Raw genomic sequence first — 56506 nt, forward strand, 5'->3', positions numbered from 1 at the left:
TCAGGGAGCAAGCTCCCATCTCTTCGCTCGACTTGCATGTATTAGGCACGCCGCCAGCGTTCGTCCTGAGCCAGGATCAAACTCTCCGATAGAAAGCTTAATCTAGCTTTTAAAACAATTTGCTTCCGTAGAAACAACTACTTACATGGCGTTTCGTTCAGTTTTCAAAGATCGATTTAATTCTATTAATCTCGGTTTGTTTCTCCCGAGTGACAACTTCTATCTTACCAGCAATCTCTCATTTAGTCAATGTCTTTTTTTAAAAACATTTTCGTATGTAAGTTGTTGCTAGTGTTTCGAAGTGACAAGAAATATCTTACCATGTGGATATAATGTCGTCAACAGTTTTCGAGAATTAATTTCTTATCTTTTTAAAAGACCAGTTTACCTATTTATGTAAACCGGTCTTTTCGCTATCTCTATTGTCTTTACCTTCTGATGCCCATTCATAAAAAGTTAATCAGAAACCCTTTTAACCTGTCAGTACTTCTTCTTCAGGATATCTGATTTTTGGTGTTTTCTTAGAAGCAAAGATAAAGGCTAGTGTGAGGGGGCCTAGTTTCCCTACCATCATGATCACAATAATCGTGAGCTTCCCAATACCATCTAGACTACCAGTTATCCCCATAGATAGTCCTACGGTACCAAACGCCGATACAACTTCAAACAAATTCGCTAGAAAAGGGGAGTCTTGTGTAAGTTCAAGAATGAAAACCCCTACTAGAACAACCCCTGTCGAGATAACCGTAATAGCAAGTGCTTTGATAATGACCGAAAAGGCTAGCGTCTTATGAAAGATCGTTACCTCATTCTTCCCTTTTAAGAAGGTGTTAACAGAAAGAAGCATAGCGATAAACGTCGTCAGCTTAATGCCGCCGCCAGTAGAAGCACTTCCTGCACCAATAAACATGAGACATATTGTAAAGAAGAGGGAAGCTTCTTCCATACTACCGATATCAATCGTATTAAAGCCTGCTGTTCGTGGAGTTAACGCTTGAAAAAAGGCCGCCCATCCCTTCCCAGCTCCATTTAACTGACCTAGAGTAGAAGCGTTATTCCACTCAAGAGTAATAATGACGAGAAAAGCAAGTGCATTAATAAAGAGACTTCCTATCACCATTAACTTTGTGTGAAGCGTCCACTCTCTAAAATGCTTCTTATTCTTTAGATCAATCAACACCGTGAAGCCGATTCCTCCTAAAATAAAAAGCATTACGATCACAAGGTTGATGACCGGATCTCCTACATAAGAAGAAAGACTATCAGACCAAACGGAAAATCCAGCGTTATTGTAAGCTGAAATGGCGTGAAAGATGGCTACATAAATGCCGGTCCCTATTCCATATTCCGGTATCCATCTTGCTGATAGTAGAATGGCTCCAATGATTTCAATTACTATTGAAAAAATAAAGAGACTTCTTACAAGCTTAATAATCCCGCCCATTCCTTTTTGATTTAACGCTTGTGTGATTAGAAGACGTTGTGAAATCCCGATTTTCTTTCCAATTAGAAGAAAGATAACAACAGCAAATGACATAATACCAAGTCCACCAACTTGAATTAATAGCATAATAACAACCTGACCAAAAACGGTATAAACAGAACCCGTGTCTACCACGACGAGCCCTGTAACTGTGATAGCTGATATTGCTGTAAACCAGGCATCTAACCAGCTGACAGGCGTAGTTGTTGCCTGTGGTAATTTCAATAAAACAGTTCCAATCGTACTTACAATGAGAAATAGAAGCAGTAAAGCTCTTGGGGGATGAAGAAATAGTTCTTTCAGCTTCTTCATGATTATTTTCCTTCTTTCTTAATGGTGCCATTAAACTAAACGAATCAACCGAAGACTTCTGCCTAAATACACAAGAACAATACGTGAACGGGAGACGACAAAAGAAAAAACACAGAACTTCTGTGTCTCAAGCAGTCTATTATCGTTAGAGTTAGTTTAATGCCTCGTAAAAGAATTTCAATTAAAGATTGAAATAATAATACCTGCATCTTCATCCGAAGTAAAGCGATTATTTCACGATTTTATTTTCGTCAAAATAAAGATGGTAATGAAGTTTGCAACCATCATTATAGGAAGCATGGCAGTATGGACACAGAGAATGTGCTGTTAAGTACTCCTGAATTGTTAATTCAAAACGACAGTTTCCACATAAAACAGCTTTTTTATCATAATTTTCCTTTGGCCATACTGTTACGTCATGATCAGCAGTTTCTTGATGACACAAGAAACACGGATAGTAAGTGTCACAACAATAAAATTTAATCGCAACAATATCTCGTTCACTGTGATAATGTTCGCATCGTGTTTTGTTATCTACGGTTTTTCCTTTTACTAAAATTTGATCTTGATGCATTTGTATCCTCTCCTACTACTAGAAGTAACGTTATCATACTAATTTCCTTATAACTTAACGCCAAGAATATTTGGCTACCTTTTCACCTTTCACTATGTATTGGGGCATACAGATTTTGCAATAGGAATAACCTTTTGTCTGCCTCATCTCTTCTGTTATCTTAAGAAGCTCATCAAGGTTATTAGAACAAATCTTTTCCACTTTCGTTCTTGCCCCCTCATCTTTTTCTCGCCAGAGTGTCCTACAAGTAGCTAAATGAATCTTATTATAATCCGCATCTTTTCCTTTGAAGTGATTAAAAACATACCCATTTTGATTAGCGCTGTGCCAACTCAAATAGCGTTCTTCATTTTCTTTAAATATACCAAACATGGTCTAGCCTCCCATATTAATCATCACTAAACCAAGTTCGCTGTTCCTCCCCATCTGCCTCTTTACTTTTTATTACAGTTCCTCCTCTTTTTTTATTTAACTGTAATGTTTCGCTTGCACGAACCTTACAAATTATCAAAACAAAAAAGGCCCCGTTTTCACGGAACCTCTTTGTTAGTGATGAAGTGCTGGCTTCGCCTGTCGCATATGAATGCTTTTCTTAACAATTGGGATAAGCCATCGATCAATCCCAATTTTAGCGGCATTATAACCGGCAATTAATAAGAGCATTCCGAGAATAACCATCATTGGATTCGTACTAGTTGTACCACTAAAGAGAAAAGCGAAGTTCATCACGAGGCCCATGAATGTCGCAAAAGTTGTGAAAGTACCAAGTATTAAACCAAGTCCAACTAGAAACTCTCCCCATGGTATTAAGACATTAAAGAAATCGACATTGGGAATGGCTACCCCTTCTAAAAAAGTAGCCCACCAACTTTGAACTGCCGGATGTTCTCCACTCGCACTCGCAACCGCTCCCTGCAAAAAACCATTTGCGTCAAATCCACTCGTTATTTTTGTCCATCCAGCCGTGATCCATTGATAGCCTAGAAACAATCGAATAAGAAAAAGAATGCCAGAAGCTCCCTTGTTCTCTCTCAAAAAATGAACAAACATACTCCTCACGCTCCACAACTTTATTTTTATCACACCTTCATTGTAATCAGGTTTCTATCACCGGTCTGTGACAACCATCACCAATATCCTATCTGGTTTATTTCAGCATAATTCGGGTATGAAATAATTGGATAATGAAAAAAGGACAGAATTTCATCTGTCCTAAGCGTAACTGTCATCTGTTTTCGTTTTTCTATTTTCTATGATGCGATAGAAGAATAACGCAACACACCCAACTAGGGTTAAACCTCCCATCACAGCATACAAAGTTGCTCCAGAAGATCTTTCAAAGATCAGTCCTCCGAACAATGAACCTAGAATTCCTGATAGTCCAAAGAAAACAGAGATAAATAGGAGATGTCCTGTGGCTTGCAAGTGCTCGGGTACTAACTTTGTCACATATTGAAACGCAGCAACGTAAAAAACCCCAAACGTTACACCGTGAAAAACTTGAAGAAGGATAACGGCAACCGGCCCTCCTATGTACGCTAACCCAAACCACCTAACCGCATAGATGACACCTGCAATCATAATAAAGACAATTTCATTAAATCTTCTGAACCAATATTGACTGGTAGCGAATATAACAGCTTCACTAGATACAGCAACAAACCAGGCAAGCCCAATTTGAGATTCATTACCACCAAGTTCTGTAAGATATATTCCAATGAAACTATCATTGGCGCGATGGGGAATCGTCAAAAACAGGATTGTTGCTAAAAACAATAGAAACTTAGTATTCTTCCCAATCCTCATCGCATCAAACACTGTTACTGGTTTGTTACGCGTTTTTACATCCGATACTCTCACCGCTGTAAGAAAGGCGATCACAATCATAAACATGAATGGAATTAGAATTGTACTAATCCCAAAGAAAGAGAAAAACTGACCAACGATTAGCGTTGATACAGCAAAACCAATCGATCCCCATGTTCGAATACTTCCAAAGTTTTTATTCACGCTAGCAGCGGTTTTAACAGCAAGACTATCCCCCAGTGCTCCGGTAGGAGACATAAACACATAAAAAATCGCTGCCGAGATTAAAATAAACACGTAATGACTGTTCGTTAAAAGAAAAACACTAACAACAGCTACTCCAACCAGCGTCACAAGCAAAACCTTTTTTATCGTACCAAATTTATCACTTAGGTATCCCCAAAAGGGTTGAGCTAGAATTGCCGCTAATGGTCCAATCGCAAGAATCGATCCTATTTTACTTTCCGACATACCGCTATGTTGGAAATAAACTGGCATATAGCTAATAATGATTGTATTTGCACCATGAAAAAAGAATAAAAACAAACTTAGAAAAAAGACGCTATCCCTTTTAGTCATGTTCTTTAGAAACCCTTCCTTTCACAAGATCAGATGAATGATTGCATCAAAAATACTTCTTCTAACTCTATAGCATGCCCATTTGAATTGCAATCTTCTTCCAATAGATAGAAGCCTTTCCAACAAAGATTCAGGAATCAATCTCTCTATTTAATCGCTAAAAAACGTCAATCATTTACGCCTATCGATCATAATTAGAAGGGAATTCGCATATCTTGTAGAAATATCCAATTAATAATGCGATGTCAAAAAGCTGATTATGGGGGATTTCTATGGAAAAAGGAAGCGAGCTAAAAGATGTAAATTTAGATATCATCTTTCATCATATTTCAGACCTGATCTTCCAAATTCGGGTCATTGATGTGCATCACTATGAAATTGAAGCAGTAAATGAAGCTTATCTATCCCATTATGAAACTTCCAAAGAAGCCATATCCGGCCGAAGAATAGAAGATTTTCTCGGTGTTGATCAGGGGATTCAAGCCATTAAAAGATTTCAAGAAGCGATCATTCGAAAGAAAACGATTCACTTTGAGGAAGGGTACTCTTTTCCGAAGCAGGGTTACAAATTATTTGATATTACACTTGTCCCCCTTATAGAAGAAGGTACAGTTGGAAGATTGATCGGGGTAGCAAAAGATATTACAGAAAAACGAATGAATGAAGAACACCTTGCTCAATCTGAAAAGCTATCCATTGTTGGTCAACTTGCGGCAGGAATTGCACATGAGTTACGAAATCCACTTACTTCATTGAAAGGTTTTTTGAAATTAATTCAATTCAGAAATACGGATGAGGACATTGATCGCTACGTACAAGTGATGGATTCAGAATTTCATCGGATTGAGCAAATCATTGATGAATTTCTAATTCTAGCAAAACCAACAAAAACCAATTTTCAAAACAACCGTGTTGATCTTATATTAGATGAAGTTATTGAATTACTAAGCGGTCAAGCTAACATGAAAAGCATTATTTTACAAAAGGAATATGCTTCTTCTCTCTCTCCTATTTATAGTGAAAGTAACCAACTAAAACAGGTTTTTATTAACCTGCTTAAAAATGCAATGGACGCAATTGGTGAAGAAGGAGAAATTATGATCAAAGCTATGGAACGAAAGGAACACATACAGATTCAAATAATTGATAATGGTAGTGGCATCGCTGATGAAGAACTTGAAAAACTTGGCTCACCTTTTTTCACTACGAAAAAGAACGGTACAGGACTTGGACTTACAATTTGCAAGAGGATTGTCAAAAAACATAAAGGCACTTTTACGATTGAAAGTAACGAAGGCAAAGGAACGATCGTTACATTAAATTTCCCAAAGATCTATACCACCTAACCCCTTTTATTCAGGGGCTTGTGTATAGATCTCTTCGTTACCCTTTTCTTCTAACAACTGTTTAACCTTTTTTATCGTTTCTTCAGGTCTTTGCCAGTGTAGGACATGTCCTGTTTCCGGAATAGCACTTACCTTACAATGAGTTCCCAGCTCCTCCTGCATTCTAGCTGCTGCCTGACGTCTTGTCGTTTCTCCATCCTCAGGAAGGGTTGCTCTTATAAGAAAGGTTGGTACATGTACCTGGTGGAAAACGTCGCGGCAAGACTCAAGATAGAGTGATTTTCCAATCGCTCTTACCGTATTTTCGCTTACCTTCATTGCTACGCCGCCCACTTCCTTCATATCCCTGTGAACCATTTGCTCCAATGCATGGCTCCACCTACCAATTTCCTCTTTCTCCTTTTTCTCATACTCTTCTATCGTTGAATAATAACTAACTGTTATCCACTGTGACATTTGCTTCAGGAATCCCTCTAACGTTATAGAAGGATCACCTTCAAAAAGGAGATAACCTCCATCAATCATCACAATGCCATTCACCATTTCAGAAAACCGACTACTAAAGTGGAGAGCTAGAGCCGCTCCCCAAGAGTGCCCAATCAAATAAACTAGCTGATTGCTTAGTTCAAAACGTACCTTTTCGAGCCATTCGGTTAGACATTGAAAGGAATAATTTTTTTCCTTCATTAAAAGGCTGAGTCTCACCGTGGCCAGGTAAATCAATTGCAAACAAATGAAAATGATCTTGCAAACGATTGGCGATCTCGTTAAACCCAAGCGCATTGTTCGTCAAACCATGAAGTAGGAAAATTGTAGGGTTCGCTGACTCCCCCATCCATAAATACAGACGTCGAGACCTTCTATTTTCACCTTCATTTTTTTTCAAAGCATTCATTCCTTCCATTATGTATGGCTACTTCATTTATTCGACTAGCAGGATTCGTTCCCTTTTTCTAGAAGTGAGTAGGGTAAGAAATCATAGGTAATGAGGAGAGCTCACATGAAAATTAGAAATGCGACAGTAGATGATGCTCTAGCAATTGCAACTGTTCATGTAAACAGCTGGAAATCGACCTATCAGCAGCTCATTCCTGAAGATTATCTTAATGCACTTGATATTCAAATACGGGAAGCCCGTTGGAAAAAGTTTATTCAAGCTGGCAGCACTATTTTTGTAGCCATCGATCAAGGAGAAATTATCGGGTTTGCAAACGGTGGGAAAAATAGATCCACATCTTATCACTATGATGGAGAGCTGTATTCAATTTATCTTCTTGAAGAAGCGCAGCGAAAAGGAGCAGGAAAAAAGCTATTATGTTCTGTTGCAAAAGAGCTCAGGAACGAATCATACCAATCGATGCTTGTGTGGGTTCTGAACGGAAATCCAGCCGCTCACTTTTATCAAAGCTTTCATCCATTTAAAGTTGCTGAGAAAGAGACTGAAATTGCAGGAAAAAAACTTCTAGAATCGGCTTTTGGTTGGCCAGATCTAGAAGATTTGATTGCGATTTGCACTTAAATATAGATATAGAAAAGCGGCCGACGAACACACACTGCCGCTTTCTTTTAGTTTACACTTTGTTTCTCTTCATAAGGGTGGGCAACCCAGCCTGATGGGTCAATAAATAGACGAACAGCTACAACTTGACGATCATCCATTAATGTAAAGAAGTGCGGTGTATCCACCGGAACAGAAATCACATCGCCTGGATCTAATTCAACATCAAAATATCCGACGCTTCCTTTAATCACAAAAATCCCATGCCCAGCGGTAATTGCTCTTACTTCATCCTCCGTATGGACGTGCACTTGTTCGAATTTCTTCAGAATGGCATCTAGGTCTGGCGTTTCTTCAGAAAGAGCCACCACATCCCAGTTTCCGTATCCATTGCGTTCAGCTAGAGAACGAATTTCTTCATTGAATACAGTTAAAATTTCATTTTTTTGTTCTTCCGTTATAGTGCAATTACCTCTTAATGGTTCAGGGAGTTTTTCTACCTGCCACTGTTCATAAAGAACACCCTCTTGTTGTAGAAATGCACTTACAGCATCCTTTCCCTCAATTACTTCACCTGTATGCCTCACTTTAATTACCGCCATTTTTTTCTTCCTCCCTCGTTTAGCTTACTACTGATTGAAAGTTTCTTAATTTAAGATGATAACTAAATAAAAACTCAAAGGCTTCGAGATACTTTTTCGCTTCAAAACCATCGCGTCCCCATACCGTAATACCATGATTTTTCATTAATACAGCTTTCGTTTCTTTTGTGATAACATGAACAACATCCTGAGCTAGTAAAGAAAGGTCACTGGTGTTATCAATGATTGGAACGGTTATTCGATCATTTTGTCCCCAGAGTCCAAACGCTTTTATTAATTCAACACTCTGAAAAGTAACCTCCCCTTCTGTGCTAAAAAGTTCAGAAATCACATTGTTATCTACTGTGTGGACGTGCAAACAACATCCTGCATTTGTTTTTTGATAGATCGCCTGATGAACAATTGTTTCAGCAGATGGTTTTAAAGAAGTTTTTTCGATTGCTTGCCCATCACGGTCGACCAATATGAAATCTTCTTCCGTTCGTTTTCTTTTATCTTTACCACTTGCGGTGACAAGAAACTGTAGCGGGTCCTCACTTACTTTGATCGAGAGATTGCCGCTTGTTCCTGGAAACCAATCACGAGCAGCCAATTCATCTTTGATATCAGCGAGTTCGTTCCAACGTTTCTGTACGAGACTCATCATACTCCTCCTTTTCTTCCGTCAATTTTTGAACGATATCATGGAACGACTCAAACGGAACTGCAGGAATGGACAGTTCTTTACACTTCTTTGCTAAGTAATCTCTTGCAAAGACTTGGTCTGCCTGTTTAGCTGCCTCTAGATCCGTTATAGAGTCACCGATCACAATTTTTCGGTAGCTATCTCCATCAAACTGTTTTAAGATGCCTGGCTTGCAGCATCCGCAATCGTTTGTACAATCATCATCACAAGAATACGGCCAAGTAATCGTGATCGTTTCGTTCGTAAAATCGCTCCCATTGCAGAAAATATTCTCTTCCGGTATTTCAAATGGATTTAGAAGCGGATAGACAAAGAAATCAATTCCCCCGCTTACAACGTAAAGCTTTATTCCTTCTCGTTTTGTATAATGAACAAACTCAGCAAATCCCTGTCTAATCTCGGTTGTTTCTAATAAATAATCAAGCAAATCATTCTTTCGGCTGGAAGGAATCAAATGAAACATCTGCCCCACGCCTTCCCGAATGGATAGATTTTGCGCTAAAATATTATCTTTTATTTGCTCCCATTCTTTCGGAGCAAAACGTTTCATTAAGGAAACGATATTATCACTATTTGTAATCGTGCCATCAAAATCACAAAATATAATCGGCTTTTTCATCGAACCACCTCTGTGCTCCCCCACTTTGTAAGTGCTTGGTGAAGTGCCTCACTAGTAAGCGATGCCTCTTCAAGAGTTTGATTTGTTAGAACGGCTTCAATCGCATCTCGGAATGCTTTACCTCCAGAAGCTGCTCCTCCTGGATGCCCATGAACGCCTCCTCCTGCGTTAATCACACTATCCTTTCCAAAGTCCTGAAGTAAAAGTGGAACCAATCCTGGATGGATGCCTGCTGAAGGAACTGGAAATGTCTTGTTCAGCTGATTCTCTTTCGTCAGAGCTAGGGCTGTTGCGAGTGCTTCGTTTCGATCTAACGCCACACTTCCGTAAGGGGAAGGAAAAAGAGAGAAATCAGCTCCAGCGGTTCGAAGCAATTTTCCAAGTAAAAGTGAATAACTTATTCCATACGTGCTTGATGCGGCCATAGCCCCTGAAAAAGAAGGATGAGCCATGATTGGAACCGGGATATCCTTATCCTCTGCGAGAGACTGAAGGACATCTAAACCATATGTAAAAACATTAAACAAAAGGGTATCAGCACCTAATTCAATCGCGCGTTTTGCTCGATCTTTCAAAATATCCGTTCTTCCAGTTAAGTTTACGGCATATCGTGTGCGTTTCCCTGTCACTTCTGACGTCTCATCCAGTACTTTTTTTAAAGCGGGGACGCGCTTTTCAAGAGGCGATAACTCATTTTCAAAAAGAATTTCATCATCCTTTACGAAATCAACTTTCCCTAGGGCTTGTGCCTGCATTTGTTGTTCTAACTCATGTAATGGCTTTCCAATCACCCCTTTAAAAATACTCATTACAAGTGGTCGATCATGCACATTTGCAAGTTTGCGGATGCCATCTATACCATACGCTGGTCCCGGAAATGCTTGAACCAACTCATTTGAAAAATCTAAATCAATAAGTTTAATTTCTCCATCAAGAGAAAGTTTGCCGAAAACGGTTGTTAAAATCGCCGGTAGATCAGCACTGAAATTAATGGCTGGATAGGAGATAACGATAATCCCTTTACCTTCTCTCTCCTCAACCCGAACGACTTCCCCTTTATGTTTTTGTAACTGTTCTTTTTCTAATAACGGTAGATTCGTCCATGTCCCTACGGTTAAACCGAGAGCGATTGATTCGGCACGCTGGGCTAATTGATAATCATTATTTACAAGATAGGTAGCTATAAGACGGCTCATCACGTTCATTCCTTTCAGTCTTTACCTTTCAATTTTCGCTCATCACACAAAAAGACCCCTTCACGAGGAAGAGGTCTTGATCACCATGCTCTTCCTCTTATCTTCCAGCTTTTGCTGCGAGAATTAGCACCGTGTCTTTAAGAAAACTTAAAAATCGGTTGCCGGGCTTCAAAGGGCTCGTCCCTCCACCTCTCTGGATAAGAGTATGCAATTATTCGCTTTTAGTAATTGATTTGAATTATGCCAGACACAGGAAATTCTGTCAAACTGTTTTTTCATTTTTCTGAATCAAAAGAGATTAAGAGACTTAATTCGCTCCACTGCTTCTCTTAGCTTCTCTTCAGACGTTAATAACCCCACTCGTACATAGCCCTCACCATATTCGCCAAACCCGTTGCCGGGTGCGACAACAATTTGGACGTTTTCAAGCAAGTAATCTGCAAAGCTTTCTGAAGTAAAGGATTTTGGAACTTTCAACCAGGCGAAAAATGATCCTGCTGGAGAAGTAACATTCCAACCAATGTCATGAAGTCCTTGAATGAGAACATTTCGTCTCGACTCATACGTTTCGCGAAGGTCTTCTACACACTGCTGCGATCCAAGCAATGCTTCAGCAGCGGCTTCTTGTACCGCACTAAATAGACTGACATAAAAATGATCCTGAAGGAGATTGATGCTCTCAACAACAGATTGATTTCCAACTGCAAATCCTACACGCCATCCCGCCATATTATACGTTTTGGAAAGGGTATAGATTTCAATTCCATTGTCTTTAGCACCCTCTGTTTCCAAAAAGCTAATCGGTCGCTCTCCATCAAACCCGATCGCACCGTAAGCGAAATCATGCACAATACAAACATCATTCGCCTCTGCAAAACTGACTGTTTCCTCAAAGAAGCGCTTCGTTGCTACAGCTGCAGTTGGGTTGTTGGGATAATTTAAAAACATCATTTTCGCTTTTTTTAACGAATCCTCTGGAATCGCATCATAGTCAGGTAAGAAATGATTTTTCTCAAGCAACGGCATCATTTGCATATCCGCTTCAGCCATCGCGACACCTGACCAATAATCAGGATATCCTGGGTCTGGAACAAGTGCCACATCACCTTTATTTAATAAGCACTGACTGACTTCAACAAGGCCTGCTTTTCCACCAAAAAGAACGGCAACTTCCTTCTCCGGATCAAGATTCACTCCAAATTCTCGCTGATAGAAATCAGCAGCAGCCTGCTTCAAGAAAGGCTGTCCTCGAAATGGTGGATATTTGTGATAGGAAGGGTTTTCAGCTGCCTTCTGCAAAGCCTCGATAATATGATCGGGCGTTGGCTGATCAGGATTTCCCTGACCAAGATTAATGATGTCATAACCCGCCTCTACATAGCGGTTCACTTTTCCAGCAAGCTTCGCAAAAAATTGTTCCGGTAGTCGTTTAAGTGCATCTGAAGTTTGAAACTGTTTCAAAGAATCACATCCTGTTAAAATTTTCGTGAAATTCTAGTAAATTATGTTATCTTGGATACACAATCATGTAAAGCTTATTTTGTTAGCGAGGAGGAGAAGGAAATGAAAAAAATCGCTCTGTTGCAATTTGATATTGCGTTTGGAAACCCTGAAGAAAATTTCTCGAAAGTGGAAGAGCTTGTGACTAAGGCTGTTCATGACAAACCAGATATTATTGTTTTACCAGAACTGTGGTCGACTGGTTATGACTTATCGAGACTAGACGAAATTGGCGATACAAATGCGAAAAAATCAATTGCATTTCTATCAAACCTAGCCAAAAAGAATAAGGTGAGTATCGTAGGTGGCTCAATTGCAAAGCAACACAATGATTACGTCACGAATACGATGCTCGTTTTCAATCGAGATGGGCAGCTTATCCATGAGTATAGCAAAGCCCATCTATTTCGGTTGATGAATGAAGAGAAATACCTCGTATCAGGAAATGAGAAAAGCCACTTCACACTGGAAGAACTTCCAAGTGCCGGATTCATCTGTTATGATATTCGCTTTCCAGAGTGGCTTCGCCTTCATGCCGTTGAAGGCGCACAAGTTTTGTTCGTTCCAGCCGAATGGCCGAAACAGCGCACGGACCATTGGCGCTCCTTACTTATAAGCCGCGCGATTGAAAACCAATGTTACGTCATTGCTTGTAATCGTGTAGGAGAAGATCCAGACAATGCGTTTGGAGGACATTCTTTAATCATTGATCCGTGGGGAACAATAATCGCAGAAGCAGGCGAAGAGGAAATGATCTTAACAGGCTTGATTGATGAGGAAGAAATACCATCGATCCGAAGTCGTATCCCAATCTTTGAAGATCGACGTCCAGATATTTATAAATAAAAATTCAAAATATTATTGACAAATGCTTCTGTTTCTCTGTAACATACATTTCAAGCGAAAAAAAAACAACTTCATAAACTTACTCTTATCAAGAGCAGGCTGAGGGATTTGGCCCTATGACGCCCAGCAACCGACCTATTCTTAAGTACATCTTTACAGGATGGCTTAGATGGCACGGTGCTACTTCCAACAGGATGTTATTCATCCTGGAAGATAAGAGGTGTGAAGGATATCTGTCTTCAAGCCTCTTTCTTCGGAAAGAGGCTTTTTTTATGTCTTTTAATTACGAATCCTTCTGTACATCAACCATTAATATTTGAAAGGGGACTTACACATGTCTTTTCAAGTTAAGTCAGGATATACACCATTTACACAAGAAAGCGTCGTTCACTTTTTAGTGCATCACAATTTTATCGATCCCTCTTCCCCCCTTCTCGTAAAGGAAATCGGGGATGGCAATTTAAACTATGTTTTCCATGTTCAAAACAAAGCAACAGAGGAATCGTGGATCGTCAAACAAGCTTTGCCTTATGCCAAGGTTGTTGGTGAGTCTTGGCCACTTACGCTCGATCGCTCCAGAATTGAGAGCGAGGCTCTCAAGCAAGCTCATTCGCTTGTTCCAGAATTTTCCCCAATTGTTTATTTGCATGACTCAGAAAAAGCGGCAACAGTGATGGAAGATTTATCATCGCATACGATTTTGCGCAAAGGACTTATTGAAGGACGTGTCTATCCTGAGCTCGCAAGAAATGTCGGGACTTACCTCGCTCACACGCTCTTTTTCACCTCTGACTACGGTCTTGGTTCTGCAAAAAAGAAAGAGCTTGCTAAACGGTTTAGCAATCCAGATTTATGCGGGATCACGGAAAGCCTCGTTTTTTCAGACCCCTTCTATAATGCTGAAAGCAACGCATTTACGGAAGAGCTTCGACCAGATGTTGAAATTTTGTGGGAAGATCAAGATTTCCTAACTGAAGTTGCTTCGCTTAAACATTCCTTTTTAACAAAAGGAGAAGCGTTAATACACGGGGATTTACATACAGGTAGTCTCTTCGTGACGGAGAGTTCAACAAAAGTAATCGATCCTGAATTTGCTTTCTATGGCCCAGCGGGATTTGATGTTGGGGCTTTTATTGCCAATATTACGCTTAGTATTCTCTCCCAGGAAGCCCATCGAACGGATGAAGAAAAAGACGGATATCTAGCCTATCTCTTTGGTGTTATCACTGAAGTTTGGACCGTATTTGAATCTACGTTCCGCTCCCTTTGGGACAACTACCTTTCAGAGGATAACCGCTATTCCAAAGGTTATCTCAATACTTATCTTCAGTCTATTTTTGTGGATAGTATTGGTTTTGCTGGTTGTAAAATCATCCGAAGAACGATTGGGCTTGCTCATGTAGAAGAAATTGAGACGATTACTGATCCAGAAGTAAAACTAGCAGTGGAAAGAAGAGCTTTAACACTTGGAAAAAAACTCATTTTTAATCGAAACAACATCGATTCGATTGAAGATTACATCGATACGATTAAGGAGGGCGTTTAAATGACTATCTCATCTCTTCAGTGGAAAGGAGATCACCTTTTACTGCTTGATCAGCGCAAATTACCACATCAAGAAAGATATCTCAAACAGACGGCGATCGAAGATGTTTGGAATAGCATATCTGCCCTTGTCGTACGTGGTGCACCAGCGATAGGGATTGCAGCTTCGTATGGTCTAGTTCTCTGGAGTCAACACGTAGAAACAACCGACCCTTCAACTTTTAAAGCAGAGTTACTTAAGCAAGGGGAATACCTCTCATGTTCTCGCCCAACTGCCGTAAATCTCTCATGGGCGATCGATCGCATCGTTCGAGTAACTCTTCCTTTATCAACTGTCAAAAAAATGAAAGACGCGATTCTTCACGAAGCGTTACTTATCCATAAAGAAGATGAACTTGTCTGTCAACGTATCGGAGAACACGGACTTAAACTATTGAAGGATGGAGATACGATTCTCACCCACTGCAACGCAGGCGGAATTGCAACCGCCAAATATGGAACTGCCCTTGCTCCGCTCCACCTGGCGAAGCAAAACGGCCTCACGATTTCCGCGATTGCAACGGAAACGAGACCCGTTCTCCAGGGGGCTCGACTAACCGCATGGGAACTTGAACGTGCCGGTATCGACGTAACGCTTATTACCGATAGCATGGCGGCGCACGTCTTAAAAACAAAGAAAATCGCTGCGGTAATAGTCGGTGCGGATCGAATTGCAGCCAACGGAGACACAGCTAACAAAATCGGCACGCTCGGCCTTGCTCATATCGCTCAGGCTTACAATGTTCCCTTTTATATTGCAGCACCCATCTCAACGATTGACTATTCGATTCCTGATGGAGATGCTATTCCAATTGAGGAGCGTGATTCAAAAGAAATCACACACTACCAGGGAGAGCGCGTCGCGGCTGAAAATATTGAGATTTTCAATCCTGCATTTGACGTAACGCCACATCACTTAATCCAAGGCATCATTACAGAACACGGCATCATTCGAACACCCTACGAGGAAAACCTTGCTCATCTTACTTTACAAGATATTAAAAATACGGAGGTACATTCATGAAACGTTTAGGACTTATTTTATCCATTCTTCTTCTCTTCGTTCTTGCCGCATGCACAAGTGAGCAAGATGCTGTAAGTGAACCTGAAGCAAGCAATAATGAAACAAATGAGACTGCCTCAAAAACGCAAGACGAAACATCGCAAACTTCATCTGACATTCCAAAAGAGGTGCAAAAACCGATAAAAATCGCTGCGATTATGCAAGCTTCTCTTGGAACATTTTCTTCCCAATATGTTAAAGGGGTTGAAGATCAGGTTAAAAAGTTTGGAGGAAGTGTCCAGGTTTATAATGCTGATAATGATCTTTCAAAGATGGCGACACATCTTGATACAGCGATTAATCAGAATGTCGATGCCATCTTAATCGATCACGGACGGGCAGACGCACTAGAACCAGGAGTGAAAAAAGCAGTAGAGAAAGGGATTCCTGTTGTTGTTTTTGATAGTGATATTAATGTCCCAGGCGTTACCGTCATCGATCAGGATGATTATAGCCTTGCGTGGGACACGCTGAAAACACTTGCTCAAGATCTTAACGGCGAAGGCAATATTGTGTACGTTTGGGTTGGAGGATTTGCACCGATGGAACGACGAAACGTCATCTACGAGGCATTCCAGGAGCGCTATCCAGGAATTAAGGAAATCGCTAAATTCGGAACGGCAAGCGCTAATACAGCTCTTGATACCCAAACACAAATGGAAACGATACTAAAGCAATATCCAAACAAAGGAGACATTGACGCTGTATTTGCTCCTTGGGATGAATTTGCTAAAGGCGCGACTCGAGCGATCGAGCAAGCAGGCAGAGACGAGATCAACGTTTATGGCATTGATATGAGTGATGAAGACCTCCAAATGATGCAGAAAGAAAATAGCCCGTGGCTATCATCAGCTGCAACTGATCCAGCTGAAGTGGGACGTGTTCAAGTTAGGTTTGCTTATCAAAAAATCGCTGGAGAAGATACACCTGACATCTTTTCACTTGATCCTCATCTTGTAAAGCAGTCCGATTTACCTGAAGAAACGATCTCCATGGATAAGCTTGGGGAATACGTTGAGGGATGGGGTTCATCTGACGCTGCCACATCACCATGGATGGAAAAACTCGTTGAAGAGACAAACGCTAAATGAACCAATTAACGATTAAAAATATATCTAAATCATTTGGCAGTACAACTGTATTAAAAAACGTCTCCCTCACGATTCATGCAGGTGAAGTGCACGCCTTATTAGGCACAAACGGAGCAGGAAAAAGTACGCTAATGAAAATTGTCTGTGGGGACTATGAACGTGACAGCGGTTCAATTTTATATAACGGAGAACCCTTGTCCATTCGAACTCCTTCTGATGCCAAAAAAGCTGGCATTGGCATCGTTGTACAGGAAGTGGATACGGCTCTCTTTCCTGCCCTTTCCGTAGCAGAAAATATTTGGGCTGATTCCGTTAATCAATCTCCTTTTAAACTTTACTCATCTAAAAAAGAGCGCAAAAAAACAAAGCAATTACTAGCGACACTGGGGATCCCTTTGAATCCAGATAAGCTTGCTTCCGATTGCACACTCTCGGAAAAACAACTGATTTTGATCGCTCGTGCAATGGCTCAGGATGTTCAATACTTAATCCTTGATGAACCTACTGCGCCACTTAGCATAGAAGAAACACAACTTTTATTCCACCTGATTAACAAGTTAAAAAAGAACGGTGTGGGTATTATCTATATTTCTCACCGTATGCCTGAAATCGAAGAAATAAGCGATCGATTTACGATTTTACGTGATGGTAAAGTTCACCTCACCGCTGAGACAAAAGCGGTATCAGCCGATGAGATTATTACCAATATGCTCGGTTCAGCGATTGGAAATAAGAAAGAACGAAAAAGACAAGTATCAAACCACACGTTATTTCGAGCTGAGAATGTACATGTTCCGGAGACTGGAAAAAACATCAATCTGGAAGTAAATCATGGAGAAATCATTGGTATTGCAGGACTTGTAGGTGCGGGTAAATCCGAAACCGCCTTAGCCTTATTTGGCGCCACAAAGCCTCAAAAAGGGAAGATTCATCTTCATAATCGCACGTATCGTTTTCGCTCTCCTCGTGATGCCATTGATGCTGGTGTTTGCCTTATACCTGAAGAAAGAAGAAAAACGGGGATTTTACTGGATTTTTCGTTATCCGAAAATTTGACGCTTCCTTCATTACGCCGTCACTCAAAAAATGGCTTACTTAACCGTCAGAAAGAAGAAAACTATGCGTCCAACCAAATCAATCAGCTTGGTATAAAAGCTTCTTCCACTCGGCAACCGATTCATCACCTGAGTGGAGGAAATCAACAAAAAGCATCGATCGGAAAATGGTTAGATGCAGATCGAAACGTATTTCTATTTGATGAACCTACTAAAGGCATCGACATTAAAGCTAAAACTGAGGTATTGTCTCTCATAAAGCAACTCGCTGATGAAGGAAAAGGGATTCTCTATTTTTCAAGTGAAATCGATGAACTTTTGGAAATATCGGATAAGATTCTTGTCATGTATGACGGAGAAATCACAGCCACCTTAACTGGTGATAACATGAATCAATCAGCCATTATGCAAGCAGCAACAGGAGGTACAACAATTGAAATCAGCAGCTGAATTAGCACATACACAGAAACAAAATGCTATCGTCACACCTTTTAAAGATAAAATAGTTCATTTTTTGGTGAAATACGGCACACTGCTCGTGATATTAGCGCTTATTGTAAGTTTCACCCTTTTGAACGATCGGTTTCTAACCTATAGTAATTTCGCTGATATACTTCGGTCCATCTCGATTGTTACGCTTGTTGCACTCGGGGTAACGTTTACACTTATTGTAGGAGGATTTGACCTTTCAGTTGGATCGACGGTGAGCTTAGCAACCATTGCAAGTGCTGCCTCTCTCGTCTGGTATAGACAGGAGCTTCTTATTGCTCTTCTAATTCCGATCATTTTAGGAATAGTCATTGGTTTGATCAACGCATTCATTACGATCAAAATTAGAATCCCTGACCTTCTTGCAACACTTGCTGTCATGTATATTGTAAATGGTATTCAATTAACTTACACAAAAGGCTTTTCAATCTACAATAATATGCCAATGGATGACGGTACAACGGCACCAGGCAAGTTTATACCCTCTTTTCTCTTTATTGGACAAGGAGAAATAGCAGGCGTCCCGTTCCCCGCTATTTTTATGATTTTTTGTGTCATATTGGTTCACCTTTTCCTTACGTATACGCGTGCTGGCCGGTTGCTTTATATGACAGGAAGTAATCGCGAAGCAGCAAGGCTTTCAGGAGTTGCTGTGCAGCGATACCGTACACTCGCTTATGTGTTAAGCGGTCTATTTGCTAGTATTGCTGGCATTGTACTTGCATCTCGTATTGGTACAGGCCAGGTTTCTGCTGGCGCCCCACTTCTAATGGACGGTGTGGCTGCAGCATTAATTGGCTATTCTGTACTCGGTGCTGGTAAACCAAACGCACTCGGTACTTTTGTAGGGGCTGTCTTGATCGGCATTCTTCTCAATGGATTAACGATGCTAAATGTTCCTTACTATGCTCAAGATATTATTAAAGGGACCATTTTAATAGGCGCCCTTGCCTTTACGTTCTATCAAAACAAGCGCGAAATTAAAATGTAAGAAAAAGCGATGCAGCTGCATCGCTTTTTACCAATTCAAGGGAGAATTCCCTATAGGAAGACTCGTTTCTCCTGAAAAATAATGTTTGTGGTTTTCTTTAGACACCGTTTCCCCGCTAAATTTATGATAATGACCACCTTTTGCTAATAAAATGGGGGGGCCAGATTCTACGCTATAGCGATGTTGATGCCCTTCCTCTTCTATCGTTATCCCTTCAATTCGATGAACATGCTGATCAAAAGAGCTGCCGTTAATAGGAAAACTGAATCCTAAAATCTGAAAATGATGATGATTAAACCGCTCTTCCAGATTCCCTCTAAAATAATGAGCATGAGCTTCTGGTAATCCAAATCCCTTAAACAAAATGCTTTCTCCTTTCTTTTCACCTAACATGGATTCAACTCAAACGCTTAACTCGTTTATTAGAATAAGAGAAAAGCTTAGAAGTAGAAATGATAAAGGAAATCCATGCGAAAGCACGAATACCATACATAGATCAATCAACCTTAGCTAAAGAGAGGTGACATATGTCTTCTTTCCATATTTATGGCCATAGAGGTTCGTCAGGTACACACCCTGAAAATACACTCATTTCTTTTCAGGCGGCTCATAAAGCTGGTGCTCAAGGAATCGAGCTCGACGTTCAATTAACGAAAGACCTTGTACCCGTTGTGATTCATGATGAACGACTAGAGCGAACGACAAATGGTATTGGTTTTGTGAAAGACTTCCTATACGAAGATTTAGCGCGACTAGACGCCGGTCACTCTTTCTCAAGTTGCTTCCAGGGAAACTCTATCCCTTCTCTAAAAAACGTTTTAGAATGGATTACTTCCACCTCCCTTATGTTGAATATAGAGCTAAAAAATGGTCGATTTCCTTATGACCACTTAGAAACAAAGGTACTTGAATTGCTGACACATTATCAGCTTTATGATCGAACCATTATCTCTTCCTTTAATCACTATAGTATTCAGCACCTCGCTCAAGTAGGCTGCAAAGTTGAAACCGCCATTCTACTCATGGAGAAGTTAGTAGAGCCGTGGGATTATCTTCAACGAGTTGGAGCCAACAGTATCCACATAGAGTGTAGTGCGATTGATGAGTATTTTATAACAAATACCCAAAAGCGCGCTATCCCTGTTCGTGCTTTTACTGTCAATGATCCTCATCAAATAGCTGCGCTCAAAAAAGCGGGATGTTCCGCAATATTTACTGATTTTCCTGCAGTTGCGATGCGGTCCATATAACGCCCTTCTCTAAAAAGGGCGTTTGCCTATGTCCCCAATCTTACTCTCCCACATACGTTAGTAAGGAAGCGACACATATTGACGGGAGGAACGAGACGATGAGTGGATATGGATATGGTCAAGGTTTCGCGTTAATCGTAGTTTTGTTTATTCTTTTGATTATCATTGGTGCATCTTATATTTATTAAAAAAAAGACTTCCGCAATAATAAGCGGAAGTCTTTTTCATATATTTGAGGGGGAATTAATCATCTCACTAAATTAAAGAGTAGTATTTGGAGATGTCTTCGGGTTCACAGTTGTGCTACCAGGTGTACGTGTTTCACTGCCAGGAATATTTGTTGGCTCGTATTCATTTTCATTTGATTCTGTTACTTCCTGCCCAGCATCCTTCACTTTACTTCCAATATCCTTTAGATCTTCACTCGCTTCTCTTGCAGAAGAAAGGACTTCAGTTGAATCTTCTTTCACTTGATTCACTTGGTCTACCACATCATCATTCACCTTTTCATAAAGGGCTTGAGCATCGTTCATTGCTTCTTTTAAAACAGAAGAAGCTGATTGAATCCGATCCATCCAGTCGTCTTTCACTTCGCCCGGATTTTCTTTCACACGAGTATAAAATCCTTTTGAAGAGTCCTTGAACGTGCCTGCTGATGATCTCACTTTATTTCTAGTAGTTGAATCAAGCATCGCTACCGCACCACCTACAATAGCACCTACCAAAATACCTTTTACAAGCTTACCATTCTTTTCATTATTTACTGTCGTAGTCGTTGTTTGCATGATGATTCCTCCTATTATCTTTCTTAGTTTGCTTAGCTATTTTTTTACTTTCCCTTTATGTTAAAAGCTAAACTAATAAATTTGGCCTGAACTTCCAACTTCGCATTGGAAAGTTCCTCTGTTATAATAGACAACGTTGAATGACAGCAGTTCGTAACCTTCCTGCTTCATCAAAACTAAAGGAGGATTATTAATGAATAGTATGGATAAAGCTTGGCTACCTTCTTCTGGTCCGATGCCTCGCCCAGAAAGTGTGGAACAAGCAAGAGAAGTGATAAAAAACGAATCATTCGATGCACCGAACGTACAAGAAATTACGTTTAATGCACTTGAATTTACAGCGGTTTGTCCTAAAACAGGACAACCTGACTTTGGTCGAGTTGAGATTTCTTACGTACCTGATGAGAAATGCATCGAGTCCAAGTCACTGAAATTTTATCTCTGGTCTTATCGTGACGAAGGAAGCTTCTGCGAGACGCTCGCTGCACGTATAGCAGACGATGTTGTATACGCAATTGACCCTTTAAAAGTAACCATTACGGTTTATCAATCAGCACGTGGCGGTATCGAACTTAAAACGACAGCCATTCGTGAGAAAGCAACGCAATAAAATGAAAAATCAATTCATCGACCGAAATCTTGTCCTGTTTAATGTTCTGTTTGCGACCTCGATAGTGATCGCAAACGTCCTAGCAGGAAAAGTGGTGATGATCGGAAGCTTTGTCATCCCAGCGGCCGTTGTGATGTATGCCTTTTCGTTTCTTTTCACAGATGTTATTCACGAAAAATATGGTGAAGAAGAAGCGAAACGAACGGTTCAGTACGGCTTTATCGCTCAGATTTTCGCAAGTATCATGATCTATCTTGGTATGCTTCTTCCAGTAGCACCATTCGCAGCCGATACTCAGGCTGCTTATGAAATATTACTAGGTCAAAACTACCGGTTTGTGCTAGCAAGTCTTGCAGCGTACCTCGTGTCTCAACACGTTGATGTCTACGTCTTCTCTCTGTTAAAGAAGCGAACTTCTAACAGGCATAAATGGCTACGTAATAATGTAAGTACATTTACTTCTCAGCTATTAGATACAACGATTTTTATTACAATTGCCTTTGCAGGGACTGTTCCTAACCTATGGGTAATGGTCCTCTCTCAATTTATCATTAAAATGGCGCTGGCTCTTTTAGACACGCCCGTTTTTTATCTTCTTACAAGATTGACTGATACAAAACAGCAAGTTAACAACCAATACCCCCTGGATGCATAATCCAGAGGGTTTTTCGTTTACAATCCATTTTGATTCGCTAATGTCATTGTTACGGTTTGCAGTTTTCCATCACGATAGAACGTTACTTCCATTTTGTCCCCAACTTCTTTATTCGAGTATAAATACTTCCGTAGAGCTGCTGAATCTTTTACTTCTGTATCATCCAGCTTAACCACTACGTCCCCTTCTTTTAAACCAGCTTCTGAAGCAGGTGAGTTAGGTGCAATTCCCATTAATACGACTCCACTTTCTACATCTTCCGGAAGATTAAGCGTGCCAGTCCAATATTGCGTTGGTACTTCTGCTAATGAAGCAGGCGTTACACCCATTACAGGACGTTTCACTTCCCCAGTCATTTCAAGCTGATCAATGATTGGCTGCGCATCCTCAATTGGAATCGCAAATCCAATACCTTCTACTGTTTCTTCGGCAATTTTTGAAGAGTTAATCCCGATCAACTGACCTTTTATATTAATTAATGCACCACCGCTATTACCGGGATTAATAGATGCATCCGTTTGAATCACATCTGCTTCGTAATCAGGCTGTCCATTTTGATCAAGATCTACTGGAATGGTGCGACTCGGGTTACTAATAATTCCTTGTGTTACAGATCCTTCGAGGAAACCTAATGGATTACCGACTGCAATGGCTGGTTCACCAGTTTGAAGATTTGATGATGAACCAAGTTCTGCGACGGCCTCGACATCTTTTGCATCAATTTCTAATACAGCTAGATCCATTAATGCATCTGTTCCAAGTACGTTTGCTTCTGCCTTTTTTTCATTACTTAACGTCACTTCTACCGAAGAGGCGCCTTCGACTACGTGGTTATTTGTCACGACAAAAGCCTTACCACCTTCATTCTTATAAATCACTCCAGATCCAGACGATGCGGCTTGCCCTGATTGACCCGAAGGATCTTCTAAAGAAAACCCACCGCTTTGATAGCTTGTTATACTAACTACTGCATCCTGTGCCTTTTGTACAGCTGAAGTAATATCAGAGGAAACATTATAAGCCACATTCGAGGTTTCTACATTTCCGCTAGCTGTTACCGCGTCTTGATTCGTTGATGGCTGGTCTATGTTAGAGACATAAGGCGCAGCAAAAAGCATGATGGATGCTCCTACAATGGCGCCAAATGCACTTGGAAGAAACCAGTTTCTTCCACTTTTTGTTTGTTTCATTCTTGTTTCATTATTATCATAGTAACCCATGAATCGGTCACCCTTTCTCCCCTTTGATTTGTTTATAGTCTTATTGTAACGAGAGGTGACGGTGATTTCGCAAATATGTGATAGTTTTGATATTGTTTGATATTTCACGTCATTTCATTATGTAATACCCTTATTAGTTGATCCATTAACACCTGAGTCTGCTGAGTGAAGAAGAAATTTTAGAATAGGATGGCCAGCTTTTTTTAACTACAAAAAAACCCTGCTTCGGCAGGGTTTCACATATATTCATTTTCTTTTATAAACTTTTCTTCATCAATTTTGTTTCTTAAGAGATGTGGTTCTACTGTTAATTTAGATAAACCAATGCGGTCCATCACGTTGTTCATCTCTTCTTTACCCTCATTACTTTCCTTATCTGGAAAAGCCCAGCTAACGAGAGCATTAGCCATTTCAATGGCGTACCCTTTATTGCGATAGTCAGGAATTAAATGATACCCAACTTCAAGATTGTTTGTCGCTTCTATATTGTTATATCCCATCGTACCAATGACTTTTTCATCTGAAGTATGAATTAATATTCCTTCCCATCTATGGCTTGAAATAGTGCCATCAGTTAGATGAAAAGGTAGAAATTGTTCAAACTGAACGTTATTAAATTCTTCCGGTACTTCGACATGCAAAAGCTTTTCTAGTTCCTTCTTATTTGTCATTGCTTTGATCAAATCAAAAGAGAAAGGAATGATGGTCAGACGATCGGTCTGAAGATAAGGCATTTTCTCTCAAAAGTCCTCCTTGTGAGTTTATTTCATGTGGTTGAAAATGACTTTTTACACTATACCTTATTGCTTTACTTACTGTAAACCATACCCCGTACAATCAATAATAAACGAAATCTTCTCATTATTACATTTGCTTTGTCCAGCTTACTATTAGGATATGCACGTCATAAGAAAAAGCTGCTACAAATGTAACAGCTTAGTGTGTTCTTTTTGAATCTTTCACAACTTCCTCTTCTTCAAATTCAGCAAGACCATTATTCAATAGCTCTTTATACTTTCCAGCTATTTCTCCCGAAATGATTTCTTCTTGTTCTAGCTGGTTGATCTTATCATACTGAGCGTAAAGAGAGTGCTTTCTTAACGTTATGAGCTGGCTTTTCTTAAGCTCCGGATACTCCGTTAACAAGGCGTCAAGTTCTCGGTGACTTTTATCAATTTCATCTTGGTAATGATTTAGCAATTCCGAATAAACTGGTTCAGGTACGAAAAGCTGCGTCTTTATTTTCTTAATCTCTGCTACTCCCGCTTCATAGCGATGCAAATTAGCAACGATATCTTCATACTCTTTTGAGCCGCTGTGCTTTGCTCTTAAGCCGAAATAGCTAATAAGCGGCTTAATCGTTAACCCTTGAATAACTAAAGAAAATAACACAATGCTGAAGGTAAGAATTAACACCGTATCTCGTCCGTCAAAATCACCTGGTAAGCTAAGAACAAGCGCTATCGATAAAGAACCTTTTAATCCCCCCCAGTTAAGCACATGTCTCCATGACCATGGTAACCCCTTGACGAATAGCGTACTGCCATAAACCGCAATACTTCTACCAATCAGCACGATTAGGAGCGCAAGACCTATTGTTCCCCACTGATCAGAAAAGTTGATCCGTGTAATCTCTAGACCAACCATGAGAAAGACAATTGAATTCGCTAGCAATGCAGCTACGTCCCAAAAGTTATTGATATTTAATCGGGTAGTTGGACTCATACCTACTCTTGAACCAAAGTTACCAAACGTTAATGCTGCTACAACGACGGCAATAACACCGGAAACATGAATACTTTCTGCAGTTAGATAAGAACCGTAGAAAAGAAGGATACTAAAAATAATTTCAAGTGGATAGTCATCAAAGTATTTCGTAAGGATGGAAATGGCATATCCTAAACCACCACCAACAAGTAATCCACCCGCTACAACTTTCACAAATTCAAACGCACCGCTCGTTAGTCCTCCCCAACCCATATCGAGATAGGCTAGAAGAGAAAAAGCAGATATTTTAAACAGGACAACCGCAAGCCCATCATTAAACAAACTTTCTCCTTCTATAACTGTTGAAAGCTTGTGATTTACTCCCATACTTTTAAAAATCGATAATACACTAACAGGATCAGTCGCACTCATTAATGCTGCAAATACGAATGCTACGGGAATTGATAAACCTAGTAGAAAATGGGTAGAAAACCCAATCACTAGAAAAGAAAGAAAGGTTCCCCCAAAAGCCAGAGCAATGATCGGCTTTTTGTTTTGATTTAAATGTTCATAAGGCAATTTCAAAGCGGCCTCGCCTAGAAGCGCTGGAAGGAAAATCGTTAAAATAACGAAATTAAAAACGTCTCCCTCAGTAATAAACATTTTAAGCGGCTCAAGTACTGGAATGTTAAATAATCCAATTAACGTTCCAATGATGACAAGAGCTATCGGATATGGTTGCTTTAGTTTTTTTGCAATAGCCGTAATACCAGCCGCAATCATCGTAAGAATAAGTCCGAGTTCAAATATGTGATGCATATCTAAATGTTCCATTTTGCGCCTCCGATCCTTAATCTGCTTTCATTGTATCCATTATCAAACAAAATTAGGGAAATAAATCAATCACTTATAAAGCAACAATAGTTTCTCTCTCCTACAACACTCTCTTCTTTTTCCTTCTTACTATTTCCATTATTTGATCATTCATCCTACTACCCTACCCTCTTTCCTCTAAAACAAAGCAAAAAAAAAGAAGAGTTCTGCTTGAACTCTTCTTACAATCAGTTAATTGACGCCAACTTGATTCCAGGCGTTTGCGACTGAATTATATGTCGAACCTGTTCCATAAAGATCAGTAGTCGCTTGAAGTAATGCCGAACGTGCTGCACTAAAGTTCGTTGTAGGTGTCATATAAAGACTTAATGCGCGGTAGTAAATTTTCTCGGCTTTTGTTTTTCCGATACTTTGAATCGTTAAATAAGCTGCTTTATTTGGAATCCCACTATTTGTATGCACGCCACCATTATCTGAGGAAGTATAATAGTAGTCATCCATATGTGACGGTTGTCCGTATGCTTCTGGATTAGATAAGCTTCTTAGCGCATCGCCTGACTTGTTAGGTGTGTAGACATCTTCACCCATAAGGAAATCTCCAGGTTCAACGAAATAACCAAAAACATCCGACATTGATTCGTTAAGTGCCCCTGATTGATTTTGATATTGAAGACCTGCAGTTCTTTCAGTCACTGCATGAGTAATTTCGTGTGCGACAACATCAAGGGCTCCGGACAGTGGTGCAAAAACTGACCCATCACCATCGCCATATACCATTTGTGAACCATTCCAGAAGGCGTTGTTATAATTCGAGCCATAATGTACAGTTGATCGAATCGTTGCTCCATTATTATTATAGCTATTGCGATTATGTGTATTTTTATAATAATCATACACAACCCCGGCATTATAATGGGCATCAACTTCAGCACCTTGAGAGCTAGAGGTAAACGCATTGTTACTATCTACCGCATAGCTTCCCGGAAGTGAAGTTCTATTATTAGCCGTTCTCGTTTCAATAACGCCGCTCATTGGCTTTGTTGTGTCATAAAGATAATACGTGCCATTAGAATAGTAAGTATTGAGAGACTTATAGTTACCAAGAATGCCATAGCCATAGCCTGTTTCTGCACCGTCAGCAACTGCATTATAAGCATCTACAACCGAGCCATCCCGAGCGTCAACATAGACCTGCCAATTTGCTGGATAAGGATCAATGAACTGAAGCTGTACTTTATAAGTCAGATAATATTCGTTATCTTTCTCATAAACGACCTGTTCACTTTTCTCTACCATATCAGAGACATCTGACTTTCGAACAAAGCTCGGATCGTCAGAGACAACGTTTTGAGGTTTTACATCAATATGATCCCATGCTTTTTTAACTGCATCTTTTTCTGAAAGCTTTGCTTCTGAACTTCCTTTATAATTCTGAGCAGCTTCTGGATGAAGGTTACCATTCACTGCTGTTACTTCGCCGTTTTCATCCGTATGTACGATGAATTTTGCGCTGTCGATTTCAACACCCTTAACTGTTTGAACGTACTCATAGTGTGTCATCCCTAATTCATCAGTTGTTTCATTAACTAGCTTTAGATCTTGTGTTTTTACTTTAAAAAGAGATTCATTCGACTTAAGGTATGATTTAACCGCCTTTTCAGTTTTAACGCTTTTTTCGGATAGTTTACCAGATAAAAATGATGGTACCTTACGCTCTTTTTCCCAATCTTGTTTCACGATCTCCATTTTTTCAAGAGCTTGTTTCTGCTCCGCGTTTAAATCTTTAGTAGAAGCGGCTGAAGCAGAAGGAAGGGCAGATCCAAATGCTAAGCCAGTTGCGAGAACAACAGCAATTCCTTTTTTCATTTCATTTCCCCCATTTCGGAATAATTCGAATTTTTGGTACATTTGTAGATTATCACAGTATTTTAAGGTTTTGTATTGGGAAATATGGAGGAAAACATGAGTTTATTCGCTGTTTTTAGAGATTCAATTTCCCAATAACATCTTACGGAACGTCATGGTATAATCATTTTGAAAGGAATTAATTGTAAAAATATTACTTTTATGGGTAGTGAAATGAAAATAAGACAGGCTAAAGGCCTGCCTTATCAACGAATCATAACAAGTTCTCATTCTAATGTACTACGATTTGTATGCTACATTTTTTTAAACGTGTAAGCTTATCTCCCTTTGTTTTTTCAATAAACCATGCGACTTATCCGGCCCTCAACTTCTTCTAATCTTACTCCCTTTCTTAAAAATGAAATGAAGGTTATTTGGAAATGAATTCACCCATGTAATTTCCCAACCCTCTTCGTTATCAATTCAATATAAACAATCGTTATTTCATGTGATCGTAATGAAATGAAAACCTCTTACATAAACTTGATACAACTATGAACAAGCAGGTGAACTTCTTATGTATAAAAAAATAGTTGCTGTAGTTATAGGAAGTATCTTAGTTGGCTCAGGGATCAATGCCTTTCTAGTTCCAAACCACCTTATTGATGGTGGAATGATTGGAATCGGCTTAATTGTAAAATACATATGGGGTTATCAAACCGGTCTTACCATCATTTGTTTAAGTATTCCTCTTTATATTATTGCGTTCCTCTACTTTCGCCCTTACTTTTATAATAGCCTCCACGGGTTATTACTTTCTTCTTTTTTTATTGATCTTCTTTCTCCCCTTCGAGACGCCTTTTCTTTTCCTATTCTGATTAGTTCCATATTAGGAGGCTTTTTCGTAGGTACAGGGATTGGAATTATGTTGAAATACGAGACAAGTACAGGTGGAACAGATTTACTCGCTCAATTTATCTCTCGCATCGTTACGTTAAATGTCGGAATCATCATCTTTCTAATAGATGGTCTTGTTATCCTTATTGGATCCAAAACCATTGGATTAAATGCTTCTCTCTATTCTGCTGTTACTATTTTCGCAGTTGGTATTGCTACTAGCTTATTAACTATTAAGAAAGAAGCCTTATAGAAGCGCTGTGAACTGACACAGCGCTTCGCTTTTTTACTTATTTACTTTTTCTGTTCCCCAGTAATGTTCGCTAATGACATCTGCAATGGCTTTAACCGTTCGACTAAGTTGCTCAAGGTTATTGTCCACTCCACCCATTTCAATCAACATAGCATTAGGGGATAGGTCTTGATTATAAATGCCATCTACTCCTTTTCCTTTTTTACTAATTACCCCCCTGCTTAGCCCTGGAAATTCTGCTTTTAGCGCAGCATGTAATTCTTTTGCAAGCGCGAGATTCTTCTCGTAATTGGGATTTTCTTCTCCAATAACAAAAACCGTTCGAGCATATTCCTCATTGTTAATTGTAACCGTAGTATCCTTCGCTCTTAATGAATCACGATGAATATCAATGAATAAGTTAAAATCATCATTGCTAGCTACCGCAGACTGTACGATCGTTCTCGATACATCATACGCACTTCCATGCTCAAGTCCCTTTTCATTTAATAGGGCTCCCATGTTTGAATCATCAACTTGCGTGCCTATCCCCCGATCTTCTAGTTCTTCACCTAACAATTTTCCAACTAAGGTAATGTTGGTTTTCCCATCATTCGCTAAATCAGCATTTTTTTCTCCTTCAAGACCTAATAACGGCAAGTAAGACTCATAGCTATGTGAATGATAAATAAAGGCCACTTTTTTCCCATTCGTTGTTTGAAGCGGCGGTGTAACCTGATCTTTTGAATCCTGAATTTCTAATTTCTCCGTAGGTACCTCTCTTTCTTTAAGTAAATCATCCAAAGGTGGAGCGGATTCCACAGGAAGGTTGGTAAAATTCGTTCCCTCACCAGCAACGTGAATTTTAGCATCATATAACGCAAAACCAGGGAGCTCCCCCCCTAGAAGACTCCTGATATCACCTGGCTTAACGCTCGTAATAAATTGAAACATGACTAGAGAAAATGCTGGCGGCTCACTCTCTTCAGGTAATACCTGAGTGAAATAATGATTCTCAGTCCCCATTCCATACACCATCGCTTCTGTTGAAAAGCTTGTGATCCAATCATGTAGCATAGAAGAGGAGAGCTGGTATTTCGTTTCTGACGATGAAATCACACCTGCTACAATAAACAAAAAAATAAGTCCTGATACTGTAAAAAAAGAAATCAAACGAATTTGTCTACTGCTTGTATCACCAAACAGCCTTGGAGAGCTGCTTTTCATTTTATCTCCTCCCTTTCATTCACTTCACACTCTATGTCTATGAATTCGCACATTGAAATAGAAGATTTTTTTACTAGTTCTCATAGATACATAATTCAGGAAGAAATAAGCAAAATATATTTGATAATTGAATGTTAGAAAAGTATGATAAAGGTGAGGAAACAGGAGGTGAACAGAATGGGTAAATCATCCGCTTATATTACTGCAATAATTTTGTTCCTAGTTATGGTTGTAGGCTTTACATACTGGCTTTCCACAACCGAAGAACACGCTGGTGGAAACGAAGCCAGTCATGGTGAACAGGCCGAAGAAGGCGGCGGTGAAGAAGGCGGCGATTCCGCTGGAGGTGGAGAAGCCGAAAAAGTATTTGCACAAAACTGCGCGTCATGCCACGGTGAAAACCTGGGAGGCGGTGCTGGACCAGCACTAGAAGCCGTTGGTGGTAAATATTCGAAAGATGAAATTCTCGATATTATCAAGAATGGTAAAGGTGGCGGCATGCCCGCTGGCTTGATTCAAGGTGAAGAAGCTGAAATGGTCGCTGCTTGGCTTGCTGAGAAAAAATAAGAACGCTTTCTTGCAACTCTCTATCTTTAAAGGTAGAGAGTTTTTTCACCGCCTTTCTGAAAGCGTTATCATGAAATAGCTTAGTTTCAAGATGTTATGATTGAGATATCTATCATTCCACTGTATAATAAAGCTGTAAACAATATAACGAACTATCTTCGGGGCAGGGTGTAATTCCCGACCGGCGGTGAAGGATATGCAATTCCTCAAGCCCGCGAGCCTGTTTTTTGGGCAGGATCTGGTGTGATTCCAGAGCCGACAGTATAGTCTGGATGGGAGAAGATGGTGGAGTAGTAAGCTTTCTTTGAAATTTAATAGAAGCTTGCTTATTTCCCCATGCCGTAACCATGAGCCCCATACTCATGGTTTTTTGTGTGCATTGGGACCACATCTCCTTTTTCGGTGGTTCGAAAAAAAGGGAGCAATGTCAAAATGAAAAGTGTTTCAAAAACGCAACGCATGATTGTAATTGCGATGTTCAGCAGTATCTCGTATTTATTAATGCTTTTAGATTTCCCACTGCCTGGATTTCCAGTCTTTCTTCAAATCGATTTCAGTGAAATTCCAGCGCTATTTGTTGCCATATTGTACGGTCCAGTTGCAGGGATACTTGTAGAAGCAATTAAGAATTTCATTCACTTTGGAATTCAGGGAAGCTTCACCGGTGTACCGATTGGCCAAATATCAAACTTCATTGCTGGAGTTTTCTTGATCGTACCAACTTCTTTAATCTTCCGTAAATTTAATCAAACCCAGAAAGGATTAGCACTGGGATTGACGCTCGGAACGATTCTCATGTCAGCAATGATGGGATTGTTGAACTATTTAATTATCCTTCCGGCATACACATGGTTTATGGGATTTGAAGAAATGTCTGCTTCAGCCCGTCAGGCACTGGTATTAACCGGTATAACACCATTTAATCTACTAAAAGGTGCAATTGTAGCTAGTATTTTTGTTGCCTTTTTCATAAAATTAAAACCCTGGTTTGCTCGTCAAACGAGAGTTGCTTAACGATCAAAAACCGAACCTTATCTTGGTTCGGTTTTTTTGTTTTTTCAGCCATCATTAGCATGAAAGGATAGAAAGTCCAAAAGGGATTTTTCCATTTATTGTCGAAATAGGATTAAAAGCGTTAGGAGGAATGAAATATGCTATCTATCGATTGGTTAGAAAAGTCCACAATCCTCGATATCCAACAGGCTATGCTTGCTCATAAGTTTACTTCAAAGCAGCTTGTTCAATTTTACCTTAATCAAATCGCAAATCATAATCACAGAGTTAACGCCATTCTAGAAATTAACCCTGATGCATTAATGATTGCAGACTCACTTGATCGAGAACGCAAAATAAAAGGAGCAAGAAGCTCATTACATGGTATTCCAATTCTACTTAAAGACAATATCAATACAGGTGATCATATGCATACAAGCGCCGGCTCACAAGCTCTAGCTACTTCCTACGGAAAAGATGACGCCTTTTTAGTGACAAAGCTGAGACGCGCTGGAGCTGTTATCTTAGGCAAAACCAATATGACAGAATGGGCCAACTTTATGAGTGATAAAATGCCGAATGGCTACAGTTCACGAGGTGGCCAAGTACTTAATCCATATGGACCAGGTACTCTTGATGTTGGAGGATCCAGTTCTGGGTCCGCTGTTGCAGTAGCTTGTCATTTTGCCACATCTGCAATTGGAACAGAAACAAACGGATCCATTCTAAGCCCCGCAAGTTCGAATGCTGGCGTTGGGCTTAAGCCCACAGTTGGCGTAATTAGTCGTTCAGGAATCATTCCAATCTCTTTTTCACAAGATACCGCTGGTCCAATAACCCGAAATGTTACTGATGCAGCCATTCTACTCAGTCATCTATCAGGGGAAGATCCTTTGGATCACGCCACAAATACCATACCTAATTATCAAGATTACACACCTTATCTACTCCCTGTTTTATATGAAGAATTGAGAATTGGCATTGTCCAGAACGGCTATTATGATTCCATGCATGCTGAAGAACAAGAGATTTTAAATAGAGCAACCGAAGACCTAAAGAAGATTGGTTGCTCTATCTTAAAAGTTGATCAACTATGTTCTGATCAAGAAATGCTTGAGCAAGACTACCAGGTCTTACGATATGAATTTAAATCCGGTGTTAATAGCTATCTAGCAAAAAACACAACATCTTCTTTAAGTGACCTTGAATCCATTATTAATTACTATCATCAAAACCCATTAGCTCTTCCGTACGGACAATCCCTTTTAATTGAATCAAACGAAACGACCGGATCATTAACTGAAGCACAATATTTGCAAAGTCGCCTCAAGGATTTATCGAATGCAAAAGAAAATGGTTTGGACAAACTCATGCAAGCCGAGAAACTAGATGCATTGCTATTTGTAGGAGCTTACGGCTCAACACTTCCTGCAAAAGCAGGTTATCCGTCTATAACCGTCCCTGCTGGCTTTACTTCAAACAAAAAACCTCTTGGCATTACCTTCACGGGTAAAGCGTTCAGCGAACCTCAATTAATCAAACTCGCTTATGCCTATGAACAACTCACTCATCAACGAAAACTTCCAGATTGGTTAGACAACACAAAAACCTTAAGAAAAGCGCGAACCTAATGGCTCGCGCTTTTCTAGTGAAACTATTACTTTTCGATCGTTACCCATTTAAGAGAAGAATCAGCACCAAACTTGTGGATATGGTAGTTCTTCACGTAATCTTTCATGATAATCGCCCCGCCACCCTGATAAGTAGGTAGGATCGCCGTATCTTCTTCGATTAGAATGCGCTCTGCTTCTTGCATCATTTCCCAGCGCTTCTGCTCGTCCGTCTCAGTTTTAGCATCAGTAACCAGCTTGTCATACTCTTCATTAGAGTAATCCATGCGGTTATAAGCGCCATCTGTTTCAAACATATAGATATAAGTCATTGGATCTGGATAGTCTGGTCCCCAACCACCAGTTGAGATATCAAAGTCTCCAGCATCTTCAAGATCAAGGAACTGCTTCCAAGGCTGTTTGTTAATTGTGATTGTAAGACCGTCTAACTTAGACTCAAACTGATCTTTCGCATACTCTGCAATTTTAGATGCAAGGTCACTATCCGTTGTAAGGAATTCAAGTTCCACTTTGTCAGTACCTAGAGCTTCTAGCCCCTTCTTCCAGTACTCAGCAGCATCATCAGCAGTTTGATCTGCAAGATAGCCGTCTGGAGCTGGTGCACGGAAATCTTCGTCGTTAAGGAACAAGAATTCTTTTGGTACAAGGTAACGAGCTGCTACTGAACCGTTGTTTAGTAGTACATTTACTAGCCCATCACGGTCATACGATAAATAAAGAGCTTTACGAATATCATTGTTAGCAAGTGCTTCATTCTTCTGGTTCATACGTAGGAAATAAATTGTTGTATCAAGGATGGTTGTAAAGTCTTCGCGATCTTTAAACTGATCAACGAAATCTGCACTAAGACTAGCACGATCAATGCTTCCAGTCTCATAAAGATTAACACGTGTTGCTTCGTCTTTTACAATTTTGTAATTTGCTTCTTTCAACTGTACTGTGTCAGCATCCCAGTATCCATCATTCTTCGCAAGCTTCCAACCTTCACCGTGATTCCATTCAGCTAGCGTAAATGGACCGTTGTAAAGCATTGTATCTGCTTCTAGTGAATAGTTCTCGCCTTGCTCTTCAGCAAATTCCGAAGGTTGTGGATAGAATGATGCAAATGTTAATAGGTCAAAGAAATAAGGAACTTGTTGTGTAACCACAACTTCAAGTGTTTTCTCATCTACTGCTTTCACACCAAGTTCTTCTACTTTACCGTATAGTGGATCGCCTTCAGTAATAATTTCATTACCATTTTTAATACCTGCAGCACCCATCATTGATGCATACCCGCCCATCGTATCTGGGTGAATAATTTTGTGCCATGCATATACGAAATCGTCTGCTTTCACTGGTGTGCCATCAGACCAATTCGCATCTTCACGAATTTTAAATGTATAAACAGTTTCACCGTCTTTTTCTTCAACTTCTGGCTCTTCTGCTGCCATACCTAGAACAGGCTTGTTATCTTTATCAAGACGATAAAGACCTTCAAATACCTGGTTCATTGCATTAAATGCAACAGTATCTGTTGCCTGCGTTGAGTCCATAGTCGGGATATCCTGTGTATCTGTTAAGTTTAGAACCTGTTCCGCTGATCCTTCTGAGCTATCGCTATCTCCGCTTGTCGCTTCTCCTTCACTGTTTGTGTTGCTTGAAGTGTTCGAATTACCGGAACACGCTGCAAGGAAAAGGCTTAACAACAAGATGACCGAAAGCAAAAGCGAAAACTTTTTCTTCATTGTGTTACCCCCTATTTGTTTGTACCATTCAGTTAAGGTCTAGCTTTATGTAGACCTTTGTGTTATAAATTCAAACGAAGTTCTTCGATTGGGAAACCATTGCGAGATCTATAACAGGGAGGTCATATCACTCAACTTATGTAAACCATTATCGATTCTCGTTTGAATATTAACAATTAACTGAATGATTAAACTTATTTTAAATTTCAAAAAACTTTCTGTAACCATCCAATTTAGCCAAAAGTATACCATCCAATTTGTCTTTTTCTACAAAAATATCCGTCAAATGGCTTAAAACCTGTGTTTATCGTGAATTTCTCCATTCCAATTTTTTTGAAAATTTTATACAATTATCTCTATTTTTCTCTATAATAGTAGTGAGGTGGTGGACAATGGCGAGATTTATACTCAATCCAGAGAGCAGCAAACCGTTGTACAAACAAATCGTTGATTACTATGAGGATTCTATTATAAATGGCTCTCTCCAACCAGGGAATCCTCTTCCTGCTGAACGCGATCTAGCCGACCAACTAGGTGTCAATCGAAGCACTGTTACGACGGCATACGCTGAATTGAGGGCTAGCGGACTCATTACGTCCAGGCAAGGAAGCGGGACACGAGTCAGTTCAGATGCAACAGATTTCATTCCCAGTCATTCGACAACATGGAATAAACTTCGAAATCATCATTTATCCGAAAACACGTTACTATTTACCCATTCTTCTAACTATATGAATGATCCCTCGTTCATTAACCTGAACTCAGGAGAGGTTGCACCAGATTTATGTCTTGCGCGAGATGCTTATGATTTAACTGCTTACACAACTAGTAAAGAACAAGTTTCTCCAACTAAGTTTCAAACGAAACATATGATCAACCGTTTTATCAAAAAATCAGTATCTACTGAAAACATCGTTCTGACCTCTAGTCTTGAACAAGCGATATTATTATCAGTGAAATGCTTCCTAAACCCTGGTGACGTAATTGCGGTCGAAGAACCAATAAACCCTTCCCAATTAAATTTATTTCTAGCTTCTGGGATTCACGTTATTCATTATTCAGCTGATCGCCCTTTAACAAATCATCATTTCCAAAGGGAAGGAATCAAACTAATCATTGCAAATTCAATGATGGAGCACCATTTTTCCTTAACAACATCATCAATAATCCAACAAAGAAAAAAATTATTAACACAATGTGAAAAAAACGGTATTCCAATACTAGAAATAATGAAAACGTCTTTGCTTACAGGGTGTCATGATTATGATAGCTGCTCATATTATGAACTTGGTACTGATCAAAAACTCGTTGTACAAGTAGGACACATTACTGGTATTTCCCCCGGTTTAAGTATGGGGTGGATATTAGGACCGGAGCATGTTATAAAGCGTTTATCAGCGCTTCAAATTCAACTTAGCATGACCCCTCCTCCCGTTTTTCTCGAAATTGTTCATAACATTTTACATTCAGTTGAAATTCATGAGCATATTGAAGAGGTGAAAGAGGAATTACGTGCCAGGAAAAAACAAGTACTAAATAAATTAGATGCACTAAAAGACCAAATAACGATTTTAGAAATAGCTGACTCTACTTCCATCTGGTTTGATTTTAAACCAGCATTAAGCCTTCAAGAATTGAGGGACATCCTTCTAGAAGCTCATGTATTGCTCTCACCTTCACTCTATGAAGATGCTGTAAGATTCAAATTACCTCTTACAACTGTATCAAGGGACAACCTATTTGAAGCTACAAGCCGTCTCGTTAGCATACTAAATACTTTACACATCAGGCAGTTTGCAGAAATTTACTAATGGATGGTACTAATAAACAATTTAAAATGGAAGAAAAAGAGCAGAAAACAATCTAAAAAGCGCTGCTCATCGCAGCGCTTCATTGTTATTTCTTTTTCTTTTTTCGTTTAGAGTCGTACGTTATCCCTACTTCAACTCCTGTTCCCTGTCCTTCTGGTTGGGATGAAGCCAGGCCATTGGTTGTAGGGTTTGCTTTATGTTTTGCCATTCTTCTCACCTCCACCTTATAGCCTAACCCCAGCCTCTCTTTCTTATCCGCTGATTCAGAAGTCGGAGAGATGAGAAAGTTAAGCTATAAAGTAAAGTGAGACAGTGAAAATCCTTGCTCGTTCATAAAAACTTCTACTTGCAACTTATGGTGATCATCGTGCTCAATAAGACCTTTGATATAACTTGTAAGACAGATTGGATACTTCTCAATATAAAACGTGTTGCTCCACTGAATCGGTTCAAATTGCTGAAGGCGGGCCACAACTTGTCTTCGTGCTTGTACAGTTTCAGCAACTAAATTTTCTTTATTTAGACCAGATAACGCATACTCTGCCGAGCGCTGATTTACTTCTTCAACGTTATCAAGTTTAGGCAAATTAGCTTCCATTTCAATAAAAGGAATTCTTTCTTTAAGTAAATAATTGTCCCACATCATGATATGTGAAAGGATTTCAGCTGGAGACCACTTGCCTTGCTTGATAGGCTGAAAGAAGATGGTTTCGTTCATCTCCATCGCAGTCGATTCTAACCAATTAATTAGCGAAGCATAATCGTTTAACACAGAGCGCTCATCCGTCATTTGGTTGTCTCCTTCCTAAATTAAAGACCCTAGCGATTCTTTCTAGTTCGATCTCCAGCGATTTTTTTCCACTTTTTCTTCTCCTCGAGCTGAGCCTTCTTATTTGTTTGTCGCTCAAGAAAAGCTAGCTCACGATGGAACTTCTTATAATTCTCAAGCCTTCTTTCTTCTAACATTCCTTCCTCTATTGCATTTCTCACTGCACATTTAGGTTCACCTTCATGCTGGCAATCTCTAAAACGACATTCCTCTGCAAATGCATCAATATCAGGGAAGCTTTGAGAAAGATGATCGGTTTGCCAGAGCTGAAGTTCTCTCATACCAGGCGTATCAATTAATACACCACCTGTAGGCAGCGTAATCAGTTCTCGACTAGTCGTGGTATGCTTTCCTTTGCCGTCATCTTGGCGAATATCTTGTACATCCTGAATTTCTTTGCCATATAATTTGTTTATGAGCGTAGACTTACCAGCACCTGATGATCCTAACAAAGCTGTTGTCGTTCCCTCTGTTAAATACACTTTTAAGTCATCAATCCCTTTTTCGGTCGCTGAACTAACCACATGAATCGGTACCCCTACAGCTATACCAGAAAGGGCATCTACTTTCCCTTTAATATCTGAGCAAAGATCAGCTTTACTGAGTACAATAACCGGCTTTGCACCGCTTTCCCACGCCATGACAAGGTATCTTTCAATACGACTTGGGTTAAAGTCCTGATTTAATGCATTGACAAGAAAAACCGTATCAACATTAGCTACAATAATTTGTTCCTCAGTTGTCGTTCCTGCAATTTTTCTTGAAAACTTACTTCTCCTCGGTAGCAGGTCGTGAATAATTGCTTTGTTATCCGTTTTAGGAGCAATAAGAACCCAGTCACCAACTGCTGGCAAAGTATCACGCCGTGTTACTTCAAATCGGAACTTACCAGAAAGTTCTGCTGCATAAGAACTTTCTCCTGTAGAAACGTGATAACCTCCACGATGTTCTACTATAACTCGAGCTGGTATAAATCCACTTGCCATAGCTTGATAATTTTCTTCAAAGTATGAATTCCAACCTAATGTTATTCGATTCAATTGAAAGCCTCCTGATTAATAAGTGTAAATATGACAAAAAGCCGTACACTGGTGTCGGCTCTTCTCCTACAATCAGCATACGTGATTAGCTGATCGAGTATAAAAAACCATAGACATAGCGACACAATCGCACAGCCCATGGTTTTTGATCTTATTAATCAGAAGGAAGAAAAGACTTCTACCTTACCAATTGGACTGTGCACAACATGCAATTAACAATGAATTCATTTTGTTATTTACCATTATGCACAACCCCTTTCCGTATGTTAGTACCATTAGTATACGCAATATCAATTAAACTGGCAATCTTTTCTGACAAATTAATTGATTTCAACCACCATAGCAATTCCTTGTCCGCCACCAATGCAGAGTGAGGCAACCCCATACTTTCCATTTCTACGCTTTAATTCTTTTATAAGCGTATAAAGAATGCGCGTGCCACTCGCACCTACTGGATGCCCTAAAGCAATTGCACCACCGTTTACATTCACTCGTGAGCGATCAAGCTCAAGCTCTTTTTCCACGGCTAGATACTGAGCGGAAAAGGCTTCATTTACTTCAATTAAGTCCATCTGCTGAAGTGTCATACCTGCTTTTTCTAATGCTTGCCGTATAGCAGGTACTGGTCCAATTCCCATAATCGAAGGATCTACTCCCGCTATTCCCCAGGAGACAATTCGAGCAAGTGGCTTAAGATTCTTTGAAGCGACATAATCTGCTCCTCCCAATACGACAGAAGCGGCTCCATCATTTATGCCACTTGCATTCCCACCAGTAACAGTTCCATCTTTTTTGAAAGCTGGTTTAAGCCCGGCTAGCTTTTCTGCTGTTGTACCTTCTCGAATATGTTCGTCAGTGGAGAAGGTTTCAGTCCCCTTTCTCCCCTTAACTTCAACAGGTACAATTTCTTCTTTGAAAATACCTTTTTCTCTTGCATCAGCAGCTTTTTGCTGACTTTGAGTTGCATATTCATCCTGGTCATCTCTAGAAATCCCATACTTTACTGCCAGGTTCTCTCCCGTTATCCCCATTCCAGTTCCAGTATACTCATCAGTTAACGTAGCCAAAAGCATATCATCCATTTTCGGAGCACCCATTTTTGCTCCAAAACGACTTCCTCGTAACGTATACGGAGATAAGCTCATATTCTCCGCTCCTCCGGCAAGGGCCGTTTGACCGTCCCCCATCATAATGGATTGCGCTGCTGAGATGACAGCTTGCATACCAGAACCACAAAGTCGATTTACGGTTAGTGCTGGACTTTCAATAGGTATTCCACTCCCAAGTGCAATGTGACGCGCTAAATAAGAAGCATTTGATGTAGAATGAATCACATTCCCAATAACAGAAAGGTCAATTTCACTCGCCTCTATTCCGCTTTTTCTGAGAGCCTCTTTACTTGCTGAAATCCCTAAGGCTGTTGGACTACTATCTTTAAGTGAACCACCAAATGAACCAAATGGTGTTCTTGCACCTTCCAATATAAAAACGTCTTTCATGTTTTCCCCTCCATTCTTCTCTATTTTACAAACAAAAGGAAAGCGTTTACAAGTGTTATCAAGACAATGGATCTTTCTGCCTTCACTGAACAATTCATTTTGTACTGTTCACAAACGTTTTTGTGAAACGAGCGGATCGATCATACCTTCCAATACTTGCTCTAATGAGAATTTACCTCTTTTGTCGTTTGGAAACCTCCAGGTAATAAGAAGTACGAAGGTTTTCATCTTTTTGTCATCGCAATCTCAGGTTACCCACTACCTGATGATCTATTTCATCAATCTGATTTCCCACGTGGATTTTCACCAAGGATGATCGGTTTAATTGTTTTACTACTTCTCACTTGTGCTGCTACTTTCTTTAAAGAGGTGGTTATTCAATCTCAATCATTTCAGATGAAAAACGCCATCTTTAAAAATGACTTCTCCTATCTCAATTTCTTACATTAGAAGCTGAACTTTACTCTATTTCGTAACATAGTCGAATCATATCCCGACAAGGAATTCCGTTTTCAATAATCGGTTCAGGATAGTGATCAAAAAATCCTTCAATAATTTCTGTTATACGAAATTGACATTTTTGGTAGAGCGCTAATTGATCGAGACTCGAATTCCCAGTTCCGATCAAAACCTTCCTTGCTCCATGATCCCTAGACCTATTAATTGCATCATGAATAAGAAGCTTTCCTATTCCTTCTCCCCTTCTATCTTCCCTCACAGCAATGTTCATAATCTCAACTTTTTTCTCTTCTTTTATTACTAAAACATAGACGCCAATCACTTCCTTCTCTTCCACTGCAACGTAACAGTATCCTTCTTTCAAATAATGTTCGATGTGAGCGAGAAATGGATCAGCTTCAAGTAGAAGCGCATAAGGAAACGCCTTCGTTATTTGCTTTATCATCATCATTGATTCTCCTTGCTAGTTTTCGAATATACGTTCTACATTTATAAATACAAAAAATCGTGCCTTGGCACGATTTAAGTGTACTTGATTTTTGATGTGATGACCGCACTGATGACAAATGATAACACCAAACTTATAAGATCAATAGGATTATATAAAAGACCGAATGTCACTGTACCAGTTAATTCCTGCCCCTTACTCCAAGCAGTTAACCACTCTGGTTGAAAGACTGCATTCACAATCGAACCAATAATCAAGTTCAAAATGAAATAAAGGCAAACAAGGCTAATCGTAAAAATAATATATTTGTTCAAATCATCATACTCCTTCTCAAGACGTCTTCTGAATTATTGTAACCTGTTCGAAACAGATTTCACAAATTCAGAGTAGACGCACACCTTTTTAAGGAACGCCATACGGTAACAGTATCACGTATGCAGGAGGACGATAATGGCATTTAAAAACGATCGATATAGCAAATGGGCTTATTCTCCCCATCCTTATCCTTATTACCGGAACTTCCCTCCTATTGAAGTTACCCGTTTCCAGCATTCAGCTGTAGCGTGTACGACTCTTATGAAGGAGGGACAAAAACTTCTGGATAAAGTGAATCAGGATGCTCAATTTGCTCATGAATTAAAAGACGCCGCTCAAAAAAATGATCAATCTTATGTTCATTCCTTGATTCAGCGTGCCGGTGTCACTTCTCCCTTCCACATTGCCTATACACCAGATGCCATTCGCGTCGATCTTAACACCGGAAACGAAGATAGTTGTAGCGAGCTAACTGTGAAGCTTTGCTGGTAACCGATTATCTCAACTTCCTCCGAAGAGAAATATAGAACACGCTAATTTGAACAAATGGTAAGAAGAGTAAGACGAGAATGGGATAAGCCGGGAATTGCTTTGACACTACCGGTTGCAAGGTCATAGCTACAATTAAAAGTGGTGAAGTAAACATCATGGCAATATATGCATTTCGACAAGCGTGAGCTGTTAACGTTTTTTCCCGTTCATCATCTTCACACAGTTCGGAAGGAAGCAGGAGGGCTTCTTTCCATCCTTTGTTATTTCGTCTCTTATTACGAGTAATTATGAATCCGATGATGCTAACAATCAGGAGAGTAATGAAAATAGGCGTAATGTTAATGATGACACCATCTCCACTCCCACTCATTAAACGTTGGAATTGAGACGCTGCATCGTAGTACGTAACCATTGCCCATCCAAAAAGTCCAAGAACAATGACATTCATCATGTAAATAACCGATAATTTCATTCTGATTCCTCCTGTAATTGAAATACTTCTTCCATAGACATGCCAAATTCACGACAAATCTTCATTGCTAGTAATAAAGATGGGACATACTCTCCCTTCTCCACAGCAGCAATCGTTTGTCTGGTCACCCCAACTTTTGCAGCCAGATCCTGTTGTGTGAAGCGAAAACGTGCCCTTAATTCTCTAATTCGATTGTTCAACATCATCTTAACTCCTCACCTATCTCTTCCCTTATAAATCTATACTATAACAAACATAATGTTAAGTAAACATAACTTTTTGTTATTTTCATTTAACATTCTTTCACAAAAAAAAGCCCGGTTTCCCAGGCTGAAAATTCCTATTTTACGATTAATACTGGACAGGGGGAATGTTGAGCAACTTTTTCACTAACGCTACCAAGCATCCATTTTTTTATCCCGCTCAATCCCCTACTTCCTATTACAATTAAATCTGCCTCTATCATTACAGCTAGGTCCACAATCTCTTTAGCAGGATCACCACCTCTTACTTCAGAGTGAACATTCACTCCCATGTGATGAAGCGTTTCCTTTACTTCACGAAGTATGGCTTCTCCTTCGCTTCTTTCAATCATAACGCCGTTCTGCTCCTCAGGAACTGGAGATGGAACACCAGCATGTCCTTCGTTGCCTATACTGCCTGTCCCATAGGGTATTCTTGTCGCTGGTTGAGCCGAGAGTTTATTTGATTCTTTTGATACATGCACTAAATGAATAGAAGCTTTGCTTAGTTCTGCTAATTTAACCGCTTGATGTAAAGCTTTTTCACTATCTTCAGAACGATCATAAGCGACTACTATTTTTGAATACATGATACCTTCCTCCTTAGGAATGAGAAGTAGTATACCTATACCCCTGCCTAGAAGAAAATAACAGCTCTAATGAAAACGTATTCCTAACGATACATTTGTCACACAAGTCTCATTATCCAGTAATAATTGGTTCTTTTGGATAGTGATAATGTTCAACAGGAGCATTCCCACGCATCATTAGTAAAAAGGAAATAATGCCGATTCTTCCTACAAACATTAGAAAGATAATCACGCATTTTCCAGCAGTACTGAGCTCAGGAGTAATGCCAAGTGATAAACCAGTTGTTCCAAAAGCTGAGGTTACCTCAAACACAATCTCAGCCAACGTAAATGTTTCTGTTGCTGAAAGAATAACGACTGCTAGACCACAAAGACCTGTCGCCGTAAAAATCACGATAAACGATTTAATAATATCATCATGAAGAAGCTCTCTTCCAAAAACTTTGACACTCTTTTTGCCTCTTGCAAAATGAATGACTGTTAAAACAGCAACAGCAAATGTAGTTGTTCGAATTCCTCCTCCAACACTACTAGGAGATGCTCCAATAAACATGAGCAAACTTAATACCATCTGAGTTGAGAGAGTAAATTCACTTACATCCATCGTAGCAAGCCCGCCATTTCTCGTTGTAACGGATTGAAACAGGGAATAGAATAGTGCTTGATTCCATGATTTATCCGCCATAAAATTTCCGGCTTCTAAAATCCATATGAGTATAGTTCCTATTATAATAAGTGCAAAGAATGTCACGGTTGTAACCTTGGTAAACAAAGTAAATCGATAAGCTGCTGTTTCTCTCTTTTGAAATAAATAGTCTTTCAATTCAATTAGAACCGGGAATCCGATTGCGCCCAAAATAAGTAAGATCATGTTAATCGTTTGAACAAAATAATCACTTGCATATGGCACAAGTGAATTTCCCGTAATATCAAATCCTGCATTAGTTGTAGCGCTTACTGCAGCAAAAAAACCTTGCAGAAATGAATCTTGCCATGAATCATAATACTTTAATAAGTAGATGCCAAGAATTATTGTTCCAATCGCCTCAAATAAGAGAATAAGTCCAAGGATTTGTCTCATTAATTTAACTAGTCCAGCTAATGTCCCACGATTCTGGTCTGTACTAATCAACTGGCGTTCTTTCATTCCGATTTTTTTACCCATTAACAACCAAACAAAAGTTCCAAGAGTCATAATACCAATTCCACCGAATTGAAGAACAAACGCGAGTATGTAAGTTCCGACCGTACTAAACGTATCAGCGGTTGAAACAACCGTCAATCCCGTCACGCTAATGGCACTTACCGCTGTAAACAAGGCATCGATAAAGCTCCAATCAACATCTGCTTGGTGGGCAATTGGGAGACTTAAGAGAACTGTCGACAGTACAACAGCCAATAAATAGAAAAGAACAATCAGTTGAACTGAAGAAAGTTCTGTAGCTTTTTCTTTAATTTTCATATGCTTTCCCTCCCCGTTCTTTAGCATGATCATGACGCTGACAAGCCCTCTTGTAAATACCACTCTTTAGAGAATAACCTCGTCTATAGTATAATAAACGTTGTCAATTGTTCGAATATTGGGGGAATATCGATGGGTGATGAACGAGAATTATATACGTTAAAAACGATTGCAGAAACATTAAATCGTTCAACAGATTTGAAGCCTATGCTTCAAGCTGTTCTTGAAGATTTATTGAGTGTTACTGGATTAAACACTGGTTGGATTTTCTTATCAACTGATAAAAACAAATTTACGTGTGAAGCTGATGTCAGATTACCCGCTGCCCTTGCTCAAGACGAGAAAGAACCGATGTGCAAAGGCACGTGTTGGTGTTTAAATAAATATTGGGACGGACGATTAAATCAGGCCGTCAATATTATCGAATGCAAACGTCTAGAAGATGCTGTGCATTTTAAAACGGGTGATACGGAAGGACTGACGCACCATGCGACCGTCCCATTAACAGCTGCCGGAGAATCATTTGGAGTATTAAATGTTGGTTCCCCAGGTAAAGAGTCGTTTTCTAACGATGAGTTGACACTGCTTGAGTCCGTTGCTTTTCAAATCGGTACTGCTATTAAACGTATACAACTTTATCAAGATGAACAGAACCGAGCGGAAAACTATTTAAAATTAGAAACATTAACGCGAGAATCGTGGCGTCACGAATGTGCTGATGATCTCATTAGTGCTATTGTGCACCGTACTGGAGAGTTATTCAACTGGCCTTTAGTGGGCTACTTTTCGAAAAACAAACTGAATGATGTTCTTCATTCGATCTATAAAAATGGAAAACTAAGCGTGGTGAACGAAGCTTATTCTAAAGAAACCTTGCAAGAAATAAACGAGGCTGTTCAAAATGAAAAACCAGTTGCGCTCAAAAAGAACACTTTTCCCCTTCACCCAAAACCTTCTAACATTCATGCCATAGAAGTGAAGATTCGAGACGAGCATATCGGTATATTATTTGTGTTTGAGGAGTCCTTCTCAAAAAGTGATAGGGAAATCTTACGAGCAGTTGCCGATCATTTGGCTCTTGCCATCGAGCAATCACGTGTTAATGAGAAAAGACAGGAGCTTATCCTCTCAGAAGAACGAAATAGACTTGCAAGAGATTTGCATGATTCAGTGAGCCAAAAACTTTTTTCATTATCTATGACAGCACGTGGTGCACGAAATATTCTTACTATGCCCAATGCACTAAGTGATGCATTACAAGATATTCAACAGCTTTCTCAAGAAGCCATGCAAGAAATGAGAACATTAATTTGGCAACTTCGGCCTGTAGGGATTGAAGCCGGTCTCATGACATCACTGAAAACCTACGCGATTGGATTAGGTCTATCACCCACTTGTGACGTCTCGGGCTTTAAACTTCTTCCTCGACCAATTGAAGAAGCGCTTTTTCGAATCGGACAAGAATCACTTAACAACATACATAAGCATGCAGGAGTAGATGAGGTTAGCCTATACCTTCAAATTACTGAAAAAGAGGTCTGTCTTACAATTTTTGATAAGGGTAGCGGTTTTAATCAAGATGCGGTTGGAGATTTCAACCTTGGGCTTAGAGGAATGAAGGAAAGAGCCTCACTACTTGGAGGTACCTTATCGATTGATAGTAAACGAAAGAATGGAACAAAAGTTCAAGTTAGACTGCCAATATGAAAGAGGGATTAACATGGAGAGAAAGATAAAACTACTACTAGCTGATGATCACCTTATGGTAAGAAAAGGATTGCGCTTTTTTCTTGAAACACAGCAGGATATTGAGATTATCGGTGAAGCAGCAAACGGAACGGACGCAGTCAGACTAGCGAAAGAATTAAACCCTGATGTCATTTTAATGGATTTAGTTATGCCAGAAATGGATGGCATCGAAGCAACAAAACAATTAAAAAAAAATCTTCCTCATATCAAAATCATTATCTTAACAAGCTTTTCAGATCAAGATCATGTTCTTCCAGCCATCAGGGCTGGCGCAGAAGGGTATCAATTAAAAGATATTGATCCTGATGAATTAATTCATACGATTCGTGAAGCCAATCGTGGTAATCGCTACCTTCACCCTCTTGCTACTAATCAGCTTATGTCACACCTGACCGAGAAAAGCCCCGCAGAAGAAGAACGTAAACTTTCCATGCTTACTCCCAGGGAAAGAGATGTATTACACGAAATCACGTTAGGAAAAAGCAATAAAGAAATTGCATCGGCTTTATATATTACGGAAAAAACCGTTAAAACACATGTGAGTAGCATACTATCGAAACTCAATTTCCACGACCGGACTCAAGCTGCTCTCTATGCAACGAAAGTCAACTGGTTTAAAGATTCCTAAGACTAAAGTACGAGAATTTCTCCCTCCTTATTTCCGATGCAAGTGTCACAGATTTTTAATACGCTAATAGAAGATTGATTTACTCACAATTGAGGTATGAAAAGAATATAGAGGTAGTAGAAAGGAGCTTCACAATGAAAGTAATGGTTATGAACGGCAGTCCAAGAGACAAGTCTATGACACGAAATTTAACAAATACTGTGACTGATCAGTTAGATGAGAAAGGAATTGAGGTCCTTACGTTCGATGCTGGCTTCCATGACCTTCCGTTATTCAAAGGGAAAAAAGAAGATCTGGATCATCCAGAAGTCCAGCGACTCATCACCAATGCTACAAAAGCAGATGCCTTTGTCATCTGTTCACCTGAGTATCATAACGGGATGAGTGGAGCATTAAAAAACGCCCTTGATTTCTTAGGAGGTTCTCATTTCAAATCTAAGCCTACCGCTTTAGCGTCTGTTGGTGGAGGTGGAAAAGGTGGCATTAATGCTCTTAATAATATGAGAACCGTTATGAGAGGCCTATATGCTTTAGTGATACCTGATCAGTTCTGTGCAGACCCAACATGCTTTGATGAGAAAGGCTATATGGTTGAAACAAAAGCAAAGGAACGACTTACAATCGTAGTGAATGAGCTTGTTTCTTTGACGTCAGTAATTGAGAAGAAAATTGAAGTAAAATAACCACTTTATAGCGTACTTAATTAAGTGCGCTATAAAATTCATTTTTTATTCAATCACGCCAGATTCCGTAACCGTTACGTTCATTTTAAATGAAATATCCATGTCAGGGTATTTCTGTCTCCAATCCTCCTTATTAAAATCTCCTCTCGTGACACTTCTTACAGCATTACCAATTCCAAGTGGATCAATATTTTGGGTTTGAAATTCTTCAATCATGTCCATTCCCCTTTTTTCGATATCTTCTTCCATCGCCCTTTCAATTTCTTTTAACTTAGCAGGCGTAAGCTTCTGACCGGAATATTCTTTAATAACCCCAAGAACTTTTCCATGAATTTCAATTTTATTACTCCCCACTTTCTTTAAGTTAAGGTTTCGCTTTGAAGCAATATTATATATAGCTGCATGTTCTTCTTCATTTACTTTGACAGTAAAAGAATCATTGCTCGAAAATTTCTGATGAAGAACTTTAAACGTGAAAAGATGTTTGGCATCAATTGATCCAACCATTCGATCTCCTTGAAATAGAGCAAGCCCAGTGATTTTCACCTTATCTTCATCCAGTTCAACTAGAGGAAGGAAAGGATCATTTCCTTCAGAATAATAATTGTATAAAAAATCATGAAGGTTAGTTTGCGGGAGCATTCCATGCTTGCTATTGTGACTCAGGGTATCATGAATAAATGTACCTGTGTCGACATTGCCATAGTTTGTCCTTAGTAACGTTTCCATATCGCTATTAGAAATCCCTAAAAAAACTCTCGACCCTATAGAAGGATCTCTTTGAAGCGTATCTACTAATTCCATAATGCCTTCTGTCTCAGCTATATCTTTACTAAATAGCGCGACTTCGAGTTTCCCACTTACGAACGGTTTTGGGGATTCTGAGTTGTATTGACTTCGTATTTCTTTACTAAGTGCTGCTGTTTGAACAAAAACACTATTATCAACTCTTCCATCAGCTTGATATTGAGGGGCTACCGCAACCCCTTTTATAAGACCTTCCTCGTTTTCTTCTTCAGGAAGATCATAGCCAATAATCGTAACCATTTGAATATCATCCAGGATACTTCGTTGAACACATCCTGTTAGGAGTAACATACTCACAATGAAAATGAACAGTCGAGTCATCCTGATCTTCCCACCTTACTTTTGATGTACTGAAAGACAAATACAAATGGTACATAAATGTAGACAAAATAGAAACCGACCTTACTTGTATACTGATTCAAAAGGTCGATACTTTCTCGTCGTGCAAACAAACTGCTACTAATTAAGATAAGGACTAATATTGGAATGGTTGCGTTTTGCTGACTAACTCTTGACAACCTTCTAATCCCTCTACCAGCAGCCCAAATGGTAATGCAAAGATTCGGTAAGATCACAAGTGCCCATGAAGCAATTCCGATATATTCAAATCGCTGTACAAAAGGCATTTCAGCAATTTTCCAAGTCGTTAATGTTGCCCAGATCGTTTTTTGGAGTTGTTCTGGACTAAAAAATGCGATTGTCGTGATCATGACAGTCGTATAAATAAAAACAGTCAATAAATGACCACCTTGTGCCCATCGATGAGATTTTTCTGGCTCTTTGATAAACGGTAGATACATAAAAAGAGTTGTAAAACCTAAATAGGAAAGAGAGGCTCCTTTGACTCCCTCATACAACTCCATTAAGGAGTGATTGAAGATAGGAAGTAGATCACGAAAATGTCCATAGAACAAAGGAAATATCATGGTAAGAACCAGATAAAAAGGAATGACCACACCAAAAAAGGAGATCCCAGCTACCACTCGAAAACCCCCAGATAAACAATAGTAAACAAGGAGTAAGAACACTGTTCCAAAAATCCACTTATTTAAATCTGGAAACATCCAAACTTGAACCACCTCAATATACGTTCGTAGAACCGTTATACCCATCGCAATAAAATACACGATAGCAATTAAGCTTAGTAATCCGCCGATCCATTTTCCGAAAAGGTTATGGTGTAAGGAGATGAGATCCCCCTTTTCCTTCATCATAATTTTATAAATCAGAAAAATGATAAGGTTCAAGCTAAGTCCCGCTGCCAATACTGAAATCCAGGCATCGTTGCCTGCATATTTGGTACTAATTCGTTGAAACCCCATTACCCCTACGCCTACTTGGACAGAATGGACAAGGTAAAAGACGAGAAATGGAGATACCTTATATTGATCTTTTACTTCCGGTCCTGCCATATAAAGCATCTCCTTTCCATTTTATTCATGAAAGTCATTTTTCTCTTTCTCAGTAACAGTTTTAAATCGCACGGTATCTTCTGATTGCAAATGAATCGGACGCTTATTCTGGAATTTTAAAGGCAATCTGATAATCGCATCTTTTAAATCCTGAACACGTAGGGGATAAAGCGGCTCAAGAAAAGGTCGACCTAAGGATTTGAGCTTAAGAAGATGAGCGATTAAGAAGCAAAAACATATGGTTACCCCAAGAAGCCCCCACAGATGAGCGAATAGAAGAAACGGAAAGCGTGTTAAACGAATCGTATTACTCATTCGATAAACAGGGGTTGTAAAAGATGCCAGTGCTGACAGCGCGACAATAATCAGCAAGACGTTACTCGTTAATCCAGCTTCAACCGACGCTGTTCCAATCACAATACCTCCTACAATACCAATGGTTTGCCCAACTTTGGTAGGTAACCTTGCTCCAGCTTCTCTTAATAGTTCAATTGATAATTCTAGAAAGATCGCTTCTAGTATTGGTGGAAGCGGAATGCGCTGCCTTGAACTAACTAACGTACTGAGTAAATCTTTTGGAATTAACTCATAGTGATAGGTTAACGTCGCTACATAAACCGGCGTCACAAGTATGGAGAACAAAATAGCAAAAATACGAATCAAACGAGCACTTGATGCAACGATCCAGTTAACAAAATAGTCTTCAAATGCAGAGAAAAACTCGACCAGAGTTGTTGGTCCGATCAATGCCTGTGGTGAACCATCTGAGAGTACAACAACTTTTCCTTCACACAAAACAGACGTGGCCCGGTCAGGTCTTTCCGTATCAATCAGTTGCGGAAAAGGAGAGTTTTTATCATCAGTAATTAACTGCATAATGACAGAGTTATCCACTATTTGGTCAACGTTAATATCTTCAAGTCTCTGTTTCACCGTATTAACGTTCTCTACGTTTGCAATACCATCAAGGTAGAGAACGACAACTTTTGTGTTTGTCAGCTTGCCAACCGTTACTTCGTAGGCTTTTAATTCATGAACAGGCAGGCGCTTTCTAATTAAGTGCAAGTTCGTATCAAGTGATTCAACAAAGGCTTCTTTTGAGCCGACCACTGTGAATTCCACTTCTGGTTGTGTAACAGCCCTAGCTTTTTTAACTTGTGATGGAATAAGGGCACATTCTGTTGCATTTGCATTTAATCGAATAATGACGAAGCCTCGCATCACTTTCTCACAGATCTCTTTCAGATCGCTCGAAAGAATAACACCTGGGATCGGCACTCTTTCTGGTATATCCTCCAATGTCTTTAATGGTTTTTCCACTAGGTATGGAAGGATATGATCATTTAATTCCGTTTCGTGAACAAGCGTTTTAAAGTAGTAAATAAAAAATGAACTATCCTGTTGCTTGCTTTCATAATGGAGAAAATCACCTGAATCCTGGAGATTGCGAATAAGCTCAGGTAGGTTTTTTAATTTTTCTGGAGAACGATTTTTTTTCAACCATCGAAACATTTTATTCACCACACATTCACGGTTTCTCTATGTAGTTTTTGCAATTCAGTTTAATTTATCCAATTCCTAAAAAATGTGCAGTAAAATAAAAAAGCGTGCCGATTTGGCACGCTTTCGTTCCTTATTGTCCTTGTGCTAATGAATAGGCAATTTTCCCATCAAAGCGGTATAAATTCTCAATCTTAATCCAGTCTAAATCCTCTGATTCAATTTGTGTTAATAACTCGCGAATGGCACCCTGCGTTTCTTTCTTTCCTTCAATTGGTTGGAATCTACAGCGCCAGTGATCGGATAAAAACGTTTCAGAGAATCCGTTTGGATATACTTTAACGCCACGATTTGTCATCATCACAAATTCATGATTGCTAGCTGATGCTGCACGCGTAAGCTTCTCAGCAATCTCGTCAATCGTTAATGTATTATTAAATAAAAATACATCTGTTCCATCAAGTTCACGTTCAGGAACATAGTTTGGACGATTCGTTTCTTCTTGATCATCAGCCACTTCTTTACTATATACGACAGGTTCTAGCACTGAAGGAGACTGACCAAGCCGCTCTACAACAGCATTAGCGAATTCTTTCGTTCCAACAGCGTCTTTTCCTTTTGCGATATCACCTGTTAAGACACCGTCCTCAATTGTTTTCAACCAGGCGTTATGAATCTTCTCTGCTGCTTCAGGCTGTCCAATATGCACGAGCATCATAATTGCCCCATGAAGCAGACCAGATGGATTTGCAATTCCTTTACCAGCAATATCAGGAGCGCTTCCGTGAATCGCTTCAAACATCGCAATTTGATCTCCGATGTTTGCAGAACCCGCTAAACCAACGCTTCCTGCAATCTGAGCTGCAATATCAGAAGCAATATCACCATATAAATTCAACGTGACGATCACATCAAATTCTTCTGGGGAATCAGCAAGACGAGCCATACCGATATCAACGATGTAACTATTCGCTTCAATATCAGGGTATTCTGCTGCAATTTCTTTAAATACCTGATGAAAAAGACCGTCACTTAATTTCATGATATTATCTTTCACAAGACAGGTTACTTTCTTACGATTATTTTTGCGAGCATATTCGAAAGCGTGACGAACAATTCGCTCAGAACCTGGGCGAGAAATGAGCTTCAAGCTTTGCACAACGTCTGGCGTTTGCTGATGCTCAATACCTGAGTAAAGGTCCTCTTCATTTTCACGAACAATCACAAGGTCCATATCTGGATGCTTGTTTTCAACGACAGGATGATAAGATACGCAAGGGCGAACGTTTGCATATAATCCCATCGCTGTACGTATTGTTACGTTTAGGCTCTTATAACCACCGCCCTGTGGTGTTGTAATGGGTGCTTTTAAAAGTACTTTTGTTCGACGCAATGAATCCCATGCTTCTTGAGGAATACCGGTTGAATTACCCGTAAGGTAAACTTTTTCTCCAACATCAATAAATTCAGGCTCAATCTCAGCCCCAGCTTGTTCTAAGATAGTTAGTGTTGCTTCCATGATTTCCGGACCGATTCCGTCTCCGGTTGCTACTGTAATTGGACGCTTTTCTGCCATGATCTTCTCTCCTTCTCTGGTCTATCAGCACTGAAAAAACCGGCAAGCTCTAGTAGAAACAATACCGAATCTTCCTAATATAGTGAACTTTCCATTCTTCAAGCTTCTTCAAACCTTTGCCTAATTCATGGAATTAACCAACATTTTGTTATCGCTTTCCAAGGTTATTATAGAAATCATGTTCTTTTTTGTCAATTTTACAGAGTTTTTGACTTCCCCATAAAAAAACCAGTCCTTTTTCTTGAAGGACTGGTTTTAACTTATTGTAAAGCTTTAACGTCATCGACAATTTCTTCATAAGGGACATTCGAAACGCCAGAATACTTTTTCACGACCACGCCATCTTTATTCACAAGATAAAAAGCAGTGCCATGAATAAATTGATCTGAATTTGGATCTGCATCTACAGCTGTTTTAAAACTACTCTCTGCGAAACGTTTAATTTCCTCATTATCGTAACCAGTTAAGAAGTGCCAGTTTGATAAATCGGCATCAAATTTCTCCGAGAACTTCATTAATTCTTCAGGTGTATCTCGCTTTGGATCAACAGAAAAAGATACAAGATCTACATCCACATCCGCTCCTGCAAGCTTATCCTGGAGTTGGGACATATTTGCTGTCATAGGCGGACAAACTGTCTCACAATTTGTGAAAATCAAATCAGCAATCCACACTTTTCCATCCAAATCACTTAAACCAAACTCGCTATTCGTCTGATCCGTATATGTAAAGTCCTGCACTTCCCAGTCAAGGTCGTCGGGAACATCCTTCCCACAAGCAGCAAGTATGACCAGTAGTGTCATTAATCCCGTAACGAATAAGAAGCGTTTCTTCATTAGATTAACCTCCATAGAAATTGGAATAATATTCTCTCTCTACCTTATCTCAAAATAAGGAAAGTTGCCATATCATGATTAAGATAGATGCGATCATTTCATGAACTTAAGCATGAATCCATCACGATTCATGCTTATCATTAGATAAAACAAATTTCATCTATTTTTCTTGTTGCATACGCCTCACGATCCCTGTTACAACTTTTCTAGGAATGAAGCGGATTGATTTAGCTAGAATTTTATTCTGTGTACCTGGAATAATGATACTCTTTCCGTTTCTTACTCCTTCATATCCTGCTTTTGCGACAGACATGGAATCCATTGTACCTCCATCAAAAAGTTTTGACTTCTCAAGGTTAGCACGGTTACTAAAATCGGTTCTTGTCGGCCCAGGGCACAAAGTTGATACGGTTACCCCCGTCCCCCTCAACTCATTTTCGATCGCTTCAGAAAAAGAAAGTACATAAGCTTTTGATGCATAATAGACTGCCATTAAAGGACCAGGCTGAAATGCAGCTGTAGAAGCTACATTTAGTATGCTACCTTTACCGCGTTCCGTCATCTCTTCCAAAACTAACTTCGTTAAATGGGTTAGAGAGTTAATATTTAAATACAGCATGTCCAATTCCTTCTGCAAATCGGTTTCTACGAACTTACCGAATAGACCAACACCTGCGTTGTTCACTAAATAATCTACTTTCTTTCCAAGACCTTTTACTTGTTCAAATAATTCACCAGCAGACCCAGGCTTTGCTAGATCACTAACGATTAGATCGACTTGCACACCATATTTTGATAATTCTTGTGCTCGTAACTCTAGCTTCTCTTTACTTCTCGCCACTAAAATTAAGTGTATGCCATCTTTTGCGAATAACGTGGCAATATCTGCCCCTAGACCTCCAGATGCCCCTGTAATTAATGCTGTTTCGGACATATCAAATCCACCCCTCATTTATTTCTTAAAGTTTAAACATTTGAACATATTAATTAATAAAGAAAGTAGAAGACTTAAAAGCAAGTCTCTTCTACTTTATCTAGTAGCATTTTCAATATAGCTACACCATCTTCAAGTTGAAGAGAATAGAAACGTGTTGTTCCTTTCTGTTCGACTGAAACAAGGCCAACTTCACGCAAAATTTTAAGATGATGTGAAATCGCTGGACGAGACAGGGTTGATTGCTCGGTAATCTCATTCACGCTTAGACAATCGTGTTCACTAAGTAACAGGATAATATCTTGCCTGTAGGGATCGCCAAGCGCCTGAAAGATCGGCGTACTTTTACGAAAAAGCTGACGCGCTTCATGATGGTCATTTTCTTTATTCATCACAGTAAGCCCCTATCTGTTTAAAAGTTTAAACATTTAACCTGATTTAAGCATATCCGATTGTCATAAACCTGTCAATGGACTTTACGCTAAGCTAATAGCCTAACTGTTTCAGCACAATTTGATGATTTGGATTTATGTTATCTGGCAAATCATTGATTTGAAAATATCTCACTTCAGATACTTCCTTCTCGTCTAATCTAAAATCATCACTTGCACACTGCCCAGAATAGACAGCAATCACACTAAAAACTTCATCCCCATTTGGGTATTGGTAATAAAGATTCTCTCCAGAAAAAATCGATTCAAAAGTTAAGTTTTGGATGGTTATTCCCAATTCTTCATAAGTTTCACGAGCTACCGTTTCTTCGAATGACTCTCCTGGCTCCATAAATCCGCCTGTTAATCCCCATCTTTTATTATCGGTCCTTTTTTGCATAAGAAGATTTGATTTTGATTGATCAAATAGCAGAATTGCTACACCTGGTAATATAAGTGGTCGACTCCCGACAAGCGCTCTAAGTTCCTGAATGTAATCCATAGCTCCTCCTAGAGAATAAATAGTGTTCCGGTTCATGAAAAAAAGCCTCTCGATCTATCGAAAAGGCTTGCTACCCATTACTAAACGCCCAAACCCAGTAGACTACTCCCCAGACTGCGCTTAACGCCAATAAAATAATCAGGAGACGAATATTTTTAGTTCTCATTATTCTCAATCTCCTCTTGCTCAACGGATTTTTCTTTCCGCTTTAACATGTATAAGAAAAATCCAAACATACCAAACACAACAAAGAAAAGTCCCGTTGACATATAAACTAAAATTGACCCTAT

Annotated in this window: 60 protein-coding genes, 1 rRNA gene and 3 riboswitches (1 of these 64 cut by a window edge); of the genes, 21 read left to right on the plus strand and 40 right to left on the minus strand. The window is 39.5% G+C overall.

Annotated features, from left to right (window positions below; translation table 11 throughout):
- From LCL91_RS18160 to LCL91_RS18185, 6 genes are all read right to left on the minus strand, one after another.
- Positions 1 to 92 (minus strand): 16S ribosomal RNA (locus LCL91_RS18160); the annotation flags it as partial.
- 380 nt (positions 93 to 472) lie between these two features.
- The gene (locus tag LCL91_RS18165) at positions 473 to 1795 is read right to left on the minus strand and encodes a TrkH family potassium uptake protein (RefSeq protein WP_224884414.1); all 1323 of its coding nucleotides are present in this window, start codon (positions 1793 to 1795) and stop codon (positions 473 to 475) included.
- A 229-nt stretch (positions 1796 to 2024) separates the two neighbouring features.
- Positions 2025 to 2369 (minus strand): CHY zinc finger protein, encoded by a 345-nt coding sequence (locus LCL91_RS18170; RefSeq protein WP_224884416.1) that lies wholly within the window; start codon positions 2367 to 2369, stop codon positions 2025 to 2027.
- 54 nt (positions 2370 to 2423) lie between these two features.
- Entirely contained in the window at positions 2424 to 2741 is a 318-nt protein-coding gene (locus LCL91_RS18175) for a hypothetical protein (protein ID WP_224884418.1), read from the minus strand.
- Between the two features lie 174 nt (positions 2742 to 2915).
- Positions 2916 to 3419, minus strand: coding sequence for a DoxX family protein (locus LCL91_RS18180; RefSeq protein ID WP_224884420.1), 504 nt, complete (start codon positions 3417 to 3419; stop codon positions 2916 to 2918).
- A 162-nt stretch (positions 3420 to 3581) separates the two neighbouring features.
- The gene (locus LCL91_RS18185; RefSeq protein WP_224884422.1) at positions 3582 to 4754 is read right to left on the minus strand and encodes an MFS transporter; all 1173 of its coding nucleotides are present in this window, start codon (positions 4752 to 4754) and stop codon (positions 3582 to 3584) included.
- 272 nt (positions 4755 to 5026) lie between these two features.
- Here LCL91_RS18185 and LCL91_RS18190 point away from each other — a divergent pair, with 272 nt between their 5' ends.
- Positions 5027 to 6100, plus strand: coding sequence for an ATP-binding protein (locus LCL91_RS18190; protein ID WP_224884424.1), 1074 nt, complete (start codon positions 5027 to 5029; stop codon positions 6098 to 6100).
- 6 nt (positions 6101 to 6106) lie between these two features.
- Here the strand turns inward: LCL91_RS18190 and LCL91_RS18195 are convergent, their stop codons facing one another.
- Both LCL91_RS18195 and LCL91_RS18200 read right to left on the minus strand, forming a co-directional pair.
- Positions 6107 to 6787, minus strand: coding sequence for an alpha/beta fold hydrolase (locus LCL91_RS18195; protein WP_224884425.1), 681 nt, complete (start codon positions 6785 to 6787; stop codon positions 6107 to 6109).
- Positions 6726 to 6986 carry an alpha/beta fold hydrolase gene (locus LCL91_RS18200; RefSeq protein WP_224884426.1) on the minus strand — a complete coding sequence of 87 codons (261 nt, stop codon included), beginning with the start codon at positions 6984 to 6986 and terminating at the stop codon, positions 6726 to 6728. Before LCL91_RS18200 ends, LCL91_RS18195 begins: the two co-directional genes overlap by 62 nt.
- 114 nt (positions 6987 to 7100) lie before the next feature.
- Here LCL91_RS18200 and LCL91_RS18205 point away from each other — a divergent pair, with 114 nt between their 5' ends.
- Positions 7101 to 7619: a GNAT family N-acetyltransferase gene (locus LCL91_RS18205; protein ID WP_224884427.1), complete on the plus strand. Its 519-nt coding sequence runs from the start codon at positions 7101 to 7103 to the stop codon at positions 7617 to 7619.
- A 47-nt stretch (positions 7620 to 7666) separates the two neighbouring features.
- On the opposite strand, the gene LCL91_RS18210 is transcribed toward LCL91_RS18205, so the two are convergent.
- The 5 genes from LCL91_RS18210 to LCL91_RS18230 form a co-directional block, all read right to left on the minus strand.
- The gene (locus LCL91_RS18210) at positions 7667 to 8200 is read right to left on the minus strand and encodes an acireductone dioxygenase (RefSeq protein WP_224884428.1); all 534 of its coding nucleotides are present in this window, start codon (positions 8198 to 8200) and stop codon (positions 7667 to 7669) included.
- A 19-nt stretch (positions 8201 to 8219) separates the two neighbouring features.
- Positions 8220 to 8843 (minus strand): methylthioribulose 1-phosphate dehydratase, encoded by a 624-nt coding sequence (locus LCL91_RS18215; RefSeq protein ID WP_224884430.1) that lies wholly within the window; start codon positions 8841 to 8843, stop codon positions 8220 to 8222.
- The gene (locus tag LCL91_RS18220; RefSeq protein WP_224884432.1) at positions 8806 to 9504 is read right to left on the minus strand and encodes a 2-hydroxy-3-keto-5-methylthiopentenyl-1-phosphate phosphatase; all 699 of its coding nucleotides are present in this window, start codon (positions 9502 to 9504) and stop codon (positions 8806 to 8808) included. Before LCL91_RS18220 ends, LCL91_RS18215 begins: the two co-directional genes overlap by 38 nt.
- Positions 9501 to 10700 carry a 2,3-diketo-5-methylthiopentyl-1-phosphate enolase gene (locus LCL91_RS18225; protein WP_224884434.1) on the minus strand — a complete coding sequence of 400 codons (1200 nt, stop codon included), beginning with the start codon at positions 10698 to 10700 and terminating at the stop codon, positions 9501 to 9503. The genes LCL91_RS18220 and LCL91_RS18225 overlap by 4 nt, the downstream gene beginning before the upstream one ends.
- 94 nt (positions 10701 to 10794) lie before the next feature.
- A riboswitch (SAM riboswitch) is annotated at positions 10795 to 10904 on the minus strand.
- Between the two features lie 84 nt (positions 10905 to 10988).
- Positions 10989 to 12161 carry a pyridoxal phosphate-dependent aminotransferase gene (locus LCL91_RS18230; RefSeq protein WP_224884436.1) on the minus strand — a complete coding sequence of 391 codons (1173 nt, stop codon included), beginning with the start codon at positions 12159 to 12161 and terminating at the stop codon, positions 10989 to 10991.
- 102 nt (positions 12162 to 12263) lie between these two features.
- Between LCL91_RS18230 and LCL91_RS18235 the strand changes: the two genes are divergently transcribed.
- The 6 genes from LCL91_RS18235 (at position 12264) to LCL91_RS18260 (ending at position 19319) form a co-directional block, all read left to right on the plus strand.
- Complete coding sequence (locus tag LCL91_RS18235; RefSeq protein WP_224884439.1) at positions 12264 to 13046, plus strand: carbon-nitrogen family hydrolase; 783 nt, start codon at positions 12264 to 12266, stop codon at positions 13044 to 13046.
- 82 nt (positions 13047 to 13128) lie between these two features.
- Positions 13129 to 13266: riboswitch (SAM riboswitch) on the plus strand.
- A gap of 114 nt (positions 13267 to 13380) precedes the next feature.
- Complete coding sequence (mtnK, locus tag LCL91_RS18240; protein ID WP_224884441.1) at positions 13381 to 14592, plus strand: S-methyl-5-thioribose kinase; 1212 nt, start codon at positions 13381 to 13383, stop codon at positions 14590 to 14592.
- Positions 14593 to 15654, plus strand: coding sequence for an S-methyl-5-thioribose-1-phosphate isomerase (gene mtnA / locus LCL91_RS18245; RefSeq protein ID WP_224884443.1), 1062 nt, complete (start codon positions 14593 to 14595; stop codon positions 15652 to 15654).
- Positions 15651 to 16784: a sugar ABC transporter substrate-binding protein gene (locus tag LCL91_RS18250; protein WP_224884445.1), complete on the plus strand. Its 1134-nt coding sequence runs from the start codon at positions 15651 to 15653 to the stop codon at positions 16782 to 16784. Before mtnA ends, LCL91_RS18250 begins: the two co-directional genes overlap by 4 nt.
- A complete protein-coding gene (locus LCL91_RS18255) occupies positions 16781 to 18289 on the plus strand; it encodes a sugar ABC transporter ATP-binding protein (protein WP_224884447.1) in 1509 nt (502 codons plus the stop codon). Before LCL91_RS18250 ends, LCL91_RS18255 begins: the two co-directional genes overlap by 4 nt.
- 64 nt (positions 18290 to 18353) lie before the next feature.
- Positions 18354 to 19319: an ABC transporter permease gene (locus LCL91_RS18260; RefSeq protein WP_255640079.1), complete on the plus strand. Its 966-nt coding sequence runs from the start codon at positions 18354 to 18356 to the stop codon at positions 19317 to 19319.
- Between the two features lie 27 nt (positions 19320 to 19346).
- Here LCL91_RS18260 and LCL91_RS18265 read toward each other — a convergent pair whose 3' ends face one another.
- Complete coding sequence (locus LCL91_RS18265; RefSeq protein ID WP_224884449.1) at positions 19347 to 19682, minus strand: YmaF family protein; 336 nt, start codon at positions 19680 to 19682, stop codon at positions 19347 to 19349.
- Between the two features lie 164 nt (positions 19683 to 19846).
- On the opposite strand from LCL91_RS18265, the gene LCL91_RS18270 reads away from it, so the two are divergent.
- Both LCL91_RS18270 and LCL91_RS18275 read left to right on the plus strand, forming a co-directional pair.
- Positions 19847 to 20569, plus strand: coding sequence for a glycerophosphodiester phosphodiesterase (locus tag LCL91_RS18270; protein WP_224884451.1), 723 nt, complete (start codon positions 19847 to 19849; stop codon positions 20567 to 20569).
- Positions 20570 to 20667: 98 nt separating this feature from the next.
- Entirely contained in the window at positions 20668 to 20757 is a 90-nt protein-coding gene (locus tag LCL91_RS18275; protein WP_098446576.1) for a YjcZ family sporulation protein, read from the plus strand.
- Positions 20758 to 20829: 72 nt separating this feature from the next.
- Here LCL91_RS18275 and LCL91_RS18280 read toward each other — a convergent pair whose 3' ends face one another.
- The gene (locus LCL91_RS18280; protein ID WP_207393224.1) at positions 20830 to 21354 is read right to left on the minus strand and encodes a YtxH domain-containing protein; all 525 of its coding nucleotides are present in this window, start codon (positions 21352 to 21354) and stop codon (positions 20830 to 20832) included.
- 193 nt (positions 21355 to 21547) lie between these two features.
- Between LCL91_RS18280 and queF the strand changes: the two genes are divergently transcribed.
- Together queF and LCL91_RS18290 are read left to right on the plus strand one after the other, a co-directional pair.
- The gene (gene queF / locus LCL91_RS18285; RefSeq protein WP_224884454.1) at positions 21548 to 21964 is read left to right on the plus strand and encodes a preQ(1) synthase; all 417 of its coding nucleotides are present in this window, start codon (positions 21548 to 21550) and stop codon (positions 21962 to 21964) included.
- Between the two features lies 1 nt (position 21965).
- Complete coding sequence (locus LCL91_RS18290; RefSeq protein WP_224884456.1) at positions 21966 to 22619, plus strand: queuosine precursor transporter; 654 nt, start codon at positions 21966 to 21968, stop codon at positions 22617 to 22619.
- 17 nt (positions 22620 to 22636) lie between these two features.
- Here the strand turns inward: LCL91_RS18290 and LCL91_RS18295 are convergent, their stop codons facing one another.
- From LCL91_RS18295 to LCL91_RS18310, 4 genes are all read right to left on the minus strand, one after another.
- Positions 22637 to 23839: a S1C family serine protease gene (locus LCL91_RS18295; RefSeq protein ID WP_224884457.1), complete on the minus strand. Its 1203-nt coding sequence runs from the start codon at positions 23837 to 23839 to the stop codon at positions 22637 to 22639.
- A 236-nt stretch (positions 23840 to 24075) separates the two neighbouring features.
- Positions 24076 to 24573, minus strand: a complete 498-nt coding sequence (locus LCL91_RS18300; protein ID WP_224884459.1) for a GNAT family N-acetyltransferase — start codon at positions 24571 to 24573, stop codon at positions 24076 to 24078.
- Positions 24574 to 24775: 202 nt separating this feature from the next.
- Positions 24776 to 26380: a cation:proton antiporter gene (locus LCL91_RS18305; protein WP_224884461.1), complete on the minus strand. Its 1605-nt coding sequence runs from the start codon at positions 26378 to 26380 to the stop codon at positions 24776 to 24778.
- 231 nt (positions 26381 to 26611) lie between these two features.
- Complete coding sequence (locus LCL91_RS18310) at positions 26612 to 28246, minus strand: M4 family metallopeptidase (RefSeq protein WP_224884464.1); 1635 nt, start codon at positions 28244 to 28246, stop codon at positions 26612 to 26614.
- Between the two features lie 556 nt (positions 28247 to 28802).
- Here LCL91_RS18310 and LCL91_RS18315 point away from each other — a divergent pair.
- Positions 28803 to 29375, plus strand: coding sequence for a YitT family protein (locus LCL91_RS18315; RefSeq protein ID WP_224884466.1), 573 nt, complete (start codon positions 28803 to 28805; stop codon positions 29373 to 29375).
- Between the two features lie 33 nt (positions 29376 to 29408).
- Here LCL91_RS18315 and spoIIP read toward each other — a convergent pair whose 3' ends face one another.
- Positions 29409 to 30581 carry a stage II sporulation protein P gene (spoIIP, locus tag LCL91_RS18320; RefSeq protein ID WP_224884468.1) on the minus strand — a complete coding sequence of 391 codons (1173 nt, stop codon included), beginning with the start codon at positions 30579 to 30581 and terminating at the stop codon, positions 29409 to 29411.
- A 177-nt stretch (positions 30582 to 30758) separates the two neighbouring features.
- Here spoIIP and LCL91_RS18325 point away from each other — a divergent pair, with 177 nt between their 5' ends.
- The 3 genes from LCL91_RS18325 to LCL91_RS18335 all read left to right on the plus strand — a co-directional run bounded on the left by LCL91_RS18325 (position 30759) and on the right by LCL91_RS18335 (position 33772).
- Positions 30759 to 31148: a c-type cytochrome gene (locus LCL91_RS18325; RefSeq protein WP_168212280.1), complete on the plus strand. Its 390-nt coding sequence runs from the start codon at positions 30759 to 30761 to the stop codon at positions 31146 to 31148.
- Between the two features lie 150 nt (positions 31149 to 31298).
- Positions 31299 to 31436: riboswitch (FMN riboswitch) on the plus strand.
- A 144-nt stretch (positions 31437 to 31580) separates the two neighbouring features.
- Entirely contained in the window at positions 31581 to 32162 is a 582-nt protein-coding gene (locus LCL91_RS18330; RefSeq protein ID WP_224884470.1) for an ECF transporter S component, read from the plus strand.
- 137 nt (positions 32163 to 32299) lie between these two features.
- Complete coding sequence (locus LCL91_RS18335; protein WP_224884472.1) at positions 32300 to 33772, plus strand: amidase family protein; 1473 nt, start codon at positions 32300 to 32302, stop codon at positions 33770 to 33772.
- A gap of 26 nt (positions 33773 to 33798) precedes the next feature.
- Here LCL91_RS18335 and LCL91_RS18340 read toward each other — a convergent pair whose 3' ends face one another.
- Complete coding sequence (locus LCL91_RS18340) at positions 33799 to 35499, minus strand: peptide ABC transporter substrate-binding protein (RefSeq protein WP_098446568.1); 1701 nt, start codon at positions 35497 to 35499, stop codon at positions 33799 to 33801.
- A gap of 392 nt (positions 35500 to 35891) precedes the next feature.
- Here LCL91_RS18340 and LCL91_RS18345 point away from each other — a divergent pair, with 392 nt between their 5' ends.
- Positions 35892 to 37310: a PLP-dependent aminotransferase family protein gene (locus LCL91_RS18345; RefSeq protein WP_224884474.1), complete on the plus strand. Its 1419-nt coding sequence runs from the start codon at positions 35892 to 35894 to the stop codon at positions 37308 to 37310.
- A gap of 85 nt (positions 37311 to 37395) precedes the next feature.
- Here the strand turns inward: LCL91_RS18345 and LCL91_RS18350 are convergent, their stop codons facing one another.
- From LCL91_RS18350 to LCL91_RS18375, 6 genes are all read right to left on the minus strand, one after another.
- Complete coding sequence (locus LCL91_RS18350; protein WP_098446566.1) at positions 37396 to 37518, minus strand: YuzL family protein; 123 nt, start codon at positions 37516 to 37518, stop codon at positions 37396 to 37398.
- An 84-nt stretch (positions 37519 to 37602) separates the two neighbouring features.
- The gene (locus LCL91_RS18355; protein WP_224884476.1) at positions 37603 to 38100 is read right to left on the minus strand and encodes a DinB family protein; all 498 of its coding nucleotides are present in this window, start codon (positions 38098 to 38100) and stop codon (positions 37603 to 37605) included.
- Positions 38101 to 38129: 29 nt separating this feature from the next.
- Entirely contained in the window at positions 38130 to 39179 is a 1050-nt protein-coding gene (gene rsgA / locus LCL91_RS18360) for a ribosome small subunit-dependent GTPase A (RefSeq protein ID WP_224884478.1), read from the minus strand.
- 320 nt (positions 39180 to 39499) lie between these two features.
- Positions 39500 to 40678: an acetyl-CoA C-acetyltransferase gene (locus LCL91_RS18365; protein ID WP_224884480.1), complete on the minus strand. Its 1179-nt coding sequence runs from the start codon at positions 40676 to 40678 to the stop codon at positions 39500 to 39502.
- Between the two features lie 460 nt (positions 40679 to 41138).
- Positions 41139 to 41588 carry a GNAT family N-acetyltransferase gene (locus LCL91_RS18370; protein ID WP_224884483.1) on the minus strand — a complete coding sequence of 150 codons (450 nt, stop codon included), beginning with the start codon at positions 41586 to 41588 and terminating at the stop codon, positions 41139 to 41141.
- Positions 41589 to 41659: 71 nt separating this feature from the next.
- Positions 41660 to 41899: a hypothetical protein gene (locus tag LCL91_RS18375; RefSeq protein ID WP_224884485.1), complete on the minus strand. Its 240-nt coding sequence runs from the start codon at positions 41897 to 41899 to the stop codon at positions 41660 to 41662.
- Between the two features lie 136 nt (positions 41900 to 42035).
- On the opposite strand from LCL91_RS18375, the gene LCL91_RS18380 reads away from it, so the two are divergent.
- Positions 42036 to 42392, plus strand: a complete 357-nt coding sequence (locus tag LCL91_RS18380) for a hypothetical protein (RefSeq protein ID WP_224884487.1) — start codon at positions 42036 to 42038, stop codon at positions 42390 to 42392.
- A gap of 4 nt (positions 42393 to 42396) precedes the next feature.
- Here LCL91_RS18380 and LCL91_RS18385 read toward each other — a convergent pair whose 3' ends face one another.
- The 4 genes from LCL91_RS18385 to LCL91_RS18400 all read right to left on the minus strand — a co-directional run bounded on the left by LCL91_RS18385 (position 42397) and on the right by LCL91_RS18400 (position 45158).
- Complete coding sequence (locus tag LCL91_RS18385) at positions 42397 to 42864, minus strand: hypothetical protein (RefSeq protein WP_224884489.1); 468 nt, start codon at positions 42862 to 42864, stop codon at positions 42397 to 42399.
- Positions 42861 to 43070: a helix-turn-helix transcriptional regulator gene (locus LCL91_RS18390; protein WP_425589695.1), complete on the minus strand. Its 210-nt coding sequence runs from the start codon at positions 43068 to 43070 to the stop codon at positions 42861 to 42863. The genes LCL91_RS18385 and LCL91_RS18390 overlap by 4 nt, the downstream gene beginning before the upstream one ends.
- Positions 43071 to 43204: 134 nt before the next feature.
- Complete coding sequence (locus LCL91_RS18395) at positions 43205 to 43696, minus strand: universal stress protein (protein WP_224884493.1); 492 nt, start codon at positions 43694 to 43696, stop codon at positions 43205 to 43207.
- A 112-nt stretch (positions 43697 to 43808) separates the two neighbouring features.
- A complete protein-coding gene (locus LCL91_RS18400) occupies positions 43809 to 45158 on the minus strand; it encodes a TrkH family potassium uptake protein (protein ID WP_224884495.1) in 1350 nt (449 codons plus the stop codon).
- A gap of 132 nt (positions 45159 to 45290) precedes the next feature.
- Between LCL91_RS18400 and LCL91_RS18405 the strand changes: the two genes are divergently transcribed.
- The 3 genes from LCL91_RS18405 to LCL91_RS18415 all read left to right on the plus strand — a co-directional run bounded on the left by LCL91_RS18405 (position 45291) and on the right by LCL91_RS18415 (position 48218).
- Positions 45291 to 46865 carry a GAF domain-containing sensor histidine kinase gene (locus LCL91_RS18405; RefSeq protein ID WP_224884497.1) on the plus strand — a complete coding sequence of 525 codons (1575 nt, stop codon included), beginning with the start codon at positions 45291 to 45293 and terminating at the stop codon, positions 46863 to 46865.
- A gap of 13 nt (positions 46866 to 46878) precedes the next feature.
- Entirely contained in the window at positions 46879 to 47535 is a 657-nt protein-coding gene (locus tag LCL91_RS18410; RefSeq protein WP_224884499.1) for a response regulator, read from the plus strand.
- A 134-nt stretch (positions 47536 to 47669) separates the two neighbouring features.
- Complete coding sequence (locus LCL91_RS18415) at positions 47670 to 48218, plus strand: NADPH-dependent FMN reductase (protein WP_224884501.1); 549 nt, start codon at positions 47670 to 47672, stop codon at positions 48216 to 48218.
- Positions 48219 to 48263: 45 nt separating this feature from the next.
- On the opposite strand, the gene LCL91_RS18420 is transcribed toward LCL91_RS18415, so the two are convergent.
- The 9 genes from LCL91_RS18420 to LCL91_RS18460 form a co-directional block, all read right to left on the minus strand.
- Positions 48264 to 49346, minus strand: a complete 1083-nt coding sequence (locus LCL91_RS18420; RefSeq protein WP_224884502.1) for a Ger(x)C family spore germination protein — start codon at positions 49344 to 49346, stop codon at positions 48264 to 48266.
- Positions 49343 to 50437 (minus strand): GerAB/ArcD/ProY family transporter, encoded by a 1095-nt coding sequence (locus tag LCL91_RS18425; RefSeq protein WP_224884504.1) that lies wholly within the window; start codon positions 50435 to 50437, stop codon positions 49343 to 49345. The genes LCL91_RS18420 and LCL91_RS18425 overlap by 4 nt, the downstream gene beginning before the upstream one ends.
- 21 nt (positions 50438 to 50458) lie before the next feature.
- On the minus strand, positions 50459 to 51949 hold the full coding sequence (locus tag LCL91_RS18430; protein WP_224884506.1) for a spore germination protein: 1491 nt from the start codon (positions 51947 to 51949) through the stop codon (positions 50459 to 50461).
- Between the two features lie 121 nt (positions 51950 to 52070).
- Positions 52071 to 53513: an NADP-dependent isocitrate dehydrogenase gene (locus LCL91_RS18435; RefSeq protein ID WP_224884508.1), complete on the minus strand. Its 1443-nt coding sequence runs from the start codon at positions 53511 to 53513 to the stop codon at positions 52071 to 52073.
- A 260-nt stretch (positions 53514 to 53773) separates the two neighbouring features.
- Complete coding sequence (locus LCL91_RS18440; protein ID WP_224884510.1) at positions 53774 to 54349, minus strand: SCO family protein; 576 nt, start codon at positions 54347 to 54349, stop codon at positions 53774 to 53776.
- A 160-nt stretch (positions 54350 to 54509) separates the two neighbouring features.
- Positions 54510 to 55283 carry an SDR family NAD(P)-dependent oxidoreductase gene (locus LCL91_RS18445; protein WP_224884512.1) on the minus strand — a complete coding sequence of 258 codons (774 nt, stop codon included), beginning with the start codon at positions 55281 to 55283 and terminating at the stop codon, positions 54510 to 54512.
- Between the two features lie 74 nt (positions 55284 to 55357).
- Positions 55358 to 55675, minus strand: coding sequence for an ArsR/SmtB family transcription factor (locus LCL91_RS18450; protein WP_098446544.1), 318 nt, complete (start codon positions 55673 to 55675; stop codon positions 55358 to 55360).
- A 94-nt stretch (positions 55676 to 55769) separates the two neighbouring features.
- Positions 55770 to 56216: an NUDIX hydrolase gene (locus tag LCL91_RS18455; RefSeq protein ID WP_224884514.1), complete on the minus strand. Its 447-nt coding sequence runs from the start codon at positions 56214 to 56216 to the stop codon at positions 55770 to 55772.
- A gap of 155 nt (positions 56217 to 56371) precedes the next feature.
- Positions 56372 to 56506 carry the 3' portion of a hypothetical protein gene (locus LCL91_RS18460; RefSeq protein WP_160921092.1) on the minus strand. The gene runs 6 nt beyond the window's last position, so 135 of the gene's 141 nt are visible here — the last part of the coding sequence; the start codon falls outside the window, past its right edge — the gene reads right to left on this strand; its stop codon occupies positions 56372 to 56374.

Origin of the sequence: Guptibacillus hwajinpoensis (genome assembly GCF_020171785.1) — a bacterium.
GTDB classification, from domain to species: Bacteria; Bacillota; Bacilli; order Bacillales; family Guptibacillaceae; genus Guptibacillus; species Guptibacillus sedimenti.

What these genes read in the sequence shown, in the direction of transcription:
- LCL91_RS18295 (WP_224884457.1), bottom strand. Translation starts at nt 23,839, where the DNA reads ATGGGTTACTATGATAATAATGAAACAAGAATGAAACAAACAAAAAGT.
- LCL91_RS18435 (WP_224884508.1), bottom strand. Translation starts at nt 53,513, where the DNA reads ATGGCAGAAAAGCGTCCAATTACAGTAGCAACCGGAGACGGAATCGGT.
- LCL91_RS18355 (WP_224884476.1), bottom strand. Translation starts at nt 38,100, where the DNA reads ATGACGGATGAGCGCTCTGTGTTAAACGATTATGCTTCGCTAATTAAT.
- LCL91_RS18170 (WP_224884416.1), bottom strand. Translation starts at nt 2,369, where the DNA reads ATGCATCAAGATCAAATTTTAGTAAAAGGAAAAACCGTAGATAACAAA.
- LCL91_RS18385 (WP_224884489.1), bottom strand. Translation starts at nt 42,864, where the DNA reads ATGAAATTATCGGTTATTTACATGATGAATGTCATTGTTCTTGGACTT.
- mtnA (WP_224884443.1), top strand. Translation starts at nt 14,593, where the DNA reads ATGACTATCTCATCTCTTCAGTGGAAAGGAGATCACCTTTTACTGCTT.
- mtnK (WP_224884441.1), top strand. Translation starts at nt 13,381, where the DNA reads ATGTCTTTTCAAGTTAAGTCAGGATATACACCATTTACACAAGAAAGC.
- LCL91_RS18190 (WP_224884424.1), top strand. Translation starts at nt 5,027, where the DNA reads ATGGAAAAAGGAAGCGAGCTAAAAGATGTAAATTTAGATATCATCTTT.
- LCL91_RS18445 (WP_224884512.1), bottom strand. Translation starts at nt 55,283, where the DNA reads ATGTCCGAAACAGCATTAATTACAGGGGCATCTGGAGGTCTAGGGGCA.
- LCL91_RS18330 (WP_224884470.1), top strand. Translation starts at nt 31,581, where the DNA reads ATGAAAAGTGTTTCAAAAACGCAACGCATGATTGTAATTGCGATGTTC.
- LCL91_RS18310 (WP_224884464.1), bottom strand. Translation starts at nt 28,246, where the DNA reads ATGAAAAAAGGAATTGCTGTTGTTCTCGCAACTGGCTTAGCATTTGGA.
- LCL91_RS18415 (WP_224884501.1), top strand. Translation starts at nt 47,670, where the DNA reads ATGAAAGTAATGGTTATGAACGGCAGTCCAAGAGACAAGTCTATGACA.
- LCL91_RS18235 (WP_224884439.1), top strand. Translation starts at nt 12,264, where the DNA reads ATGAAAAAAATCGCTCTGTTGCAATTTGATATTGCGTTTGGAAACCCT.
- LCL91_RS18335 (WP_224884472.1), top strand. Translation starts at nt 32,300, where the DNA reads ATGCTATCTATCGATTGGTTAGAAAAGTCCACAATCCTCGATATCCAA.
- LCL91_RS18340 (WP_098446568.1), bottom strand. Translation starts at nt 35,499, where the DNA reads ATGAAGAAAAAGTTTTCGCTTTTGCTTTCGGTCATCTTGTTGTTAAGC.
- LCL91_RS18420 (WP_224884502.1), bottom strand. Translation starts at nt 49,346, where the DNA reads ATGACTCGACTGTTCATTTTCATTGTGAGTATGTTACTCCTAACAGGA.
- LCL91_RS18195 (WP_224884425.1), bottom strand. Translation starts at nt 6,787, where the DNA reads ATGAAGGAAAAAAATTATTCCTTTCAATGTCTAACCGAATGGCTCGAA.
- LCL91_RS18350 (WP_098446566.1), bottom strand. Translation starts at nt 37,518, where the DNA reads ATGGCAAAACATAAAGCAAACCCTACAACCAATGGCCTGGCTTCATCC.
- LCL91_RS18390 (WP_425589695.1), bottom strand. Translation starts at nt 43,070, where the DNA reads ATGATGTTGAACAATCGAATTAGAGAATTAAGGGCACGTTTTCGCTTC.
- LCL91_RS18250 (WP_224884445.1), top strand. Translation starts at nt 15,651, where the DNA reads ATGAAACGTTTAGGACTTATTTTATCCATTCTTCTTCTCTTCGTTCTT.
- LCL91_RS18220 (WP_224884432.1), bottom strand. Translation starts at nt 9,504, where the DNA reads ATGAAAAAGCCGATTATATTTTGTGATTTTGATGGCACGATTACAAAT.
- LCL91_RS18300 (WP_224884459.1), bottom strand. Translation starts at nt 24,573, where the DNA reads ATGCCTTATCTTCAGACCGATCGTCTGACCATCATTCCTTTCTCTTTT.
- LCL91_RS18255 (WP_224884447.1), top strand. Translation starts at nt 16,781, where the DNA reads ATGAACCAATTAACGATTAAAAATATATCTAAATCATTTGGCAGTACA.
- LCL91_RS18450 (WP_098446544.1), bottom strand. Translation starts at nt 55,675, where the DNA reads ATGAATAAAGAAAATGACCATCATGAAGCGCGTCAGCTTTTTCGTAAA.
- spoIIP (WP_224884468.1), bottom strand. Translation starts at nt 30,581, where the DNA reads ATGAAAAGCAGCTCTCCAAGGCTGTTTGGTGATACAAGCAGTAGACAA.
- LCL91_RS18270 (WP_224884451.1), top strand. Translation starts at nt 19,847, where the DNA reads ATGTCTTCTTTCCATATTTATGGCCATAGAGGTTCGTCAGGTACACAC.
- LCL91_RS18305 (WP_224884461.1), bottom strand. Translation starts at nt 26,380, where the DNA reads ATGGAACATTTAGATATGCATCACATATTTGAACTCGGACTTATTCTT.
- LCL91_RS18315 (WP_224884466.1), top strand. Translation starts at nt 28,803, where the DNA reads ATGTATAAAAAAATAGTTGCTGTAGTTATAGGAAGTATCTTAGTTGGC.
- LCL91_RS18215 (WP_224884430.1), bottom strand. Translation starts at nt 8,843, where the DNA reads ATGAGTCTCGTACAGAAACGTTGGAACGAACTCGCTGATATCAAAGAT.
- LCL91_RS18400 (WP_224884495.1), bottom strand. Translation starts at nt 45,158, where the DNA reads ATGAAAATTAAAGAAAAAGCTACAGAACTTTCTTCAGTTCAACTGATT.
- LCL91_RS18325 (WP_168212280.1), top strand. Translation starts at nt 30,759, where the DNA reads ATGGGTAAATCATCCGCTTATATTACTGCAATAATTTTGTTCCTAGTT.
- LCL91_RS18425 (WP_224884504.1), bottom strand. Translation starts at nt 50,437, where the DNA reads ATGGCAGGACCGGAAGTAAAAGATCAATATAAGGTATCTCCATTTCTC.
- LCL91_RS18455 (WP_224884514.1), bottom strand. Translation starts at nt 56,216, where the DNA reads ATGGATTACATTCAGGAACTTAGAGCGCTTGTCGGGAGTCGACCACTT.
- LCL91_RS18210 (WP_224884428.1), bottom strand. Translation starts at nt 8,200, where the DNA reads ATGGCGGTAATTAAAGTGAGGCATACAGGTGAAGTAATTGAGGGAAAG.
- LCL91_RS18165 (WP_224884414.1), bottom strand. Translation starts at nt 1,795, where the DNA reads ATGAAGAAGCTGAAAGAACTATTTCTTCATCCCCCAAGAGCTTTACTG.
- LCL91_RS18370 (WP_224884483.1), bottom strand. Translation starts at nt 41,588, where the DNA reads ATGATGATGATAAAGCAAATAACGAAGGCGTTTCCTTATGCGCTTCTA.
- LCL91_RS18410 (WP_224884499.1), top strand. Translation starts at nt 46,879, where the DNA reads ATGGAGAGAAAGATAAAACTACTACTAGCTGATGATCACCTTATGGTA.
- LCL91_RS18380 (WP_224884487.1), top strand. Translation starts at nt 42,036, where the DNA reads ATGGCATTTAAAAACGATCGATATAGCAAATGGGCTTATTCTCCCCAT.
- queF (WP_224884454.1), top strand. Translation starts at nt 21,548, where the DNA reads ATGAATAGTATGGATAAAGCTTGGCTACCTTCTTCTGGTCCGATGCCT.
- LCL91_RS18275 (WP_098446576.1), top strand. Translation starts at nt 20,668, where the DNA reads ATGAGTGGATATGGATATGGTCAAGGTTTCGCGTTAATCGTAGTTTTG.
- LCL91_RS18440 (WP_224884510.1), bottom strand. Translation starts at nt 54,349, where the DNA reads ATGAAGAAACGCTTCTTATTCGTTACGGGATTAATGACACTACTGGTC.
- LCL91_RS18405 (WP_224884497.1), top strand. Translation starts at nt 45,291, where the DNA reads ATGGGTGATGAACGAGAATTATATACGTTAAAAACGATTGCAGAAACA.
- LCL91_RS18345 (WP_224884474.1), top strand. Translation starts at nt 35,892, where the DNA reads ATGGCGAGATTTATACTCAATCCAGAGAGCAGCAAACCGTTGTACAAA.
- LCL91_RS18205 (WP_224884427.1), top strand. Translation starts at nt 7,101, where the DNA reads ATGAAAATTAGAAATGCGACAGTAGATGATGCTCTAGCAATTGCAACT.
- LCL91_RS18185 (WP_224884422.1), bottom strand. Translation starts at nt 4,754, where the DNA reads ATGACTAAAAGGGATAGCGTCTTTTTTCTAAGTTTGTTTTTATTCTTT.
- LCL91_RS18280 (WP_207393224.1), bottom strand. Translation starts at nt 21,354, where the DNA reads ATGCAAACAACGACTACGACAGTAAATAATGAAAAGAATGGTAAGCTT.
- LCL91_RS18180 (WP_224884420.1), bottom strand. Translation starts at nt 3,419, where the DNA reads ATGTTTGTTCATTTTTTGAGAGAGAACAAGGGAGCTTCTGGCATTCTT.
- LCL91_RS18365 (WP_224884480.1), bottom strand. Translation starts at nt 40,678, where the DNA reads ATGAAAGACGTTTTTATATTGGAAGGTGCAAGAACACCATTTGGTTCA.
- LCL91_RS18290 (WP_224884456.1), top strand. Translation starts at nt 21,966, where the DNA reads ATGAAAAATCAATTCATCGACCGAAATCTTGTCCTGTTTAATGTTCTG.
- LCL91_RS18395 (WP_224884493.1), bottom strand. Translation starts at nt 43,696, where the DNA reads ATGTATTCAAAAATAGTAGTCGCTTATGATCGTTCTGAAGATAGTGAA.
- LCL91_RS18175 (WP_224884418.1), bottom strand. Translation starts at nt 2,741, where the DNA reads ATGTTTGGTATATTTAAAGAAAATGAAGAACGCTATTTGAGTTGGCAC.
- LCL91_RS18225 (WP_224884434.1), bottom strand. Translation starts at nt 10,700, where the DNA reads ATGAGCCGTCTTATAGCTACCTATCTTGTAAATAATGATTATCAATTA.
- LCL91_RS18430 (WP_224884506.1), bottom strand. Translation starts at nt 51,949, where the DNA reads ATGTTTCGATGGTTGAAAAAAAATCGTTCTCCAGAAAAATTAAAAAAC.